Here is a 57,671-nt window from a genome sequence, read left to right as displayed (position 1 = left end):
GGTACCGTGCTACTGGTTGGGACAGCACTTTTTCCAGGTCGCTCCGCCGCAGGAGCCGCTCACCCGACAGCAATATATCGCTGCGGTACCAACGCACAAACCAGGGCGACCGGATACGGCGCAGGATGAGCATATCGACTTTTGTAGTGTTTTGAAAAGCGGCGATGGCTCTTTCAAGCTCGGCCCCATCTAACTCCTGCAGATCAGCGTCCATCAGCAAAACTGATTCGTGCTGCACAAACTGGAGTCCATACTGTATAGCAGCGGCCTTTCCCCGGTTCTGGCTGAGCCGGATAACCTGCACTGTGGGCCATTGCCGGCTGACCATGGTCGCCGTGTTGTCAGAAGACCCGTCGTCGATACAGATTACCTGCCGTATACCATTTACTTTGGTCACCACATCCAGTACGGCCGCAATACGTTCCCGTTCATCATAGCATGGAATAAGGCATGTTACCCCCATACACTCCAAGATTAATTATACTCCGGTATTCAGGTATGTTTACGCACGTTTGATCATAAAGTCACTCAATAGCATTCCATAAAACAAAAAGGCTGCCCCCTACGGAGTCAGCCTTTCTTAAACTATAGATTTGTCAGAATCTAGTACACAAATTCGTTTGCCTCGATCATAGAAGCTGCTATGCGGCGGCGTGCTTCTTTGGTGTTGTAGAGGTCTTTTTTGGTGAAACGCTTCAGGCCCATGAACAAGAGGCGCTGTTCGTCGCCTTCTACCATAGAGGCAATGGCATCTTTACCAGCCAGGAAGGCAGTATCCACGGCATCGTTCACGGTTACGCGTACAATGTCGATCTGATTGGCCACGGCATTCTCACCTTTCATACCTACCAGTTTCTCTACACGCAGCAGCGTTGACTCCGCCACGTAAGTCTTGATAGCCATGTCAGCGATGTTCATCAAAATCTCCTGCTCTTTGGCCAGCGAGTTCATGTACTTCTGCACCGCTGTACCCGCCACCATCAGAATCGCTTTCTTCAGGTTACGGATCGCTTTGTGCTCAGCGGCAAACAGGCCTTCTTCTTCCTCACCGAAATCAGGTATAGCCATCAGTTCGTTTTGCACGTTTTGCGCAGGCCCCATCAGGTCTAACTCGCCGTTCATGGCCTTTTTCAGGATCATGTCTACGGTAAGCATGCGGTTGATTTCGTTGGTGCCCTCAAAGATGCGGTTGATGCGTGAATCGCGGTAGGCGCGGTCCATTGGGTAGTCTGCTGAAAAGCCGTAACCACCGTAGATCTGCACGCCTTCGTCTACAACGTAGTCCAGTACTTCAGAGCCTTCTACTTTCAGGATGGCACACTCGACGGCAAACTCGCGGGCGGCACCCAGCATGGCTTCGTTCTCGCCTTTACCGGCAGCCAACAACTCCTGCTCTTTGCGATAGATGTCCATTCCGCAGCGGTACAAGGCTGACTCCACAGCATAGATGCGGATGGCCTGCTCTGCTAGTTTGTAGCGTATAGCACCAAATTTTGAGATTGGCAGTTTGAACTGCTGGCGCTCGTTGGCATACTTCACCGACAGATCCGCTACTTTTTTAGCAGCGCCCAAGGTAGCAGCGCAAAGCTTGATACGACCGATGTTAAGAATATTGAAAGCAATCAGGTGACCTTTGCCGATCTCACCCAATACGTTCTCTTTCGGCACTTCGCAGTCCGACAGGAACACCTGGCGTGTAGAAGAACCTTTGATACCCATTTTATGCTCCTCGTTGCCAAGGCTCAGTCCTGGGTAATTTTTCTCTACAATGAAGCCTGTGAATTTATCGCCGTCTACCTGCGCGAACACAATGAACACATCGGCGAAGCCAGCGTTTGTGATCCACATTTTCTGACCGTTCAGGATGTAGTGTGTACCGGCCTCATTCAATACCGCCTTGGTTTTGGCTGCCAGGGCATCGGAACCGGAACCCGGCTCAGTGAGGCAGTAAGCTGCTGCCCATTCGCCTGAAGTCAATTTCGGCAGATAGTTCGCTTTCTGCTCATCTGTACCGAAATACAGGATCGGCAGCATACCTATACCTGTGTGTGCCGCAAAAGCCACCGGGAAGGAGTGTCCACCACCTACTGATTCTGTTACCAGAAGCGAAGTATTAAAGTCCATGTTCAGACCACCGTATTGCTCCGGCATGGATACAGCAAACAGTCCAAGCTCTCCAGCTTTTTTCATCAAGCCTTCCATCAGACCTTCTTCGTGATTGTCGAGGCGCTCGAGCAGCGGGTTCACTTCTTCGCGCACAAAGTCCAGACAGGTTTGTGCCATCATGCGCTGCTCCTCGCTGAACTCGGCAGGTATAAACACGTCCTGCGAATTCGTTTCTTTGATCAAAAACTCACCACCGCGAACAGTGGCCTTCTTGTTATCTGTTACATTTTCCATGGCAGATTATGATTAGTGTTTTAGGTACAGATTTTTTATTTGAGTAATTCATAGATGCCGGCTACACCCTGACCGCCGCCAACGCAGGCTGTCACAATGCCATGCTTGCCACCAGTGCGGCGCAGGTCACTAAAGAGCTGCACGCTCAGCTTGGCACCAGAGCAACCAAGCGGGTGACCCAAGGCAATAGCACCACCGTTGATGTTCAGTTTGGCTGGATCGAACTCCAGATGGCGCATGACGGCGATAGACTGAGCCGCGAAGGCCTCGTTCATCTCGATCAGGTCGATGTCGTTGAGGGTCATGCCAGCCATTTTCAGGGCTTTCGGAACGGCGGCGATCGGACCCATACCCATAATGCGTGGATCCACACCGCCAGTGCCGTAGCTTACCAGGCGTGCTATTGGCTCCAGGTTCAGCTCCTTCACCATACGCTCGCTCATCACGACCACAAAAGCCGCTCCGTCTGAGGTCTGAGACGAGTTGCCAGCCGTTACCGAACCACCAGCAGCAAACACAGGCTTCAGACGTGCCAGCGCCTCCATAGACGTATCAGCGCGAGGGCCTTCGTCCGTATCTACTACATAAGACCGGGTTTTCTTCTTGCCGTTCTCGTCCACATAAGTTTCCTCTACCGTGATCGGCACGATCTGGTCTTTGAAGTAGCCGTTATTGATGGCGTTTATTGCTTTCTGGTGCGAGTTAAAAGCAAATTCATCCTGGTCTTCACGTGAAACACTGTAGTCGGCGGCCACTGCCTCCGCTGTCAGGCCCATGCTCAGGTACCAATCAGGGTTGTTTTTCGAGATGTTGTAGTTCGGCACGGTCTTCCAACCCGCTGTCGGCACCATCGACATCGACTCGGTACCACCTGCGATAATGCAGTCGGCCATACCTGCCGCGATGCGGTTGCTGGCAATAGCAATGGTCTCGACGCCCGATCCGCAGTAGCGGTTCACAGTCATACCGGATACCGACATAGGAAGCGCCAGCAAGGACACCATACGGCCGATCTGCAGGCCTTGCTCCGCTTCCGGCACAGCGTTACCCACAATGAGGTCGTCTACGCGCTCCGGGTCAAGGGCAGGCACTGAGGCCAAAAGATGTTTGATGACGTCAGCGGCCAGGTCATCGGGTCTGGTGAACCGGAAGCCGCCGCGCCCGGCTTTGCCTACTGCGCTACGAAATCCGGCTACGATATATGCGTTGTTCATTTTGATGCTTTTTATAGTTTATACTAAACTTAATTTCTCAGCGGCTTACCTGTAGTCAGGATGCTCTGGATGCGCTCGAGTGTTTTGCGCTCACCAGTCAGTGACAGGAAGGCTTCGCGCTCCAGATCCAGCAGGTATTGCTCGCTCACCTCGGTCGGGGCCGATAGATCGCCTCCGCACATCACATAAGCCAGTTTGTGCGATATCTTCTGGTCGTGCTCCGAAATGTAACGGCCGCTTACCATGGCATTGGCTCCCGTCAGGAACATGCCCAACGCGCCTTTGCCCTGTACCTTGATGTTGGTCTTTTTAGCCGGCTGCGTATACCCTGCCTCGGCCAGACGTATCGCCTGCGCCTTTGCGTCTGCAATCAGTCGGTTGCTGTTGAGCGTAATAGCATCGCCCTGTCGCATAAAGCCCAGATCAAAGGCCTCTTTCGCTGAAGTTGACACCTTGGCCATACCTATGTTCAGGTAGATATTTTTGAGCGTGTTATATTCGATGTCGCCGTCTTCGTACATCTCGGCTGCGCGGAGCGTCATTTCTTTGGTGCCACCACCACCAGGTATAAGGCCCACGCCAAACTCCACCAGACCCATGTAAGTCTCAGCCGCAGCCTGCACGTGGTCGCAATGCAGGTTGAGTTCGCAGCCGCCACCCAGCGTAAGTCCGTGCGGCGCGCCTACTACAGGTATAGCCGAGTAGCGCATGCGCATCATCGTGTTCTGGAACTGGCGTATGATCATGTTCAGTTCATCATAATCCTGATCCAAAGCGTACATGTAGATAAGACCCACGTTGGCACCGGCAGAGAAATTGGCACCCTGGTTACTTACTACCATGCCACGAAAATCCTTCTCGGCAAGCTCTATACCTTTGTTAAGCGCCATGATCACATCGCCACCGATGGTGTTCATTTTAGTATGAAACTCCACATTCAGGATACCATCACCGAGGTCAATCAAGCTTGCTCCTGTGTTTTTCCACACCACGTTGTTGCTGCGCAGGTTGTCGAGAATGATGAAGTTCTCAGCGCCAGGTATAGCTTTGTATTCTTTACTCTGGATGTCGTAGTAACGGCGGTTGCCGTTTTCCACGATGTAGAAAGACTCTTTACCGTTATTGAGCATCTCCTCTACCCAGGCCGCCGGCTGGTAACCAGCCTCAATCATGCGCTGCACCCCTTCGCGGGCACCGATCACGTCCCAGTACTCGAACGGACCCAGTTCCCAGCCAAAGCCGGCACGCATGGCGTCATCGATACGGTATAGCTCGTCAGAAATTTCAGGTATACGGTTGCTCACATACTGGAACAGCCCAAAGAGGGACTCGTTGAGGAAGTGCGCAGCCTTATCGCTTTGCTTGGAGAAGGCTTTTACCCGCTTCTTCAGGTCTTCGATTGACTTTAGCACTTCCAGACTCTGGAACTTAGCACGCTGTTTTGGGGCGTACTCCATTGTGTTCAGGTCGAGCGTCAGAATTTCAGTCTTGCCTTTGGCGTCTTTTGTCTTTTTGTAGAAACCCTGACCGGTCTTGTCGCCCAGCCATTTGTTTTCTACCATCTTCTGCAGGTAATCCGGCAGCTTAAACAACTCACGTGACTCATCCTGCTCGCCGGTCTGGTACAAGCCGTTGGCTACGTTTGCTAAAGTGTCCAGACCTACCACATCTAGCGTGCGGAATGTAGCTGACTTTGGACGACCGATGATCGGGCCGGAGATACGGTCTACTTCGTCTATGTTCAGGCCGAGTTTGTTCATCACCTGCAGGCCTTGCATGATGGCGTATATACCCACACGGTTTGCAATGAAAGCCGGCGTGTCCTTAGCCAGTACCGTAGTCTTGCCAAGGTATAGGTCGCCGTAGTGCATCAGGAAGTCAACCACACTTTGGTCTGTTTCCGACGTAGGAATAATTTCCAAGAGTTTAAGGTAGCGCGGCGGGTTGAAGAAATGCGTACCGCAGAAGTGTATTTTGAAATCATCGGAACGCCCCTCCAGCATCATATGGATAGGTATACCTGATGTGTTGGAGGTGATCAGCGTGCCTGGCTTGCGATGTTGTTCCACCTGGTCAAACACCGTTTTCTTGATCTTCAGGTTCTCCACCACTACCTCAATAATCCAGTCGGCGGTAGCGATGTCCTTCATATTGTCCTCCAAGTTGCCGGTCTGGATCAGGCGGGCATCAGACCTGCGGTAGAGCGGCGAAGGATTGGATTTGATGGCTGCCTCCAGCGCACTGTTCACAATGCGGTTTCGGACGTGCTTGCTTTCCAGCGTGAGCCCTTTTTTCTCCTCGTCGGGGGTAAGTTCGCGCGGCACGATGTCGAGCAGCAGCACCTGCACCCCAATGTTGGCAAAGTGGCAGGCAATGCGGGAGCCCATTACGCCGGAACCCAGCACGGCTACTTTCTTAATTAATCTCTTCATAGAAAAAGCTTGATGGTCTACTATGGTTAGAAAATCTCTTTGTTTTCGATCATGTTGATGATGCGCTCAGACACCCGGAAAAAAATATCAAGTTCTTCCTGGGGTATAGCCGCCTGCACTTTGTGGTTAAAATGCAGCACCGTACGACGCGACACCTCTTTTTTCTCGAGCCCTTTCTCCGTCAGGAAAATCCGCACCAACCGCTTGTCCTTGTCATCCGACACTTTGTAGATAAGGCCTTTCTCCTCCATGCTTTTCAGGATGCGGGTCAGGCTGCGTGCCTCCAGCCCAAGCAAAGGGGCAATTTTAGTGGCGGGAGTACCTGTCTCCTGGTTGATGTTGAGTAATACGAATCCTATGGAAGTGGTAATGTCGTTTTTGGCAGCCTCTGTATTATACATACGGGAGATAGCATGCCAACATACCTTTACATTATAATCTACGGTCTCTTCAGGCTTCATGCATTATAGTGTTTATACCAAATATATAAAATAATGTTATGCAAGCATACTATTTTAGAGAAAAAATTAATTCCCTTTCCGACCTCACAACATAAAGCGGATTACGTGTTATAGTACCTTTTGCTATAGTTTATGTATAATCCGAAGAATGGTTACAAACAAAAAACCCTATCCGGTATGGAAAGGGTTTTTACTGTCGGATATATGGGCGCTTCTAGAACATCGCGTTTATTTCCTGCTGGTAGTTGGTCGTAATGTTTTTGCGTTTCACCTTCAGGGTTGGTGTTAGTTCGCCGCTTTCCACGGTCCACATGTTCGGCACGAGTGTGAACTTCTTAATCGTCTCGTACTGCGCCAGTCCTTCGTTCGCTTTGTCTATCTCACGCTTATACTTCTCCAGAATCTCTGGTTTCTTTATCATATCGGCATCAGAGGTATAGGGTATACCTTTGTGGGCGCACCAGTCCTGCAGACCCAGGAATGAAGGAACGATAAGGGCAGCGGCGTATTTCTGTCCGGCTCCTACTACCATGGCCTGTTCAATCACTACTGACTCTTTCAGCTTGTTCTCGATTGGCTGCGGGGCTACGTACTTGCCACCCGAGGTCTTGAACATCTCTTTCTTACGGTCGGTTATCTTCACGTACTTGCCGTCTACCAGCACACCAATGTCGCCGGTGTGGAACCAGCCCTCCGCATCGATTACTTCGTCCGTCAGGTCAGGTTTATTGTAGTAGCCTTTCATTACGTGTGGACCGCGGGTGAGAATCTCGCCGTCCTCGGCAATCTTCACCTCCACGCCGTCAATTGGCAGGCCAACCGTACCAATGGCGTTGTTTTCCGGCTCAAAGCGATTCACTGCTATTACCGGTGAGGTTTCTGTCAAACCATAGCCTTCCATCACGCGGATGTTAGCCGACCAGAATACACGGGCCAGCCGCGGCTGCAGTGCTGCACCACCCGATACAATGGCAATAACATTGCCGCCAAGTGCCTCGCGCCATTTGCTGAAGATAAGTTTGTTGGCGAGTTCCAGCTGTTTGTTATACCACCAGCCTTTGTCTTCGCGGGTATCGTATTCCAGACCGAGTTCCAGTGCCCAGAAGAAAAGCTTGCGCTTTATACCTGTCAGTTCCATGCCTTTGGCCACAATCTTGTCGTATACCTTCTCGAGCAGACGCGGCACCGTGGTGAACACATGCGGCTGCACCTCTTTCAGGTTATCGGCCACTTTTTCGATACTCTCGGCATAGTAGATCGACACTCCGATGCGCATGTATAAATAAAGGAGCATACGCTCAAAAATATGGCAAAGCGGCAGGAAGCTCAGCGCGCGGTGTGACCTGTTAACAGGTACATAAGGCAGGGTGCCCGTCACGTTGCTGATAATGTTATTGTGCGTCAGCATCACCCCTTTCGGGTTACCGGTTGTACCGGAGGTATAGATAATGGTCAGGACATCGTCAGGAGAAACGGCAGCCTTCATCGGGTCGAGTTGGCTCACATCTTCTCCTTCCGCCATTTTCATCACTTCTTTCCAGTGCTTGGCCCCGCTTATTTCATCGAAGGTATAGATCTCTTTGATGCTCTCCATTCCCGCGGTAGCGGCTACTACTTTATTATAGAGTTCTGCGTCAGAGACAAACACAGCCTTCACTTCCGCATCGTTGAAAATATAGCGGTAATCCTCCACGGTGATGGTGGGGTACATGGGAACGCTCACAGCACCTATCTGCTGAATACCAAAGTCAGCAAAAACCCACTCCGGACGGTTCAGGGATATGATGGCCACTTTATCGCCTTTCCCTATACCTAGTTTCAACAGACCAAGGCTCACCTGGTTGGCAGTGTCCTGCACATCCTGTGTACTGTATTTTACCCACTGTCCGTTTATTTTAGTAGCCAAACAGTCTGGCTGTGGCGAGTTTTGCAGCTGAAAAGGCAGCAAATCAAGAGTCCGGGTTACGTTCATGGTGTTTACTTAGGTTAGAGTCAGTGTTTGTAAAGGCAGTGAGTTTGTTGGCGCAACTTTAGTCTTGCCTATGTTCTTTAATGCATTTTAATGATTTTTTTCTGAAATTTCTATACCTGCCTGCACAAATATTTGTTAATCCTTATATTGATAGTACTTTTTACCCTAAAAAGTTATACTTAACCAAAAGCCGCTTACAAAAGCTGCATTTTTGCTATATTTGACCTTCCTGATACAGCTTTATGAACCTTTCCATCTTCTTTGAGCCTCTGAACGAGGACATTTTTGCACTGCTGGACAAGCCGCGTACGCTCGGCGCTTACATTGGCCGTTTTACGGGTAAATTCCCGGACTGGCGCTCTGCCGATATTGCCCTGCTGGGTGTAAATGAAACACGTGGGCGGGGAGAAGAAACTGTATCAGAAGTGACTCCGGCGCGTGCAGTGCGCAAAAAACTGTACAACCTGCACAAAGGAGCCGGACGCTGCAACATAGTCGATTTGGGTAACCTGCGCCCAGGTATAACACTCGACGACACTTACCTGCGCTTGAAGGAAATTGTGGAAATCCTGCTATCGCATAATACGATACCTGTCATAATTGGCGGTTCACATGACCTGGAGTACGGCCAGTACATGGGTTACGAGCACCTGGAGCGCGCCGTGAACATGGTAACCGTGGACAGCAGCGTCGATATGACCGAAGACAGTGAAGTGCCTGCCAACAAAAAGCAACTGCGCCAGATTCTGATGCACGAGCCGAATTATCTCTTCAGCCTGGGCCAGATTGGCTTTCAGTCGTACCTGGTGGACCCGGAGGTGATGGCTACTTTCGAGAAGCTTCATTTCGAGGCTTACCGTGTGGGCGAAGTGCGCCAGCGTGTACAGGAAATGGAGCCCGTTGTACGCCAGGCTGACCTCCTTACCTTCGATATATCTGCTATACGCCACCAGGATGCGCCAGGCTATACCCCGGCTAACCCATTTGGGCTTACAGGCGAAGAGGCTTGCCAACTTTGCTGGTATGCAGGTATGAGCGACCAGATGACATCGCTGGGAATCTATGAATACGATACCTCACAAGATGGCCAGGAACTCACAGCCATGACCATTGCCACCATGGTGTGGTACTTCATCGAGGGCTTTTACCACCGCAAGCACGAAACAGAGTTCAGCTCCAGCAAGTTTACCAAATATGCCGTAGCTTTTAACGACAACCCCGAGCGTATGACCTTCTACAAAAGCAAGGTGAGCGAAAAGTGGTGGATGGAAGTAGAGCCTCTCTCGGACGAGAAAAGCCCGCGCATTGTGCCCTGCAGCTACGAAGACTACCTGCAGGCCATTAAAGGTGAGGTACCCAACCGCTGGATCCTGACGCAGGCCCGCATCGGCTAAACCCTAAGAGCCCGACAAAGAAACAAACCTGATTCTGCTCCGTTTGCCCCAATCACTAGGACAGTATTATTATATTTGCAACCCGGGCCCTGTGGAGCCGGCGATTTAATGGAAGAAAATCTCCCGACGTATACCCTGCAACAACTCGCCCTGCGCAACGGCCAGGACCGGGACGAGGTATGGGTCGCCTACAAAGGGCTGATTTATGATGTACAGAAATCAAGACTGTGGCGGAGCGGCAACCACTACGAGCACTGGGCCGGACAAGACCTGACCGAGGAGCTGAAGGATGCGCCGCATACCGAATATGTGTTTGACAAATTTGATGTGATCGGAAAAGTCAAAAACTCAGTATACCGAAAATAAACATGGGGAGTTTCCTGCCAGCGAAGGCAGGCTCCTGAGCAACCATAATTTACCAATACTATGATTCTGATAGCTGACAGCGGCTCTACCAAGACAGACTGGCGTACAATTGATACCGACAACGAGTATGAACAGGTAACCACCACTGGCATCAACCCCCAATACCTGGATACGGACAAGATCTACAGCGTTTTTGAGAATGAGCTGCTGCCTCAGTTAAAAGAGCGAAACATCAGCGCCATTTATTACTATGGTGCCGGCTGCAGCTCCCCGGAGCGCAATAAGCGTGTAGAAGACGCCCTGAGCCGTGCCTTCCCCGGCGTGCCTAACTACGTAGACCACGACCTGCTGGCAGCTGCACGTGCCTTGTGCGGTCACAAACCAGGTATAGCCTGTATTTTGGGGACAGGCTCCAACTCCTGCCTGTACGACGGCAAAAACATCATCGACAATGTCACTTCGCTGGGTTTCCTGATGGGGGACGAAGGAAGTGGAGCCTACCTGGGCAAGCTGCTCATCAAAGCTTACATGTACCGCGAGCTACCTGATGAGTTGGCAACCTCGCTTAAAAACAGGTATAACCTAACCAAGAACGGCGTACTGGATGCGGTATACGGTTCTGATATACCTAGCCAGTACCTGGCAACTTTTGCCAAATTCATGCACGAGAAGCGCAAGAATCCGGTGATCAAGGAAATGATTTATGAGAACTTTGAGGAGTTCTTTGAGCGCCATGTCAGCAAGTATGAGGGCTTCGGTGAGCTCCCTGTAAACTTTGTAGGGTCTATCGCGTTTCACTTCTCGGACACACTTAAGCTGGTGGCAAAGAAATATGGCTGCCGCATCGGAGTTATTATCTCCAGTCCAAGCGAAGGCCTGATCAAGTACCATCAGGAGCTGCTCAAAATGCAGAATGCCCAATAGCGCGTATAATTATTTTCTGAATTCAATTTGATCCATCATCACAGTGTCTACTACCGAATCCGACTCTCTCTACGATAGATTAGAGCAAATGCCCGTTCACGAGCTGCTTACCTGCATCAACCAGGAAGACAAAAGTGTACCAATAGCCGTTGAACGCGTTATACCGCAAATAGAAAGCCTGGTAAACGCTACTGTGAAACGTCTCCGCGAGGGTGGCAGGCTTTTTTACATCGGGGCAGGTACCAGCGGCAGATTAGGAATAGTAGACGCATCGGAATGCCCTCCTACTTTTGGTGTGCCGCATGGTATGGTAATCGGTATTATAGCGGGCGGCGATAGTGCTATCCGGAAGGCGGTGGAGTTTGCGGAAGACGACACTAAACAGGCATGGAAAGACCTGCAGGAGCATAACATCACAGACAAGGACATGGTGGTAGGTATAGCCGCATCTGGCACTACACCCTATGTAGTAGGAGGCCTTGAAGCCTGCCACCGCCTAGGTATAGCCACCGGTTGCATTGTGTGCAATGTCAACAGCCCTGTAGCCGCCACCGCTGACTATCCTGTGGAAGTGGTTACAGGCCCGGAATTTGTAACTGGCAGCACCCGCATGAAAGCTGGCACTGCCCAGAAACTGGTTCTCAACATGCTCACAACAACTACCATGATACAGCTGGGCCACGTGAGAGGCAACAAAATGGTAGACATGCAGCTATCCAACACCAAGCTGGTGGAACGCGGCACACGTATGCTGATGGAAGAATTGCAACTGGCAAAACCGGAAGCTGCTGCTTTACTCAAAAAGTATGGCAGTGTTCGCGCCGCCATTGAGGCCTACCGTAACGGCAATAGCATTTCATAAGAAAACCTATACCTGACAAAACAGATCGGCCTGCCAGTAATTTTTAAAACTGGCAGGCCGATCTGTTTTATTGTATACCTGTAAACTTCTAATCCAATATGGCCATACTCTCCACAAGTACTTTTGCGGCCTCTTTGCTCGGCACTTTATAATTGATCACCGCCCAATCGTAACCTAATTTAAAGCGATCGTCTTTTATGGCATACCGCATTTTCTCACGGTAGTCTGCCACAGGTTCCAGACCAAGTTCCTGCCGGAGTTCGTTCGCCTTTGTCTCTTCCTCCTCGCTCATCCGCTGCACCAAATAGCGGCTGGACAGGTCCCCGAATTCTTCATCGTCTTTACAGTCTTCCGGTTTATTACAGATAACGCGGGCCAGCACTTTGGACCGATACAGGTTTTTCCCCTGCTGCTGGTCCATCAGGTAGGCAGCAGCCTGCGGGTCGAGTTTACCTTCCTGCACGGCCTGGGTGAGCACCTTTTTAAAATCAAAGCCGTTGCGGGCGGTGGTCTGTCGCTGAATCACGATGCTAAAGCGTGGCAATACCTCCAGCGTGTCTGGCAGGCCTATCAGTTCCTCTCCCGGGTAGCCGTGCTTACTGATCCAGGCCAAAAGTCTTTTCACGTTGTCTGCTTCTATCTTTCTGATCGTATCGGCATGCACGCGCAGGCCTCCCTTCGCCTGGCGGAAAAACTGATCCCGTGCCCAGAGTTCATCCAGGTCGGCACGCAGGTCTATGTTTGTGTTCTCACGGAAAGCTTTGCGGCGCTTCGGGTATTTTTTCGCAAACTTCTTCCAGGCTTTGTGTGCTCTCAGGGTGTCAAGTGTCTCTTGCTGTTCCAGATACTCCAGGGAAACACCTTTTCCTACGAGCTTCTCCAGATAATCTATACCTTGTTTTTCGTGACCTGTAAGTGCGGCACACACGGCGGCATTGTAGTAGTCGCGGGCAAAACCGTGGGGCACCGCTGCAAAAGCCTGCTGGTAAGTTTCCAGAGCTTCTGCATAATCTTTTGCCATCACCAGCCTCTCAGCTTTATTGATGCGTGGATGATACTCCTTGGTATAATCTAGTTTGGCTAATGCCTGCGTACTAAAACTCAGCAATGCCAGTAAGAAGAGTATGGTCACTGCCGGTTTAAGAAAATTGGTGGTGAATGTGAACTGCATAAGAAATGGGTGGTGTTTTCAGTTGGAACGTGCCATGTTATAACGTACGCAGGACAGCCTTAGCATATCAAGCGGTTATTTTGTACCTGCTTATACCTGCATCAGCACACAGGAGTTGACTAATCGGGCAATTTCTTCCTTAAATATAGCCAACTTTGTCGAGATTCTTTAAGTAGACAGACGAAGGCCAGACGCTAAAGAAGATGGCAGAACAAATTGACCTATGCACACAATTGAACCCTTTTATAATTGGTTGGAGCTATACTCAGCTACCGAAGACCCGCGCTCTCCGCTGTATGGCGCCGAGAACAGCCTCACGCAATACACTAATACCATCTATGGCTATTACATACACCCGCAGTGGGACGAAATTGATTCTGAGACGCTATACCTGAAAATACTCTATGCCGACTACGAACTTGGCTTCGCCGTGATTGAGTTTATTGGCGAGTGGAACGATGCGCTTCACAATGACATCATGAAACTAAAACGCAATATCATCGATCCGTTGGTGCAGGAGGGTATCAAACATTTTATCCTGATAGGCGAGAATGTGTTTAACTTCCATGGTTCTGAAGACGACTATTACGAAGAGTGGTTTGAGGATGTGGAAGAAGGCTGGATCGCGGCCATCAGCTTCCGTGATTTTGTGCTCAGTGAAATGCGCAGCTATAACATCGATTCCTATATAAACTCAGGAGGCACCCTGGATGAACTGCCCTGGCGGACTTATACACCTAAGCGGCTCTTTGCGTTGGTAAACAGCATGATCCAGAAGCGGCTTGGCGCGTAAAAGGATGGCTATATTTTTGTAATCAGGTATAAAAAAACCGGCAGACCCTTTTCAGGATCTGCCGGTTTTTTTATGTTGCCAGGTGCTTATTGCACTACATCTTTTGCTTCATCTTCTACTTCATCAGCGGCATCTTCCACGTCGTTACCTACGTCTTCTGCTGTGTCCTCCACTCTCTCCTGCGTGTTTTCCTCACGCGTATCGCATGATGCAAAAGTGAAAGTGAACAGACCGGCTGCGAGAATCATTAAAATTGGCTTTTTCATTATAGATTGGTTAAGGTGAGAAATAAGCTACTTGCAGTACGAGCCCGATAAGCATAGGTTTTGTTATATATAAAAAAAGCACTCCGAAGAGTGCTTTTTTTCTTTTGCCTGACGTTGCCGACAGGTAGTACTGGTACCAGTGATTACTGAACAGTAGTTGTGTCTTCCATTACAGAAGTGGTGTCCATCTCCATGTCAGTCTCAACGTCAACTGTCTCTACAGTTTCTGTTTCAGTAGTCTCAACATCAGTTGCAGTTTCTTCTGCGTTATTGCATGATGCAAAAGTGAAAAGACCTGCAACGAATAGTAAACCGAATACTTTTTTCATAATGTTTTGTGATTGGTTAAAGATGAAGCTTCAAATATAACAGTATATCTGAATATATTGATACAGAAGCTCTTATTTTTTCTTAAACAACACTTTGATCGGTACTCCTTCGAAGCCAAAATGCTTGCGGATCGTGTTCTCGAGGTAGCGGGTATACGGCTCCTTGATGTACTGCGGCAGGTTGCAGAAAAACGCAAACGTCGGGTTGTGCGTCGGCAGCTGCGTTACATACTTAATCTTGATAAACTTGCCTTTCATGGATGGTGGCGGGTAACGCTCGATCTCCGGCAGTATTTTATCGTTGAGCTTGGAAGTAGCAATTTTGCGTGTCTTCTGCTCGTATACCTCCATCGCAGTTTCAATGGCCTTGTGCACACGCTGCTTCGTTGACACCGACGTGAAAATAATCGGCACATACTTGATCGGTGCGATCGCCTTCAGTATTGCTTCCTCAAAATGCTTGGTGCTATGAGTGTCCTTTTCTACCAGGTCCCACTTGTTCACCAGAATGACGATGCCCTTGCGGTTTTTCTCGGCCAGGGTAATGATGTTAACGTCCTGCGACTCCACGCCACGGGTTGCATCCAGCATCACGATACACACATCGGCATCCTCTAGGGCGCGCACGGAACGCATCACGGAGTAGAACTCAATGTCTTCGCTCACTTTGCTCTTGCGACGCAGACCAGCTGTATCTACAATGATAAACTCTTTCCCAAAGGCGTTGTAGCGCGAGTCAATAGCATCGCGGGTAGTGCCGGCAATGTCGGTCACGATGTTACGCTCCACACCCAGCAGCAGGTTTACAAAAGATGATTTACCCACGTTCGGGCGGCCTAGCACGGCCAGTCTAGGTACACCTACATCCGGGTCTTCTGTACCTTCCGTTTTAAAATGCTTTACTACTTCGTCCAGCAGGTCGCCGGTGCCGGAGCCGCTTTGCGATGAGATCGGGAAAATATCTATACCTAAACCTAAGGCATAGAACTCTCCCATTTGATGCGCACGTGCATTGGTATCAGCCTTGTTGGCTACTACATAGATTGGCTTATCAGTGCGGCGCAGTACGTTGGCAAACTCTTCGTCCAGGCTGGTTACGCCTGCCTCCACGTCTACCATAAACAGAATTACATCAGCTTCTTTAATAGCCAGTTCTACCTGCTTGTTGATCTCTCCTTCAAAAATATCGTCGGATCCGTGCACGTAGCCACCGGTGTCGATAACGGTGAAGTACTTGCCGGTCCAGTCGCCGTGCCCGTAGCTGCGGTCGCGGGTTACACCGCTCTCGTTATCCATAATGGCTTGGCGGCGCCCTACAAGGCGGTTAAATAGCGTAGACTTGCCCACGTTCGGGCGACCTACAATTGCAATGATGTTGGTTGACATCTAATAAAAATAAAGTAGTTAAAGTGCCCCCGGAGCACCTTGCCCCGAAGCTTTAATAGTGCGCTACTCGCTGTAGCCGAATCGGCGCAGCAGCTTCTGGTCGGTTCGCCAGTTCTCGTTCACGCGCACGTATAAATCAAGAAATATCTTTTTCTGAAAAAACTGCTCCATATCCACGCGGGCCTGCGTTCCCACTTTTTTCAGCGCCTCGCCTTTGTGGCCAATCACTATACCTTTCTGGCTCTTGCGCTCCACACTGATCTCGGCCCGGATACGGATGATGTCTTCTTCCTCTTTGAACTCCTCTACCACTACTTCGCAGCTGTAGGGAATTTCCTTTTTATAATTGAGGAAAATCTTCTCGCGGATGATCTCGGACACAAAGAAACGCTCGGGCTTGTCAGTCAGTTCATCTTTGGGATAAAAAGCCGGATGCTCTGGCAATAATGCCATCAAACGGTTGAACAATTGCTCTACTCCGAAATTATGCAAGGCCGAAATCGGGTGAATCTCGGTCGGGTTCATCTTCTCCTGCCAGTAAGCCACCTTCTCGTTCACTTCTTCTTCTGTGGCCTGATCGATCTTGTTGATGAGCAGCAGAATCGGCACCTCGGCGTGCTGCAGGCGCTTGATCACATCGTCCTCGTCATGCTTTTCATAAATGTCCGTCACAAACAAAATAATGTCTGCATCCTCCAAAGAAGTGCGAACAAAACTCATCATCGACTCGTGCAAAGCATACTGCGGCTTAATGATACCAGGCGTATCAGAATACACGATCTGGAAATCATCGCCATTCAGGATACCCATAATGCGATGACGCGTGGTCTGGGCTTTGGACGTGATAATGGACAGCTTTTCCCCCACCAGGGCGTTCATAAGCGTAGATTTACCTACATTGGGCTTCCCTACTATACTTACAAAACCGGCTTTGTGCGGATTTTCGGACATTGTTGAAAATTTAAGGTTGCAAAATTACTCCTTTTTTTACGAAACCCGGTGAAAATGTGTGGATTTGAATTTTAAATGAGTGATTTAGTAACCAACGATGCAAACATTTCTGACCACTTGCTGCTTTACTCCTCGCAGTTCTCTATCAGGGTATAGAAACTATCAATCATAACTAACTCGTTATACTTCGTATCTTTGTAAAGCAACAGCACTATTAGTTATAGATGAGCAAGAAAAAAACAGGCAAGATTGGCGTTTTGCTGGTGAACCTGGGCACGCCAGATACACCCAGTACTCCTGACGTAAGAAAATACCTGCGCGAGTTCCTGCTGGACCCCCGCGTAATCGATATGAACCCCGTGGGGCGCTACGCCCTTGTGAATGGCGTGATTGCTCCTTTTAGAGCACCAAAATCTGCCAAGGTATACAAGCAACTCTGGACAGAGCGCGGCTCTCCGCTCCTTTACCACGGACTGGACCTCCAGAAAAAACTGCAGGAAGCGCTGGGCTCCGGCTACCACGTGGCTTTTGGCATGCGTTACCAGAGCCCGAGCATTGCCAGTGCCCTGGAAGAGCTTCGTGAAAAGAGCGTGGAGCGGATCATCGTGCTTCCACTGTTCCCGCAGTATGCGGCAGCCTCAACAGGTTCTGTGCAAGACAAAGTGATGGAGATTGTAAGAGAATGGTGGGTTATACCTAGCATCAACTTCATCTCCTCCTTCTGCGACGATCCGGGCTTTATCAATGCTTTTGCGGAGTTGGGCAAGCAACACATGGCGCAGGACGATTATGACCATGTCATTTTCAGTTACCATGGTCTGCCGGAACGCCAAGTGCTCAAAGGCAGCGACAAAGGCTACTGCCAGTTGGGCGCCTGCTGCAACAGTTACAACAAACGCAATAAGTACTGCTACCGTGCCTCCTGCTTTGTAACTTCCAGAATGCTGGCACAAAAGCTGGGCCTGCGTGAGGACCAGTACACGGTCACATTCCAGTCCAGGCTTTTAAAAGACCCTTGGCTGCAGCCTTACACCGACGAGGTGCTGAAAACACTGCCTGGCAAAGGCATCAAAAAAGTGCTGGCGTATAGCCCGGCTTTTGTTGCGGACTGCCTGGAGACTACTATTGAAGTTGGCGAGGAGTTCAAGGAGATGTTTGAGCACGCCGGCGGTGAGAAATGGCAACTTGTAGAAAGCCTGAACTCTAACCCGATGTGGGTAGAGGCCGTGAAGAATATGGTGCTGGAGAATTAAGAAAGAGTTGAGTATTGGGAGATGTGAAAATTTGAAAATGAATCCCGATCAGGTATAGAATACATACCAACCATAAAACGGAAAGAGCCAAGGCGATTACGCATTGGCTCTTTCCGTTTCGGCTATACCTTAAAATCTGACCTTGGCAAGACATCTAAAAAAGAGTTAGAAAGCCATAAACTCATGGTCAAATTCTTAAATCAAAAGATCGGCAATTAAATCCTCTTGAAATCTACCCAATAATCGGAAGTAGCATCTGAGTAGGCTCTTAATTTTTTTAATAGTACAGCGGGATCGCTTTCCACAATCAGGTTTTCGCGCTGGTCAAACTTCACGAAGCCTTCACTAACTGTATAGTCGATCATCTCAAAGAACTTGTCCCAATAACCGTTGATATTATAAAAGGCCACGGGTTTTTTGATGATGCCGAGCTGGTTCCAGGTGATGATCTCGCAAATTTCATCGAGCGTACCAAAGCCGCCGGGCATGGCAATAAAAGCGTCGGAGCGAGCCGCCATAATAGCTTTTCGTTCGTGCATCGTCTCCACTACCACCAGGTCCTGCAATCCTTTATGAGCTACTTCCCTTTCGACCAGGCTACGCGGTATAACGCCTATACCTATACCTCCTCCGGCTAGCACGGCATCAGCAATTACACCCATCAGACCCACGTTGCCACCACCATATACCAGTTTTATACCTTGTCCAGCCATCAACTCACCTAGTTGTGCGGCAGCCTCACTATAGACCGGGCTTATACCTGCATTGGCTCCACAAAAAACGCCTATACTTCTCATCACTTAACTCCTACTAATTTCTGTTTTTGATTGACGAAGAAAGGCTCCAACATTACTGCTGAAGCCTTTGTTATTTATAAAGAAACCTCCCTATACCTAGGCCAGCTCTTTTTTATACATTTTGGCAACTGTCTCGGCAACGTAATCGATCTCAGCCTCGGTGTTATACTTGCTGAAAGAGAAGCGAACAGAACCGCGAAGCGGATCTACACCCAACGCACGCAGCACATGCGAGCCGGCATTGGCACCGCTACTGCAGGCACTTCCGCCCGAAGCCGAAATTTTGGCAATATCCAGACTGAAAAGCAGCATTTCGTTAATGTCAGAGGCCGGTAGGCTCACGTTAAGCACTGTGTAAAGACTCTTGTCTCCAAACTCCGACATGCCATTGAAGCTCAAGTCCTCCATCTGCTCGCGCAGTTTGTAGATCATGCGGTCTTTCAGGCCCTGAATGTGTTTCTGGTGCTCAGCCATATCGCGGTAAGCAATCTCCAGCGCTTTGGCCAATCCAATAATACCATACACGTTCTCCGTACCGCCACGCATGTTGCGCTCCTGCGCCCCCCCCTGAATCAGGGGTTGAATTTTGGTGGACGCATCGCAGTACAGGAACCCAACACCCTTTGGACCATGAAACTTGTGCGCCGAACCTACCAGAAAATTAGCACCGATCTGCTGTACATCGTGTTTGTAATGGCCCATGGTCTGCACTGTATCAGAATGGAAAATCGCATCATACTTTCTGCAGATCTCTCCAATCTTCTCAATGTCATTTAATGTGCCGATCTCATTGTTAGCATGCATGATCGAAACGATCGTGCGTGGCTGGTTTGCCAGCAGCTCCTCCAAATGCTCCAGGTCCAGGTTGCCGCGCTCGTCGTGGCGCAGGTAGCTCAGTTGCACATCACCTTGCTTTTCCAGCATCTCCATGGTATGCAGCACAGCGTGGTGCTCCAGTTTGGTGGTGATAGCGTGCTTTATACCTAGCGAACGGCAGGTACAGACAATAGCGGCATTATCAGCCTCGGTGCCACCGGAGGTAAAAAACACCTCGGCAGGCGACGTGTTTAGCAACGTAGCTACCGTGCGACGGGCTTTTTCGATGGCAGACCTCACCTCGCGCCCATGTGAATGGATGGAAGATGGATTGCCGAAATGCTCCAGCATAAAAGGGGCCATGGCATCAAAAACCTCTTTGTCAAGAGGAGTGGTAGCTGCATTATCTAAATAAACACGCATGATATTTTGTATTGGATTCTCTTAAACGAACTACTAAAGTATAAAAAAAAGTTGCGCCAAAGGAGAAAAAACATGGTTTCTCCTTTGGCGCAACCCCTGACAGTTACTCAAAAAGTATGCTACAGCAACAACACATTACGCTTTGGCAGAGATAATCTCTTTGATGTCAGCAATAATTTTGTTGGCCAGATGCTCGGCAGTGGCATTGCTCTCCGACTCAGCGTAGATGCGGATAATCGGCTCTGTGTTGGATTTGCGCAGATGCACCCACTCTTTGTCAAACTCGATTTTCACGCCGTCAATTGTATTGATGGGCTGCTTGGCGTAGCGCTCCTGCATTTGCTGCAGCACATCGTCCACGTCTACATCAGGCGTCAGCTCGATCTTATTTTTAGAGATATAGTAATTCGGGTAGCTGGCACGCAGGCGCGTCATGCTTATACCTGACTTGGCCAGGTGTGTCAGGAATAAAGCTATACCTACCAAGGCATCGCGGCCATAGTGCAGCTCTGGATAAATAATGCCGCCATTACCTTCTCCACCGATGATCGCATTTTCAGCTTTCATCATGTTCACCACGTTCACTTCGCCTACAGCGGCAGCATAGTAATTACCGCCAGCTTTTTCGGTCACATCGCGCAGCGCTCTGGTAGACGAAAGGTTTGAGACAGTATTGCCTACCTGATTCTTCAGCACGTAATCGGCCACAGCTACCAAGGTATACTCCTCACCGAACATGCTACCGTCTTCGTTGATCAGCGCCAGTCTGTCTACGTCCGGGTCTACCACTATACCTAAGTCGAACTTGCCTTTCTCAATCACGCGCGCAATCTCACGCAGGTTCTCTGGCAGCGGCTCCGGGTTGTGTGGAAAATTGCCGTCCGGCTCGCAAAACAGCTTTTCAACTTTATGTACTCCCAGCGCTTCGAGCAGCATAGGTATAGCTATACCTCCGGAGGAGTTTACACAGTCGATGGCTACGCTGAAGTCTTTTCCCTTGATGGCGTTTACATCAACAAGCGGCAATGCCAGAATTGTATCAATGTGCTTTTGCAGCGCTTCATCGTCACGTTGGTAACTGCCCAGGTCGTTCACCTGCGCAAACTCAAACGCTTCCTTGTCAGCAAGCTCCAGCACTAGTTTCCCTTCTACATCAGAAATGAACTCGCCTTTCTGGTTAAGTAGTTTGAGCGCATTCCACTGTTTCGGGTTATGGCTTGCCGTCAGGATAATACCACCGCCCGCTTTGTAGTCAGGCACCGCCATTTCTACTGTAGGCGTAGTAGACAAACCCAAATCGACCACGTTTATACCTAACCCTTGCAAGGTGGCGCAAACCAGCTTGTTCACCATGTCACCCGACAGGCGTGCGTCGCGTCCTACTATAATGGTATTGTTGCCAGTAGTCTGCAATACCCAGGTACCGTAGGCGGCGGCAAATTTTACCACATCCACAGGAGTAAGCGCTTCACCTGCCCTTCCTCCAATCGTACCTCTGATTCCTGAAATTGATTTTATTAAAGCCACTACGAGAATATTTTTTTCAGCTGCAAAAGTAATAAATTAGAATTAAGGTTTAGCAGTTTATGGAATTTAGCTACTTACTGCATCTTATATTTGAAGCGCCTAACAGCGCAGGTACTGTAGCACCCTGCACTACAACATTGCCCAAGATGATTTTATTATCTTTGTACTTATGAATAAGACGCAAAAATTTGAAGACAGTCCGCGCGGGCGTCAGTTACAGGCATTTGACCGGCTGCTGGATGTGATGGATGAGTTGCGCGAGAAGTGCCCATGGGATAAGAAGCAGACCATTGAAAGCCTCCGCCACCTGACCATTGAAGAAACCTACGAATTATCCGACGCTATCATCCGCCAGGATATGCAGGAGATCAAAAAGGAAATTGGCGACCTGATGCTGCACATGGTATTTTATGCTAAAATAGCATCCGAGCAAAAGGCCTTTGATATAGCTGATGTTCTCAACTCGCTCTGCGAAAAGCTTATTTTCAGGCACCCGCATATTTACGGAGATGTTACTGCTAATACCGAGGAGGAGGTAAAACAAAACTGGGAGCGGCTAAAGCTGAAAGAAGGCAACAAGTCTGTGCTGGGCGGCGTACCCACCTCACTTCCGGCCTTGGTAAAAGCCATGCGCATACAGGAAAAGGCACGCGGCGCAGGTTTTGATTGGGATGACAAGTCGGAGGTATGGAAGAAAGTGCAGGAAGAGCTAAATGAGTTTGAGTCTGAGTTTAACACAACGGAAATTAAATCGATAGACCACCAGCGGGCTACCAGCGAATTTGGCGACTTACTTTTTTCGCTGATAAATTTTGCCCGTTTCATTGACATAAATCCGGAAGAAGCACTTGAAAAAACCAACCTGAAATTTATAGATCGCTTTCAGTACATGGAGCAAGGTGCTAGTAAGGACGGGAAACGTTTACAGGATTTGTCTCTCAAAGAAATGGACATTTACTGGAATAAGGCAAAAAAAAGATAGGCATACATACAGTTTTAGAGAACATGCATTATATTTAGGCTTCAATTTGTTCTTAAACCCTATCTCAACAAGCTTATTTTAGTTTACTTTTTTCTTAATAACCAGCTTAAATACTTTGTTCATCACATCTTATTTTTTGGCCTGATTTATTACTATTACAGGAACTCTACTAATCGCTCACAATATTACTGCCCGATAGCCAAGGTTTATCACCAATAAATTCCGGTATCAATCAGCTGACTATCAAATATTAACAAAGAGCGTAGATTAAAACAGAACAGATGTATGAAGTTTAAACTTTGGATAAGAATTTAAAATAAATATATTTGTAAAGCCGCAATATTCGCCTTTAGTAACAGCAATAAAAGATCTGTTTTAAGCTGACTAAACGGTTTTTCGGTTGGAATTTATAAAAATTAAAAGCGCTATATCGTTTGAAAATTGCGGAAAAAGCAGAAATTGCAAAACCAATAAAGAACTAAATCCGAAACAATTACATTTTATATTACACAATCGATTTTATTTACAACACAAACAGCTAAACTTTAAACTTTTAAACAAAATGGAAAAAAAGACTGCAGTAGTGAGCAAAGATGCTAATGTAGAGAAAAAGCCAAGCCCGATTGGTGGCGTATTTGCGAGTATTGTTATTCCGCTTGCGCTGATAGCATGTGTGCTTATCTATATGTTCGTTTTTGGCAATCCTGCCAACTTCGAAGGCAACGACCCTAACAACCACCCACTTCCGGGTAACTATCTTGGCATTGTTTACAAAGGTGGCTGGGTAGTTCCCCTGTTGCTAACTCTTAACCTGCTGGTATTCATCTTCGCAATTGAGCGTGCGCTTACCATCAGCAAAGCAAAAGGTACAAAAGGTGTTGCAGAATTCGTACGTAACATTTCTGCTAAATTGAAGCAACAGGATATCAATGGCGCTATCGCTGCCTGCGATGCTCAGAAAGGATCAGTTGCTAACGTTGTGAAGGCAGGTTTGATGAAGTACAAGGAAATGCAAAACGAGCCAGAACTGCTGAAAGCTGAGAAAGTAGCTTCAATCCAGAAAGAAATCGAAGAGTCTACTTCTCTTGAACTTCCAATGCTGGAGAAAAACCTGGTAGTTATCTCAACTATCGCCTCTATCTCTACACTGGTAGGTTTGATCGGTACAGTACTTGGTATGATCAAGGCCTTCTCGGCTCTTGCAACTTCAGGTGCTCCTGACTCAGTAGCTCTTGCAAACGGTATCTCTGAGGCCCTTATCAACACTGCCCTTGGTATTACTGGTTCTACTATCGCGATTATTGCGTACAACTACTTTACAAGCAAGATCGATGAGCTTACTTACGGCATTGACGAAGCAGGCTTCAGCATGGTGTCTACTTTCACAGCTCAGCACGAGACGCCAGCTACAAGACCACATACTGTATAAGTTAAACCGTATTTAACCAGATAAGATGCCTAAAGTAAAAGTAAAAAGAACAGCCCCCTCGTTGGACATGACGCCAATGGTGGACTTATTCTTCTTGCTGGTTACTTTCTTTATGCTGACTGCAACAGCCAGACCAGATGAGGCTGTTATAGTAGATACGCCTTCATCTGCTTCAGAAATCAAGATTCCGGATACCAACGTAATAACCATTACGGTTGACAAAGATGACCGTGTTTTCTTTGGAGTAGACGGGCAGCATACAAAGGAAGTATTGCTTGACAGAATTGCTAAGAATTACGGAATTGGCTTTACCGAGGAGGAGAGAAAAACATTCTCTCTTCTAAGCAACTTTGGTGTACCGGTTAACCAACTGAAGTCTTTCCTGGCAATGGAGTCAAATGCACGTAAGGAGGTAAACCAGCCGGGGATCCCAATTGATTCGACACGTAATGAACTTGGCGACTGGGTACTGCAGACACGTCTAACTAACCCTCAGGTGGTAATTGCCATCAAGGGCGACCAGGATGTGAGCTATCCAACAGTGAAGAGAGTAATGGATATCCTGCAGGAAAAGAAAGTCGACAGGTTTAATCTCATTACGGACATGGAGATGAAGCCAACTAACTAATAATTAGAGAGGAGATAAGAATATGGCAGAAATGCAACAAAAGGCCGACTCTGGCGGCAAAGGCGGGAAAAAACGCGCCAAACGCCAGTCGACCAAAATTGACATGACACCGCTGGTAGACCTTGCCGCCCTTCTGATTACGTTCTTCATGCTTACCACGACCTTCAACAAGCCGCAGACCATGGAGATCAACATGCCGAAGAAAGTCGACAATCCGGAAGAGCAGATAGCCCTGAAGGCCAGTAATGCGATGACCATTATACTTGGCCCTGATGACGATCTGTACTACTATTTCGGTTTGGCAGAGGATAACCCGGAAATTGTTGAGTCGAACTACGCAGCAAACGGTATTCGTCAGGTTCTGTTATCATCACGCGTGAAATCAAACGACATGATGACCGTAATGGTGAAGCCAATGGAAAGTTCACGCTATAAAAACGTGGTGGACATCCTGGATGAATTGAAAATAACGGATACCAAAAGGTTTGCGATGGTTGAAATAGCCGACTCAGACAAAAAATTGGTACAAGAACAAATTGGGAATTAAGATATGGAAGTAAGTAAGTTAGAAAAAGCATCGCTCGATGATATCGTCTTCGAAGGACGAAATAGAGCGTACGGTGCCTACCTACTTCGCAAAATTTACAATAAGCATATCACAATTGCCGCAACTGTAGCAATTGCATTGTTCTTCCTTTTCCTGAGCATCCCTTTGATCACGAAAATGATTAAAGGAGACCAGGAGGAAGCACAAGTGGTAGACCGAATTGTAACAGAAGTAGACCTGGCTCCGCCACCACCACTGGATGAAGCAACGCCGCCACCGCCGCCACCGCCGCCGCCAGATCTTCCACCACCGCCGCCACCAGTACGTGCACAGGTAAAGTTCACGCCACCAGTTGTTAAGCGTGACGCTGAAGTACAGGAGGAGGAAAAAGTGCCGGATCAATCAGAGTTGGAGGACGTAGACATCGGAACCGAAACGGTTGAAGGTGTTAAAGGAGCTCCTCTCGATCTGGGTGACATCGACGGTACCAGCGACGTAGTTGCAGAAGTAGTAGAGGAAAAGCCTTATACTTACGTGGAGCAGATGCCTGAATTCCCAGGTGGTGAAAGCGAAATGATGAAGTACCTTGGCAAAAACATCCGCTACCCAGCCGCTGCACAGCGCGCCGGTGTGGAAGGCCTGGTAGTACTTTCGTTCGTAGTTAGCCGCACAGGCGAGATCTCAGAAATTGAGGTTGTCAAGAGCCTTGGCTCTGGTACTGACGAAGAAGCTGTACGCGTTGTGAAAACAATGCCGAAGTGGTCTCCAGGAAAGCAGAACGGTAGATCAGTACCTGTTCGCTACACATTGCCTGTACGATTTGCTATTAAGTAAGTCTTATACATGATAATAAAAAAGGCCCTCCTACGAGGGCCTTTTTTATTATTGCCTGCTACAACCATTTATACCTTCACCCCTCCACTCAATCAAGATAGCAGTAGAACAATGAGAACGAAAAACTCTGTTAAAAATATAACTGAGCTTATGGAATAATTGCCCGAGGTGCATCTAATAAGAAAATGCAGGTAAAACTGTCCACATCTAAAACCCATGCGCCATGAAAGAGAGCTATTTATTCGACATGACCTTTAACAATGTAGTCTTTGCCACCCGAAATAAAGCCTATGGAGCTTATGAATTGAGAAAAGCGTATGGCAAGCACGTACTAACAGCCATTATAGTTGCGACAACTTTGTTTGCAATGGGTCTGGGCTGGCCCCTTTTACTTCCCAAACTGGAGACAAACAAAACAGCAGTAAAAGATCCGAAAATAAAGGAGCGCGTCATTTTAATAGACCAGCCTTTGCTTCCTCCTCCACCTGCAGATCCTGAGCCGAGACAACAGGCTCCGGCACCCGCTAGTGAAAAGCAGATCAAAACAGTAAGAAACACCACAACCAGAGTGGTACCAGACTCACATCCCGGACCAGATGAAGCTCCACCTACCGAAAAAGAGATGGAAGGGGCCATCATCGGCACAGAGAATATAGATGGAGATGCACTGAGTAATCTTAATCTGGAAGGTATAGAAAGCACAGGCGACGTAGGCACAGGAACCGAAGAAAACAATAATATTGTCAATTTTGCGGAGGAGATGCCGTCATTTGCAGGAGGAGAAGCAGCCTTGATGCGCTACATTAGCAAAAAGATACGCTACCCAAGACCGGCAATCAACGAGCAAATTGAAGGCATGGTTATCGTAAGCTTTGTAGTGAATAGAAATGGAAAGGTAACTGATGCAACCGTACTGAAAGGATTAGGGTTCGGGACAGACGAAGAAGCACTTCGCGTAATCCAAAGCTTACCAGATTGGTCACCGGGCAAACAAAACGGCAAACCTGTTGCCGTCCGCTATACGCTACCAATCCGGTTCAGCCTGCAACGATAAGTAGCAATATAAAGTATAAAGCAGAAGCTAAACTATACATAGCGTGGCTTCTGCTTTAATTTTTAAAGTATAAACCTTAAATTTAAGCCTACATATATAGGCTAACCTGAACATGCTACGACCAAGGGGAGAAAACGAGAAACCGTCCGTTACATTTTTCAATCAATTTGCACGCTATTTTGGCATGCTCATGACACTAGTATATGTAGCATTGGGCCTGTTTATGATCTTCATGGATGAGGAGCAGTATAACCTGAACATGTCAGATACGGCACGAACAATTTTTGGTGGTGTACTCATTCTTTACGGGCTTATACGATTTGTAAGAGCATATCAGGTTAATTCCAAATCAAGGAGAGACAGATAAAATGATTAAAGCATCCAAGGTGTTTTTAGGGCTGGCGCTAGGTGCTCTGGCAGCTTGCAATAGCAACCCTGAGACAGATCGTGACACTTCAACAACCGGCACCATCGGCATCAGCGTAGATGAAACCCTCCAACCTATTATAGAAAGCCAGGTAAACGCATTTGAAGGCATATACAGATACGCCAACATAAATGCACAGTACAAGGCAGAAGGAAAAGTACTTGAGGATCTTGTTAACGATAGCACGCGCATCGCCATCATATCGCGTAAACTGACAGATACAGAAAAAGGAGTCTTTGATCAAAAGAAAATTACTCCGAGGTATACCAGAATCGCAATTGATGCCGTTGCTTTAATTGTGAACAGAAAAAATCAGGATACCCTCCTGACAATGAATCAACTGCGTGACATTTTTTCAGGAAAGATCACGACATGGCAGCAATTAAACCCGGAAAGCAGCTTACGTGATATTGCCCTCGTGTTCGATAACAATAACTCCAGCACAGCCAGGTATATGCGCGACACGCTGATAGCGGGTCAACCATTGCCACCGACTGCCACTGCAAGCAATTCCCATCCGGCCCTTATTGATTATGTAGCCAAAAATCAGAATGCCATAGGGGTAATTGGGGTGAACTGGATAAGCGATCGGGATGATACAACATCTGTTAACTTCCTGAACCAGGTAAAAGTGGTAGGTATAAGCACAGAAGATAACCCGATAACAACAGACAGCTATTTTCAGCCATACCAGGCCTACATCGCACAGGGCGATTATCCGCTCAGAAGATTCTGGTATATCATTAGTACTGAGGGCCGTGCAGGTCTTGGCACAGGTTTTGCAGCTTACGTAGCAAGCGACCGGGGGCAGCGCATCATCTTAAAGTCTGGCCTTGTGCCTGCCACTATGCCTGTGCGCATAGTAGGTTTTAATAATAGACCGAGTAAATTCAGACAAGATTAACGATTACAAACAGAATACAAACAATAATAACACAACCTAAATTAAACTAACAATGACAAATAACTGGAAATATGCTTTACTGGTAGCTGCCATGTTCCCTACAGCAGCGGCATTTGCGCAGTCTGGCGATCAGGGCCGTAAAGCGGCTGAACTAGGGCGCTATCAGGAGGCTAAATCTATTTATAAATCTCAGTTGAACAATAAAAACGCTGACAACGCTTATTTTGGACTGGGTGATGTATACCTGCGTTCTGAAAATGTGGACTCAGCAGCCTACTACTTTAATCAGGGTCTGGCAAAGAACTCAAAGTCTGCCATCAACATGGTAGGATTGGGTAAAGTAGAGATCGCCAAAGGCAATCGTGCCGGCGCTGAGAAACATTTTGCTGACGCCATGAAGCGCGGCAAAAAGGATGCTTTTGTACTGGCTAGCATCGGCGAAGCTTACTTAATGGCTCCTGAGGCAACAGAGCAGGATTACAACAAAGCAATAGAATACCTGAAGCAGGCAGTAGAGCGTGATAAAAACAACGCTGAAGCTTACCTGCTGATGGGTGATGCATACCTGAAACTAGGCAATGGTGGTCAGGCGATGACAAGCTACGACAATGCTGTTCGTATCAACGACAAGTCTCCTAAAGCACACCTGAGAAGAGGCCAGCTTTATACCAGCTCACGTAACTACAACGAAGCAGAAGAGGCTTACAAGAAAGCAATTGAGCTGGATCCAAACTACGCTCCTGCTTACAGCGACCTTGGCGAACTATATTATTTTGCCGGACAGTATGACCTGGCACTTTCTACATTCAAGAAGTTTGTAGATATGTCAGAGAACACGCCTGCTACACGTGCCAAGTACGCATCTTTCCTTTTCCTGACAAAGGACTATGAAGGTACACTGCGCGAAGTACAGGAAGTGCTGAAAACAGAACCTAACAACAAGACCATGAACCGTCTGTTGGCTTACTCATACCTTGAGCTAGGCAAACCTGAAGAAGCGCTTCAGGCCATGGAAAACTACCTGAGCAAGATAGACCAGAACAGCCTGATTGCAAGCGACTATGAGTACTATGGCAGAATACTGGCCAGAAACAACCAGCCTGCGAAAGCTGTAGAGAACCTGGAAAAAGCAATCGAGCTGGATCCAAGCAAACCAGAGCTTTATTATGACCTGGCTAACATGTATGCCCGTGAAAAGCAGTTTGACAAAGCTGTGGAGGTATATAACAGAAAGCAGGAGAAACTCGGTGCTTCCAACACAGACTACTTCCACCTGGGTAATGCCTATATGATGGCAGAGCAGTTTGAGAAGGCTGACGAGACTTATAAGAAGATCACGGACGCTAACCCTACTTATGCTTATGCGCACCTGTGGAGAGCCCGTGCACAGGCTAACCTGGACCCTGAGACAGAGCAAGGCTTAGCTAAACCTCACTACGAGGAATTTATCAAGCTTACGAACGGCGAGAAAGAGAAGTATAAGAAAGAGCTGATCGAAGCGAATACATACCTGGGTTACTATTTCTATCTCAAAGGTGAGCGCGAGGATGCGATCAAGTACTGGACAGAGGTAAAAACGTTAGACCCAACTAACACCCAAGCAGAAACAGCACTTGCTGAGATCAACAAGTCGACTGCTACTAAAAAGAAGCGTTAGTTTTAACTGACCGCTGAAGCATGAAAAAGCCCGCTCTATACAGAGCGGGCTTTTTGTGTCTATCCTGTCCCGTCCTGAAATAGGTTGACACTAAAATCAACCTTATATGGAAAAAGCGACAGAGAAAAAAAGCAAGCGCACCCAGCGCGACTACACCTTAGGCTTTAAACTACAGGTGGTGGCCGAGGTAGAGCAAGGGGATCTGACCTACAAACAAGCCCAGAAAAAGTACGGCATCCAGGGCAGAAGCACCGTGCTGGTTTGGCTTCGTAAGCACGGTCGCTTAACTTGGGACTACAATCCAACCGCTATGTCCCAGACACCCAACCAACGCATCAAAGAACTGGAAGCCCAGCTTGCTGCCACTCAAAAGCAACTGAAAGAGGCCGAGCTCAAGGCCAAGCTGCTGGACACCATCATCGACGTGGCCGAGGGAGAGATGGGGATTCAGATCCGAAAAAAGCCACTGGAGGGGCCGTCGAACACCTCCGCCAGGAAGGGCAGATAAGCCTTTCTGTGGCCTGTAGACTGCTTGGCCACAGCAGACAAGCCTACTATCAGCGGCAGGCAAGAGTTCTGGAACAAAAGCAGATCGCCGATCAGCTCGTGGAGCTGGTGGAGCAGATCCGGATGCAGATGCCGCGCCTGGGCACCCGCAAGCTCTATCATCTCTTGCAGGAGCAGCTGCAGGTGGGACGAGACAAGCTCTTTGCGATTCTAAGAGAAAGAGGCCTGCTGATCAAGCCTCGCAAGAGCTACCATAAAACGACTGATTCAAAGCACTGGATGAAAAAGCACAGGAACCTGGTGGAGGGACTCAAAATAGAGCGCCCTGAGCAGGTGTGGGCGGCAGACATCACCTACATCCCCACCCGGCAAGGGCATAACTACCTTTCCCTGGTCACGGATGCCTACTCTAAAAAGATCATGGGCTACCACCTCTCCGAGGACCTGCGGGCAGAGGGGCCCCTGCAGGCCCTGCAGATGGCTGTGGGCAAAAGAAAGTATGGCTTTCACCTGATCCACCATTCGGACCGGGGACTGCCCTACTGCGCTGCAGAGTACCAGCAGCTGCTGGAAAAGGCGCAGATAAAGCCAAGTATGACCGAGAAGTACGACCCCTACCAGAACGCGGTGGCTGAGCGGGTGAATGGCATCTTGAAGGATGAGTTCGCCCTCGAGCGGGGCTTTGCCCACCACCTGGAGGCCGTGGCAGTGATCCGAGAGTCAGTGGACATCTACAACTGCCTCAGGCCCCACCTCTCGTGTCATCTCCTCACACCCGAGCAGATGCACCGGCAGGATAAATTAGAGGTGAAACAGTGGAAAAAGAAAACCTCCAACACAAACGCATTGGAGGTCTCAATTTAAAAAGTAACTTCGTCTCAAAACCGTCAACGTATTTCAGAACGAGACATACCTTCAGGTAAGTTTTATATGAGTTATGCCTTACTGATTTTCGTACAGTGACCACTTTGCCAACGCCGCTTGAAAGTCGTCGGGCAATTCGGAGTTGAACTGTATAAACTCTTTTGTGGTTGGATGCACAAAACCGAGCGATTTAGCATGCAATGCCTGACGCGGCATCAGTTTAAAAGTGTTTTCAACGAATGTCTTATAAGAGCCTGTTGGCATACCTTGCAGGACGTTGTCGCCTCCATAAGTTGCATCAGAAAACAGCGGATGCCCCAGGTACTTCATATGTGCCCTTATCTGGTGTGTTCTTCCCGTCTCCAGGTTACACTGCACCAACGACACATACTTAAATTTCTGAAGTACTTTATAATGAGTAACGGCATGCTTGCCAAACTCTCCGCCAGGGTATACTGTCATCACTCTCCTGTCTTTTGCACTGCGCCCCACATGGCCTGTAATCGTGCCTGCATCCTGCTTTGGTATTCCCCACACCAGTGCATAATAAGTTCGCTCGATCGTATGCTTGAAAAACTGCTTAGCAAGGAAAGCCATGCTATACTCAGTCTTCGCTATTACCAATAAACCAGAGGTATCTTTATCAATCCGGTGCACAAGCCCAGGCCGTCCCTCCCCGTTGCGGGCAGTAGGAAGTTGTTGCAAGTAGTATGTAAGAGCATTAACCAGCGTACCAGACCAATTATTAAACCCTGGGTGCACCACCATACCTGGCTCTTTGTTAATGATCAGGAGCTCATCATCTTCATAAATGATGTTGATCGGTATATCCTCCGGAATAATTTCGGTATCGCGTGGAGGCGTAGCCAATGTGATAGTAATCACATCCAGCGGCTTCACCTTATAGCTTACCTTCACAGGTTTTTGGTTTACCTGCACTGATTCAGAACGTATAGCGCCTTGTAACTTGTTGCGGGTCACATTGGGTAAACGATCCATCAGGAACTTGTCGATGCGCAGGAGCGCTTGCCCTTTGTCCACCACAATGCGGTGGTGTTCGTATAATTCGTCCGAATCTTCTATACTCTCCTGCTCTTCTTCAAAGTCAATCACGGTACTGGATTTAGGTATAAACAAAAAGAAAGCCGAGGTATAGAACATCGGCTTTCCTAAACTCACAAAGGAGTGTTAATTACTTTTTCTTCTTGGCTGGAGTTGCAGTTGCTGGCTTAGCGGCAGCTGGCTGCTGTGGCTGAGCCTGCTGTGCTGCTGCTGGCTGCTTGCTAGGGTCTACACCCAGTTTCTTGAACACCAAGTTGTTGATGCTGCCATTTTCAGGACCTTCCAGAATAGCCTGCTCACTCAGGATGTAAAGGTAACCGTTCTCTTTCGCTACATCTTTGATAGCGTTTTCGATCTTTACAAGCACTGGCTGAATCAGTGACTGCTCTTTTTCACGGATAGACATCTGAGCATCGTACTGGAACTTCTGGATAGACTGCTCTAGGTTCACCAGTTCACGCTCTTTGTCTTCACGCACCACTTTATCCATGGTCGAAGCACCTTTCTGGTAAGCCTGCAACTTAGTGTTATACTCTGTTTCTTTTGTTGCAAACTGCTCCTGCAGTTTCTGTCCATATACTTCCAATTCTTTCTGCATAGAAGCTCTTTCCGGCATCTTGCTCAGAATCTCTTCTACGTTAGCATATCCTATCTTAGTCGCCTGCTCGTTAGTCTGTGCAAAAGAGGCAAAGCTGATAAAGAAAAACGCTACTACTAAAAATTTGATTTTGTTCATGATTGGATGGTTAATTTGTTATGCTTGTTGTTTAGTTGTTTGACTTCTTTTTTGTTGGAGGCACCTTTTTCTTGTCCTGCTGCGTTTCGTTCCCTTCGTTTTGTATACCTGTTTCAGGCAGACTATCCGGGTCATCCACTAACGCATCTGCCGGGTGTTTGCCAGGCACATTCTGTTTATCCGTAGCAAGTCCCAGCTCTTCCAACACATACTCTGTGTAATCATGCACCGGATTGGTATAGATCATGATCAGGTCACCTGACTTATCAAATACCGTTTGCAGGCCTCTCGCCTTGGCAACTTTCTCAACTGCCGTAAAAACTTCATCCTGTATCGGTCTGATCAGGTCCTGACGGCGCTTGAACATCATGCCCTCGAAACCAAAGACTTTGCGCTGGTATTCACGCACTTCATTTTCTTTGCGGGAAATTTCTGCCAGGCGCTTCTTCTTCATCTCTTCCGTCAGAAGCACTTCTTCGGCCTTATAGTCTTCCTTCATCTTTTCTACCGCCTGGTGCATACCTTCTATCTCCTTCTGCCAGGCCGCGCTTTGTTTATCAAGCTCTACCTGTGCTTTGGCATAAGCCGGCATCTTGCTCAGGATAAAGTTAGAATCAATATAGCCAAACTTCTGCGCCTGCGAAACAGTCGTTAAGAAAAATCCGGCTAAAAAGATGAACAAAAACTTTTTCATACTAATTCCTTATCGTATCTGCTGTCCGATCATGAAGTGGAACTGACCACGCTTCATCTCCGGACGTCCAGGCACATCGTCGAATCTCCAACCGTAGTCGAAGCCTAGCAGACCGAAGGCCGCCATAAAGATACGCACACCTACACCGCCTGAGCGATACAGTTTAAACGGATTGTATCGGTCGTAACTACCAAAACTGTTACCTGCCTCTAGGAATGTGAGACCATAGATCGTAGCACCCGGGTTAGGAGAGATAAGATACCTTGCCTCCATCACAAACTTGTTATAAGCAATGCCACCTGTGTTTACTAATGTCGGGTCCGGATTGTTAATCACAGACTCGTCATCATAACCACGCAGGCCAATGTAGTCGGTTCCTACAAAGATGTTAGCACCACCTAAACCGTTACCTCCTAGTCTAAAACGCTCGAATGGACCAATACTTGTCTTCGAATTGTAGTTATTCAGGAAACCAAAGTGGGCTCGTGTGTTCAATACCAAATTCCCTGCCAAATTCATGAAGAAGGACGCATCGAGCATCCATTTATTAAATTCCACGAACTCAAAGTTATTGCGTTTGTCTGAGAACAGCGAGTAAGGCGGTGTCAGGTTTACGCTCAAAGAGATATTAGAACCCCTTCTTGGAAAGGTTGGATTATCAATACTCACACGAGCTAAGGTGTTGTTAAACGAAATATTGTTTGAGACACCATTTTCGAATGCAGTACCAAATAACGGGTAATTTTTAAGGGTATAGCGGTTATAGCTCAGGGTATGGCTTAACTGGAAGTAGTTATCCGGCCAATTTAGAGTACGGCCTAAGCTTATGGCACCACCATCCACATTCAATCTTCTGTCAACATCAGCTCTAGGCTCACGACGCACAGTCTTGAACACGCTCGCTGTAAGTGAGTTTCGCTTACGGCCACCTAGCCATGGCTCAGTGAACGAGAAAGAGTAAGACTGGTAGTAGCGTCCGTTTGCCTGCACATTAAGTGAAAGGCGCTGACCATCGCCACTAGGTAATGGCCGCCACTCTGATAGTTTAAACAGCTTACGGGTAGAGAAGTTGTTCAGAGTAAGGCCAACGGTACCTACCGCCCCAATCGGGCCACCCCAACCACCTGAAAGGCTGATCTGGTCATTCGGACGCTCCGATACGCTATAGTTAATGTCTACAGTTCCTTCTTCCGGGTTTGGCATCGGGTTCAGTCCGATTGTTTCCGGGTCAAAGTAGCCTAGGTTCGCTAATTCGTTTCGGGAGCGAATCAGGTCGTCGCGGCTGTACTTCTGACCAGGTAAAGTACGAATCTCACGAAGCACCACATGGTCACTTGTTTTGGTGTTGCCCGTCACCGTAACTTTGCTGATCGTTGCCTGCGGACCTTCTGACACACGCATCTCGATATCTATCGAGTCACCGTCCACTTTTACCTCTACCGGATCAATGTTAAAGAACAGGTAACCGTCATTCTGATAGAGAGCAGATACGTCTATACCTGTCGGGTTGTAGTTCAGGCGTTTGTCAAGTTCCTGCTTGTTATAAATATCACCTTTATTGATTCCCAATACGCGGGTCAGGTAATCATCCTCGTACAGGTAATTTCCATTCCAGGTAATGTTGCGGTAATAATAGCGGTTGCCTTCATCCAGGGTAATGCGTACACCTAACCGGTCTTCACTTATATTGTATACAGTGTCTGACACGATGATTGCATCACGATAACCCTCTGCGTTATAGAAGTCGAGCAGTAGCTGCTTATCGTTCTCGTATTCAGAGCGCTGGAATTTCGAAGAAGTAAATATCTTGTAGAGGCGCTTCTCTTTTGTCTTTTTGAGCTGGCGACGCAGTTTCTTGTCAGCAAAAGCTTCATTGCCCTCAAAGATGATTTCAGAAATCTTTACTTTATCTCCTCTGTCAATATTGATGTTCAGCACCACACTGTTTGGAGTCAGGGAATCAGGGCGCTGTACGATATTGATTTTTGCGTTGAGGTAGCTTTTCTCAGCGTAGTACTTACGAATAGCGGCGCGCGTCTGGTTCAGCACAGCATCCGTTACCACTTTACCTCTGATCAGGTTGATCTTCTCGCGTAGGGCATCCTGCTGTGATTTGTTTATGCCATTAAACTCGAAGCGAGACAAACGCGGGCGTTCCTTCAGGTCGAAGTTCAGGAAAATCTGGTTGCCTTCGATACGTGTTACATAAACGTCTATATCACCCAGAATACCCTGGTCCCATAGTTTCTGAATGGCACGGCTTATATCCTCGCCCGGAACAGTGATCTCATCACCAACTTTCAGACCCGAAACACCAATAAGTGAAATAGGGTCCAGGAACTTGATACCTGTAAACTCAATCCCGCCGATGCGGTACTGCTGGGGCTGGGTGTAGTCAATCGAATTGCTCTGTGCTTGATTATTCAGAACTTGTGAAGAAGCTGTGCCTGTCATTAGCAGAAACACAAGCACCCAGATGCATCTTGTCATTAATATGTTCACTTTGTTAGTTGTTCACTTGTCTTGCCAAAGCGGCGTTCTCTCCTCTGGAAGGCGCATATGGCTTCGTATAAATGCTCTTTGCGGAAATCAGGCCAGAGTAGCTCTGTAATGTATAGCTCCGTATAAGCCAGCTGCCAAAGCAGGAAATTGCTGATGCGCTGCTCTCCGCTCGTTCGGATCAACAGTTCGGGATCAGGTATACCTGCCGTAGAAAGGTGCTGTGCTATAGTTGCTTCGCTAATATCAGCAGGTGCTATAGTACCATGACCCACTTCAACTGCAATCCGTTGCATGGCTTGCGCAATATCCCAGCGGCCACTATAGCTAAGGGCCAGCACCAAAGTCATGCGGGTGTTGCCCTTTGTTATCTCTATCGCTTCAAGCAGTTCTTTCTGACAGGCTTTCGGCAGACTCTCTGTATTTCCGATCGTCTGTAACCGGATATTGTTCTTGTTCAGAGTCGCGGTTTCTTTTCTGATAGTAGATACCAGCAGCTGCATCAGTGCGGAAACCTCTGTTGCCGGCCTCGACCAGTTTTCGGTAGAGAACGCGTATAGGGTTAGATATTCGACACCCATCTCCGCTGCAGCCTCCACTGTTTCGCGAACAGCTGTGATCGCACTCTGATGACCGAAAATTCGCAGGCCTCCACGTTTCTTCGCCCAACGTCCATTTCCGTCCATGATAACGGCAATGTGTCTTGGCAAATTGTCTAAATCTACTTGTTCCCTTAAATTCATTAAACCACAATTTCCTTGCAAGTTACAAAAAGCAAGATAATTTAATGAAATTTTAGCGGGTTAATCTAGTATTCCGGCTTTGCGTTTGTAAACAGGCGGGCAGTTAAGTCGATACAGCGTGTAAGAGAGGCTTATTCCGTTATAGAAGTACATATCTTTATCGAATGGATTGGCATATGACTTGGAATTGCCCGCACCCAGGTCTGTGGCCAGCAATCCGGATCCGCTCTCCTGCAGATAATCCAGGTTATCCGTGAACATAAAGCGGGGACCAAACTCCAGGCCAAGGTTCCAGTGTTTACTCAGGGCATATTTTACTCCTACACCAAATGGTATGGTTACTGTAAATTTGTTGTCGAACGGTTCCATCACATCGCCTTGCCGGGTGAGCTGATGGTTAAAGTTGAGTAGCGCCGCTCCTAAGAAGAAATAGGGCGAAACACGGTGCGGCTGCCGGATATTGGCATAGTAGTCCAGAAAGTTGTACTCTATACCTAGTGAAAACTCTATCATACTCAGCTTCAACTCCGTATCGCGCCAGTCATGGTGTGGCAGATTCTGCGATTCGTCTTTAAATGCTTTGTCGTTGAAAATGCGGTGGCTGCCCATAAAGGCGGCCTTGAGTGTAATAGGAGCGGAAATATCATGACGATAGAAAATCGTCATGGCAGGCTGATTATTTAGGAAACGGTAATTAGGGGAAATTTCACCAACGTAATTAGCTCCGCCTATACCTGCACCTATCTCGCTGGTAGTCACAGGCTTAATCTGCTGCAGCTGAGCCTTAGCAGTATGGCATAAAAAGACGCTCCCAATTTGCAGTAGTACACAAATAAGGAGCGTCTGTCTGAATGTATTCAAAATCATGTAAACTTGTTTCGGAGTTTAGGAAAACAACGCACTATACTCCGTTATATTATCTGAATTTAGGTCTTCTTACACGTGGGTTCAGAATATAGTTAAGACCAAGGCTGGTTTGGATATACCAGTCGTTGTCAGAGCTGTTGCCACGGGTACGGTTGCTGCTTGTACCGTAAGGGCGCAGACGGCTAAATCCATTAGGTTCTGTGATCAGGTCGTTTGTAAAACCTGACTCAGCGCTTCTGTCAGAGAAAATAACAGAGGCATTGCGGTTATCTACGCGGTTTCCTTCGCTAAGCAGCACATTTTTATCTACGTGGGCTGTACTTACGTCATCCAGGTAGTCTGTAAAGGTGGCTCTCCAACCTACCTCAAAGCTAAAGTCCCAGTTACGGTCCAGCTTGTATCTTACACCAAGGCCAAACGGAATAGCAATCTGCACACGGCTGTAAGGGTCACTAACGGTTCCCTCCTGATCCACGAACTGACCTTCCGTACCAAGCGGCTGCAGTTCATACCAACCAGTAGGAATATCCTTGTCAGCTGACAGACCTGGGTGCGAACCATTTTCATAATACGCTTTTGGGTTATGGTGTAATACTGCCACACCTATGAAACCATAAGGCACGAAGTCTGGACGACGACGGTAGTAGTTGCGGTTTTCAAAAAGGTCTATGATCGCTACAGCGCTCAACTCTTTAATGTCGTTGCGGAAAGACAGGTTACGTCTGTAACGGCCTAAGTTCTCCCCTTCGTCCGGTCCTGCTGCCAGGGCGTCATCACCCGCGATACGGTTCCAGTTGAAAGCCACACGCGATGAAATACGCGGGAAGTGACGATGCGTATAATTGATGCCTATACTTGGTCGGGTAGACTTCACGCGCATACTTGTAAAGTTAGGCTGAGGCACCAGGTCGCCGAAGTAGTTAGAAGCTCCTAACTGAATACCCACCGTAGAGTACTCCTTTCGCTTGGTAAATCGCTGTGCTTCAGCCTCTATGGCCACAGTAGTCAGCACAACAGTAAGTAATAAAAACAGCGTAGTAAATTTCTTCATAGCGAACCAATTTCTTTTAAGCGTATTTCCGCAGGCTTATAATTCATCCAAATTAAACCTTTGTGACAAAAATAGAAATAATTTTCTGGTATAAAAATATGTATATTAAATATTGAATATAATTTACCTAAAAATATTTGTCCTTTTATCAAGACCCCAGTTTAATTTGCCCCGTAGCGTGGTCAGGAAGTTGACGTGGTGCAGCTTAACAAGCCGTGCCACAAAGTTCTCTCGACGCACTGCTATTTGAACTGACATATCTACAGGAACGGATCTTGAATCGAGGGAAGCGAGGTAAGTACTGCTGCGCCCCTCCACTTCAAACGAGATCACACTCCGGTCTGACACGATCATGGGCCGCACGTTCAGGTTGTGAGGGCATACGGGTGAAATAACGAAATTGTTGGTCTGCGGCAGCACCAGCGGACCGCCGCAACTCAGTGAGTAGCCCGTCGATCCGGTCGGGGTAGCGACCACCAGTCCGTCGGCCCAATAGGTGTTCAAATACTCCCCATCTATATACGCATGCACGGCTATCATGGACGAGGAATCGCGCTTGAGCAAACTGAACTCATTTAACCCGAAGTTGATACCGTCAAATATTTCCAGATCGGAGTCTACCCGGATCAAGGCTCTATCATCGAAGGTATAATGGCCTTTGAAAAGAGCATCCAGGGCCAGGTTAATGCTGTCGTGTGCAATGGTGGCCAGGAACCCGAGTCGACCTGTGTTGATACCCAAAATCGGAATTTGAAGAGCCCCTACATACGTAACTGTGTCCAGCAGGGTGCCGTCTCCGCCCAGACTTAGCACAAAGTCAACTCCCACCAGGCTGTCGCCGCGGTTAAAGGTCGAGATGTCCTCCGGTAGGTTGATACGATTTTGCAAAAAAAGACTGAAGTGCTCCACCACCATTACCTCAGCCTTCCGACGCAGCAATTCGTCAAACAGGTTCTGGATAAAAGGTCCGTATTCTTCGTCGAAGGGTTTTCCCAGTATAGCTATCTTCATATATCTTCTTTTTCATTAAAAAGGGAAACGGCCACTCAGGTAAAAACCGCTGGTCTTCTCCCGGTTGATGGTATATTCAGCCCGGAACACAAAATCATAAAAAGTGACCAGATGCAGCCCTACTCCTATACCTGCCAATAGTCGGTTTGCGAGCGGGTTGCCTTTCTCAAACACCTCATCTACGACATAGCCTGCATCTGTGAATACGTTGGCATACAGCGCGAGCGGCACTTTGTTGAACTTGGGGCTTTTAATAAATTTCAGGTGCATGCCCTCGTGCTGAAAGAGTTCGCGTGTAAGTCCCTGCTTAAACAACCCGAAGTACTGACCGCCTACTACCTGCAACTCATAACCCCGCACCAGCGAACGAAAACCCAATGCTACATTATCAGCATAGGCATAATGCTTCGATAGTCGGGCCTGCGCTTCACCTCCCACAAAATAATAATATTTACCTGATAAGTGACGATAATCTACATACTTCGCGCGCAAGGTCGTGATAGGTGTTCCATTCCCGTTGAGGAAGAAAGTCTGCGCGGCAATCGCCTCGAAATAACTGCCTGTAAGTGGGTATACGAAGGAGTTACGCAGGTTCACCACTTTGGATAACTCTAGTCGCAGGTACTGTCGATCTTGATTATCTTCGCTATAATATTCCGGATTCAGAGTCAAAACTGTATCAGCTACCTGCTCCTGCACATAGGTTAATCGTAGTCCTTCCTGCCGCTGCACGCTCTGCCGGTGTGTGATGCCGGATGTGAGCAGTGTTCGCTGAATAGGCACGCCACTCTCCTGCACATAAAACCGCTGCCGGTTGTTGAGCGTGCGATAGTCAATGGCGCGGCTACGGTAGTCTGCTATACCGAAGTCCATACCTAGTTTGTGGGCGCGACTAATATACGGTACCCGGTAAGTGAATTCCAGTCGTTTGTTAAAACCCTGCTGCAGCCTGATGCGCACCTCTTCGTTGCGCCCCCTGAAATTGCGCCTGATCAGGTTGATACCATAATCGACACGGCTCCAGTCGCGCCGCTCGAGCCAGGCATTGAAGTTACGATCGGCTATGTCCAAGATTGGTATAGGGTATAGGTACCAGCGCTCCTGCATGGTAAAGGTCACAGTCACCAGGCCTTCGCGACAGGTATAGGTATAGCCCACTTCATGAAAAAGACGCAGGTTAAAGAGTCTTCTCCGGTTTTCTTCCAGCTTTTCTTCCAACTCAGCGGTTGCCAGCGTGTCGCCGGGGGCAATGTTCAGCTCAAACAGCAGCATGCGACTCTTGCTCACCTCGTTTCCGGCAAAGCCGATACTGTCAATCACTGCCACAGGCGTGTTGCAGGGCTGTGCCGCCAAGGTATGGCATAGCCAGCTCAGGCACAGCAAAAGGGCGGCACGCAGTCTCACAAACGGGCTTATATGTCCAGGTACTTGAAGAGCATGTCCAGCCGGTCGCGGCCAACGTCGTATTTGGAGGCATCCTGAAACTGGGCCGTCACACGGTACTCGAAGCGCTCGAGCGTAGCCAGGATACGGTTAAGATCAGAAGTGTTGAGTTTAAGCGTGAGCTTGATATTATAGGGGTCTACTTCGTCGGGCGATACATAGGCACTCAGGATTTTGGCATTATCCTCCTCTATCAGGCGGCTGATCTGACCAAGCGAGTAGTCGCGCTCCGGCATTGTGAGCACCAGAATACTGCCCTGGCCCTGCAATGCCGACATCTGCCCGAAAGCGGCCAGGGTGTCGTTGATAGTGATAATGCCCATGTAGTCCTGCTCCTCGTCGAGCACGGGCACTACCTGTATCTTGTTTTTGATAGCGGCCTCCATCACATCATAAAAATGCTGGTGGTGCATCACAAACACATCGCTATACTCCAGTTCAACATGCTCCAGCGTCTGGTCACGGTCCGGCAGCTCAATCAGGTTGGTTTCGGTGGCCAAGCCCATGTACTTGCGGTTGCGGGACACAGGCAGTTCATTTACGCGGAACTCATCCATCCATCGCAAAGCCTTCTCAACGGTGTCGTAAAGCTTAAGCGGCGGTATCATTTGGTTGATGAGTTCTTCTGCGATCATGTGGCTGTTTCTCTTACTTGTGTTTTGGCCAAAAATTTATCTAAGATACTGTTAAATCTCTCCGGATGTTCCATCATCGGCGCATGTCCGCACTTGTCTATGAAATAAAGTTCGGAATTATGAATCAGTCGGTTGAACTCGTGTGCCACCAGCGGCGGCGTGATCGTGTCGTTCAGTCCCCATATTAACAGGGTAGGCACCTGAATGTTCTCCAGATCCTTGCCCAGGTTGTGCCGCTGGGCCGACTTGGCGATGGCAATAATGCGCAGACACTTGGCATTGCTGTTGGTAATGTCGAACACCTCATCTACGAGCTCTTTCGTGGCCGTTTCGGGGCTGTAGAAGGTATAGCCTACACGCTCTTTTACATATTCGTAGTTGCCGCGCTTGGGAAACGAGCCGCCCATCGAATCCTCAAACAGGCCGGAACTACCCGTGAGCACCAGGCGCTTTACTTTGGCCGGATTCTTTAAGGTATAGACCAGCGCCACATGCCCGCCCAGCGAGTTGCCGAGCAGCGTCATATTGCTCAGATTCTTAAATTTAACAAAATCTTCAATAAAAGAAACCAGCCCCGGCACACCTGCTTTGTGAAGTGCCATCTCATAGATGGGCATGAGCGGAATAACCACACGGTAGCTTTTAGAGAAATGGTCTACTACACCGTTCCAGTTACTCAGAGCTCCGAACAAGCCGTGCAGTAACAGCAATATTTCGCCTTCGCCTTCGTCTATGTACTGAAATTCGCCTTCGTGTTTGACCTGTAGATTCATTCCTGTAATTGCTAAAAGTAATGTGTTGTAAAAAAGTCTGGCTGCTACCGACCTGCAATATTAACAAAATCAAGCCAGTTTTGCAGCATATCGAGCCCATAAGTCGTGAGGGCGGCCTCCGGGTGAAACTGCAGCGCATACAACGGAAGTGTGCTGTGTCTGAAGGCCATTAGCTCCTTTTGGGCTGTATACGCAAGCGGCACAATAGTGTCAGGCCAGCTTTTCAGGACCAGGGAATGATAGCGCACAACGGGCATTTTGGAGGGCAGGCCGGAAAAAAGCGGATCATCCTCACAAATGATCTCGGAGATTTTGCCGTGCATGGGCTTTATACCTTTATCGAGGCGGGCACCGAAAAACTCGCCCAGCGCCTGATGCCCCAGACAGATACCCAGCATGGGTAATTTGTCGTGGTAATGCCGAATCACGTCCATCATCACCCCTGCCTGCTGCGGCTCTCCCGGCCCAGGCGACAAGACGATCCCTTCAATGGGCAGCGCTATGATTTCTTCCAGCTTCACATCGTTGCGCAACACGTGCACCTCTGCTCCTAACTGACCAAAATAGTCCACCAGGTTGTAGGTAAAGGAGTCGAAGTTATCGAGCAGAAGCAGCATGGTTTGAGTAATGTGCTAATCGGTGATAAGGGGATGTGCGGGTGACGATAGAAGGGTATAAACTACAGACTTTCTGGCAGGAAATAATAACTTAATAAAGTTAATGCGATAATGAATAAATAGAGATTCTTCCAAAGCCTCATATGAAAATGTGCATCATAAGCTTTTGAGTAAAAGTAAGTAGCAGCATAGCTTAACAGCCATGAAAGGCAAAACTGGAAAACAACATTGATAAATGCATCCCATTGTAAACCTTTGATGAAGAACCAAACAAAAGCGGATAGCAATGTAATGAGTATAACCATTACATTTTTGACTGCTTTATCTAGTATCAGGTTTTTCAAATTTTTGGCTTAGGTGGTTCCTTTGGGGTTTTAAATAGTTAGCTATTACTCTATTATCAAATCCCGCCATATCATCCCTAAAAATGCTCTTTGAGCGAAAGCAGCAGCGACTTTACAAACGGCAGCACGTAACTCATAACCCCAAGGGCATAGGGTGTTGTTTTTACGACGAATGGGTATACCATTGAGCTTGACGCTGTCTCGGGTGTGATGGCTATACCTGCCATCTCCGAAACGTAGAGCAGCAGACTCAGGGCCACGGTCCATTTCAAGGCGCCCAACAGGCCGCCCAATATGTTATCAAACAAGCCGAACGGGGTGAAATCGATCACTCTTTTGAGCAGGATACCCAGCACTCTTACGCCTAATATGATGCCCACGAAAATAACCAGAAAGGTGACAAAAGGCAGTAGACCACCGGCATCGCCAATGTACTCTTTCATGATGGGCAGACCGGAATCAAGCAGTTTGAGGCCAAGCAGAATGCCCAGCACAAGTGCAAACAGCGAAATAAGTTCGAGCAAAAGACCTTTGCGGAAACCCATAAAGGCGCCGAACAGAATAGGTATGGCCAGAAAAATATCGAAGGTACTCACAGGATAAAAACATTAAAGGCAGAAGCGAACACCTGTCGCTCCTGCCTTCAAATATAGTGTAATTGCAACACGCACGCTAGTATGCAGGCAGCAAAAATCCTGATCTTAGAAATCTGTATTGTTCAGCAAGTCCCCTACGGCTTTGGAAATAGCACGTCCGTCGGCCTGTCCGGCCAGTTCGCGGGAAGCAACGCCCATCACCTTGCCCAGGTCTGAAGGGCCGCTTGCGCCCACACGCTGAATAATGTCCAGCAGGCGAATGCGCAGGTCACCCTCGTCTAGCTGCTTTGGCAAATACTCTTCTATTACGGCCAGCTCGGCCAGCTCAACCTCTTCCAGGTCGGGGCGCTGCTGCTTGGCGTATATCTCCGCTGACTCACGGCGCTGCTTAGCGGCCTTGGTGAGCAACTTCATTTCAGTGTCCTCGCTGATACCGTCGGTGCCACCCTTTTCGGTCTCGGCCAGCAATATGAGCGATTTTATGCTGCGCAGCGCTTGCAGGCGAGCTTTTTCTTTGGCCAGCATCGCCTGCTTTATATCGGTTTCAATGCGTTGTTTTAAACTCATAGTTTTATGGTTGATTGATTATTAACAGCAAGTGATGGACTTCCTGCCTATACTTTATACACTACTACAGCCAATGCCATAGGTTATCATCTTAAGCAAATTTCCACTAATTTAGTCTTTCCGTATGCATACGTATCACCAGCCTGCGGGCTACAACATACATACCATGACCAAACTCAGTGTAAATATAAACAAAATAGCCACACTGCGGAACGCCCGCGGCGGCGACAGACCCAATGTAGTGCAGGCCGCCAAGGATTGCGAGCGGTTCGGGGCCGAAGGTATAACAGTGCACCCGCGCCCCGACGAGCGTCACATCCGCTACCGCGATGTGTATGACCTGAAAGAAGTCGTGACCACTGAGTTTAATATTGAAGGCAACCCAACGCCCGATTTTTTAAAACTCGTAAAAGAAGTGCGACCAGCCCAGGCCACGCTGGTGCCCGATGCGCCGGATGCCATCACCTCCAACGCCGGCTGGGATACGCTGCAGCACAAAGATTTCCTGACGGATGTGATCGGTGAGCTGAAAGCGCTTGGTATACGCACCTCCATTTTTGTGGACCCGGATGTGCGGATGATCGAAGGAGCCTCTTTTGTTGGAACAGACCGGGTAGAACTCTACACCGAAGCCTATGCCAAAGGCTACCCAACCAACCCTGAAGAAGCGATACGCTCATACCTGGTGGCGGCGCAAAAAGCACAGGAGTTTGGCATCGGCCTCAACGCTGGCCACGACCTCGACCTCGACAACCTGAAGTACTTAAAAGACACACTACCCGGCCTGCTGGAAGTGAGCATCGGTCACGCGCTGATTTGTGACGCGCTATACCTTGGGCTGGAAAACACGATCCAGCTATACCTGCGTCAACTTAAATAAAGTGGCCAAAACCATCACTATACAAGAGTTTTTGGCAGAAGCGAAGCAATTGCCAGTGCTGGATGCCCGCGCACCCAAAGAGTATGCGATTGGCCGTATACCGCAAGCCCTTAGTTTCCCCATTTTTTCGGATGAGGAGCGGGCTAAAGTAGGCACTGCTTACAAACAACAGGGGCACGACCCGGCTGTGCTGATCGGGCTCGACCTGTTTGGCCCTAAAATGTCAGGGTTTGTACAGGAGGCGGAGAAGCTGGCTCCGACGAAAGAGGTGCTGGTGCATTGCTGGCGCGGCGGTATGCGCAGCAGTGCCATGGCCTGGCTCCTCGACTTTGCCGGATTTCAGGTATACCTGCTGCAGGGCGGCTACAAGGCTTACCGGCAGTACATGCACGAGCAGTTTGAGCGGGAGCGCCCGCTGCTCATTATCAGCGGCAATACCGGAAGTGGCAAAACCGACCTGCTCCCATACCTGCAGCAGCACGGTCAACAAGTCATTGACCTCGAAGGGCTGGCCAGTCACAAAGGCTCTTCTTTCGGGGGCATCGGCATGGAACCACAGCCCAGCACCGAGCACTTCGAGAACCTGCTGGGTATGGCCATGCTCGAGCTGGATGATCAAAAACCGTTTTGGCTGGAAGACGAAAGTATCGGCATCGGAAAGGTACAGTTGCCTAAACCACTCTACCAACATATGCAGGTATCCCCAACCGTTGTGCTCGATGTTCCGAAATCGCTGCGTATACAGAAGCTCGCTGAGGAGTATTGCCGCACTGATCGGGTTGTGCTGGAGTCTGCCATTCTGAGAATAAAGAAACGACTGGGCGGATTGGCCACCAAAGAAGCGATTGAAGCCATCTCAGCTGGCGACATGGAGAAGATGGTTGACATTGCCCTGACCTATTACGACAAAGCCTATACCTACGAACTGGCCAAAAAGCAAAGTGTGCTGCGCCTGCCTCTGGAAACTTTGGACCCGGAAGAAAACGCCCAGCGCCTGATTGAATTCGCAAAACAGCAAAAGCTGATTTAATACCATGGAAGAAACCAACACACAAGCCATAAAACTCACCCAGTACAGCCACGGCGCTGGCTGCGGCTGCAAGATATCCCCCAAAGTGCTCGACACGATCCTGCACACCGACATCCACTACCCCGAAAACGAAAAGCTGCTGGTGGGCAACAGCTCCCGCGACGATGCCGCCGTTTACGACATTGGCAATGGCCGCGCTGTCATCAGCACCACCGACTTTTTCATGCCAATCGTGGATGATGCCTATGACTTCGGACGCATCGCTTCCGCCAACGCCATTTCTGATGTATACGCCATGGGCGGCACACCTACGATGGCCATTGCCGTGCTGGGTTGGCCTATCGATAAACTGGCGCCAGAAGTTGCCAAGCGCGTGATCGAAGGCAGCCGCAGTATCTGTCACGAAGCAGGTATACCGTTGGCTGGCGGCCATAGCATCGACAGTCCAGAGCCGATCTTCGGACTGGCCGTGACCGGTATGCTCGACATCCCGAACCTGAAACGAAACGACACTGCCACCGCCGGCTGCGAGCTATACCTGACCAAGCCGCTCGGCGTAGGCATCCTGACCACCGCTCAAAAGAAAGCCATCCTCAAGCCCGAGCACGTCCACCTGGCGCCACAGCAGATGATGCAGCTGAACAAAATCGGCACAGACCTGGGGCAGTTGCAACAAGTAAAAGCCATGACTGACGTGACGGGTTTTGGCCTGCTGGGCCACCTCTCCGAGATGTGTGAGGGCAGCAACCTGACAGCAGAAATACACTTCGACAGAGTGCCGGTTATACCGCAGGCGTTGGAATACTTGGCTCAAAAAGCTATACCTGGCGGCACGCACCGCAACTTCGACAGCTACGGTCACAAAATAGCCGAGCTCAACCCAGACCAGAAGCACCTGCTCTGCGACCCACAAACCAGTGGTGGCCTGCTGGTCGCCGTAGACCCGATTGGTCGCGAAGAAGTGCTGCAGCTGTTTGAAAAGTACGGTCTGCAACTCCAGCCGCTAGGTGTGCTGCGGGAACGTGACGGCGAAGAGAGGCTGATCCGGGTGGTATAGCGACCGTTTGCGTCTTGCTTCCGTAAGCCTACATTGGTAACTGATAATTGATCCCTGATCTCTGAAAAACATGAAACTACACTACAAGGAAATGGGCCATGGGCAGCCGCTGCTGATCTTGCACGGGCTGTTCGGTACATTGGATAACTGGGCAACCCTGGCCAAGCGACTGTCGGAGCACTACAATGTGTTTCTGGTAGACCTCCGCAACCACGGCCGCTCCCCGCACAGCGAAGAACACGACTACGATGCAATGGCCGAAGATGTGCTACACCTGGTGGACGATCTGCAAATACCTACGCCAGCCATCATGGGGCATTCTATGGGCGGCAAAGTGGCGATGAATTATGCGCTGAAATACCCGACCCGCCTCACCAAGCTGATTGTGGTAGATATTGCCCCGAAGGCTTACCCTCCGCATCACGACGAGATCATCGATGCGCTACAGTCGGTGGACATAAGCAGCGTAACCAGCCGCGGTGAGGTGGATAAACAACTGGCCAAAACGATCTCGCAGGAGGATGTGAGGCTCTTTCTGATGAAGAACCTGTATCGCAAAGAAGACAACACCTTTGGCTGGCGCATGAACCTCGACGCGATTGAGAAGAACTACGATAAGATAGCCGCTCCTATCACCTCCGATATACCTTTCAAGAAAAACACGCTCTTCATCAAAGGCGGCAGGTCCAGGTATATTCTGCCAGAGGATGTATATGGCACTATTGAGCATTTGTTTACGCTCGTAGAAGTCGAAACTATACCTGAAGCCGGCCACTGGGTGCACGCAGAAGCACCTGACAAGGTATACGATCTGGTGACCAGGTTCCTGGATACTGACTAAGCCCGGATCAGGATTCTTAGGATTGTAAAAAAGATTTTCAGGATTGAGTATGACTTTCCAGCATGTTTCTGGTTGTGTAAACTCATACTAACCTGGTAGTCAATCTTCCGGAATAATCGCAAGTGCATAAGCTGTGGTTACAAGCTGCGGCTCATGCTTAAGGTATAGCCACAGGTATAACTTCGCAACTTCCAACCATCAGCCATTCAACACTTAAAAGCCTCATGAAAAAAACCGGCACACTATACCTTATACCTACTGTACTGGCAGACGACACCGCCGATCAGGTGATATCGCCACAAGTGAAGGACACGGTTGATCGCCTAAACTATTTCATTGTAGAGAATCTGCGCACCGCCCGCCGCTTTGTCAAAAGCATTTGTCCGGAACTGGTGATTGAGCAACTCAATTTTGTGCAGGTAGATAAGGATGCCACACCAGCACAGGTACAAGCCTCTCTGAAGCCACTGCTGGAGCAAGGTATAGACGCTGGTATTATTTCGGAAGCAGGGTGCCCAGGTATAGCCGACCCCGGGGCTGAGGTGGCCAGGTATGCGCATCAGAAAGATATACGGGTAGTGCCTTTTGCCGGCCCATCAGCTATTCTGCTCAGCCTGATGGCCAGTGGTTTCAACGGGCAGCGCTTTGCTTTTCATGGCTATCTGCCTATCGAGAAAGGGCCACGGCTACAGGCACTGCGAAACCTGGAGAAGGAGATGCTACAGCGGGACCAGACCCAGATTTTCATGGAGACACCCTACCGCAATAATAAACTGCTCGAAGACCTTGTGCAAACCCTCAGCGGAGGTACCCGTCTCTGCATTGCGGCCAACATCACCTCGCCTGAGCATGAACTCATCCAAACCAAAACCATTGCCGAGTGGAAAGGCAAGCTGCCAGATATTCACAAGCAACCGGCTGTGTTTCTGATTTATAAGTGATTTGCCTGAAGGCACATCTTACTAAGACCTGCTTTTAAGGTAAGATATACCTGAAATACAGCATTTTCATCACCAGCCTTCAGGTATAATCGGGGTTGCATTCTTCATTACCCGGCAATCATCAGGGTAACGGAACGGGATGACAGGGTAGTCAATATCATTGCGCAGGATGGTTACTTGTTTTGAGGTGACCCCGGACACATCGAAAAAGCCTATCACCTGCTCACTCGTATTATTCACACTGGTTATATTCCCTTTTACTTCAGCCGGCGGCGGATCAAACACAGTACCTGTGGCCAGCTTTTGCTGCTCCAGAATCCGAAAGAAATTGTAAGCATCTTCACTAATCGAATGCTGGTATAGCGTCAGCTTGTTCTTCACCCCCAAATATTTCTCGAAAGGTATGAAGAGCACATTTTGACGAAGGACATTCTTTCCATTGGTCAAGCGGTCATCTATCACTTTGAGTTGTTCCAGGTTTTCTTCCAGAAAGCATTGCGTACAACAATCTTTTGGAGCGGGAAGTCCTGTGAAGGGATGAATGTAATCCTGTGGCTGAGTTCGGACCTCGTACTGGGTAGCAAAGGACCATCGTAAAAAATTCTTCTCTTCTACCGGATCCTTGTAATCTACTAATACATTATAGCCCGGCAGCAACTGCTTTTCGCGCTCTCCCGGAAAGGCGAACGTCTGCTCAGTAACCTCAAACTGGATCGAGTCTATTGCTATCGGCTCCCGCATAACAACCGACTCAGATTGGTAGAGTTGGTCGCCTACTGTGATGTTGAGCGTATAAGTACGCCCTGGAACTCCCTTTGCTTCGCCAAAAGTGGATGCATAATAGTACCCTGCCTTATCATAAAAGAACTGGTACAACTCCCCTTCATTACTTATTACAGTTACAATCGCCCTTTCTTCAAACTCATTGTAGGGAGAGGAGTGTGGCTGAGAATAACTTAGCCGCACAAAGTTCAAACTCGCTTCATTTGTAAAGTAACCTTCTACCACCAGGTGCTTTCTTTGAGTGCTCAGATCCGTATCGACCGGGTCGATGCAGCTGGTGAAAAGTAGCAGGAGAAAAAATGGCAGCAACCTTCTTAGCATACGCATTAAAATTTCACATTAAAATTAATTGAAGGTATAGGAGCCCCGATAACGGCTAGTTTATACGCCCCCGGCGCTTCTCCATAGTAGTGCTGGTAGAGCATAGAGTAAGCATTTTTCCTGCCATACAGGTTGTAAACAGAAAAGCTGCCACTATACTCTGCCTTACCTCTTTTGATAATTTCACGATTCAAGGACACATCCAGGCGGTGATAGTCAGGCATTCGCTCCTGATTTCGGCCGGAATAGTTGGCAAAGATCTGCCCTTGGTACCAATACCAGGAATCCGCTACGGTAACGGGTCTGCCGGTGGTATAAGTAAAGTTTGCCGTCACTTTCCATTTGGGCCAGAGATGATAATCGGCAAATATGTTCAGATTGATCGGTTTGTCATAATTAGACGGATAAGCTTTTCCATCGTTAATGGTTTCTGCTTCGGTTATACCTGCTATCTTTCTAAATGACCTTGAGTAAGTCAGACTGACCCATCCTGTAAGTCGTCCCTGGTTCTTTTTTAACATCCATTCAGAACCGTAGGCGTTTCCGTCTCCGAATAACAGATCCGACTCAAGTGTGGGGTTCAGGAGTAGCGTTGCGCCATCTTTGTAATCGATCTGGTTATAAAGCTTTTTGTAGTATACCTCCCAACTGAAGTCATACCACTTTTCATCACTTGTATAGAAATATCCTAAAGCCAACTGGTCTGCTACCTGCGGCTCGATGTAATTGTTCGAGAGCTTCCAGACATCTACCGGCGTAATGGCGGCGGTGTTTGAGATAAGCTGAATGTACTGTCTGGTTCTGCTATAGCCTGCTTTTAAAGATGTATTGCCATTTAAGGAGTACTTAAAAGATGCGCGTGGCTCAAGCCCGGAATAAGTCTGCACCACCTTCCCCGTACCATAGGATAGCGTGTCGATGATATTCACATCACTCCTGGGCATCCCTTCTGCATAAACATAAATATCTGAAGGCCCGATCTTAGCAAACCGAGAAAAACGCAACCCTACAGACATGGACAGCCTGTCAGTCAGTGTCATTTCATCATTAATGTAGACGGATGATTCATATCCTTTATCGCTTTCCAGGCGCCGCCGGTTGAGGCTGGAACTGCCGTATGGCACTAATTGTCCTGGCTGAATCTCGTATAAAGTTGCATCGGCCCCAAAGTCAAGCGCATGGTTATCGAGCCCGAAATACCCGAAGTCAAGCTTCACCTGCGTCAGGTCTATACCTGAGTTAAGCGCAAATTCTTCTCCAATCGAAATGCCTTCGACTTTGTTTGAGTAGTGGCTTTTAACCAGCGTGGCTATACCTGAAAAGTTGTTGTTGAAAAGGTGGCTCCACTTAAGTGTTCCCAGCGTATTCTTCCACTGGTAAGTCGTATCATTCGGAAACTTGAAACCGTCCGCGCTATGGTATCCAGAGAAACTGACAGTATTCTTTGCGTTCAGTTTGTACTTAAATTTCAGGTTGCCATCATAGAAATGACCGGAGCTGTTCTTGATATTCCGGTTGGGGAAGAGCTTCATAATGTAGCTTGGAAACGCCCCTCTAAAAGCAACCAGAAATGTGAGTTTATCAGATAGCGGCCCATCCATACTAAACTTCCCCGAAATGGGGGACAGGCCGATCTCATACTTCATTTTTTCCTCGTTCCCATCCCGAAGGCTTACATCCAGAATAGAAGAAATTCTGCCTCCATACCTGGCAGATATACCGCTTCGATGCAGTTCATAACTCTTAAGAATATCTGGATTGTAGACAGAGTAGAAGCCGAACAAATGGTTGGCATTAAACAGAGGGGCATCGTCCATCAGCACAAGGTTCTGGTCGGCACTGCCACCACGTACGAAAAAGCCCGATGTTCCCTCTCCTGCATTTACAACTCCGGGCAACGCAGAAACACTTCGCATCACGTCAGCTTCTCCCAGTAGCTTCGGCATACGTGTCAGCATCTTCTGATCGATGAACGAACTGCCCATCTGAGTGCTGTTAATATCTGTGACAGGCCTGCTTGTGATCTCTACCTCTTTCAGTTTGAAGTTGACACGCACCAGCGTTAACTCGATCTCCTTATCACCGGCTACGGTAACTGTTTCGCGGAGCGGTGCCATCCCGATATACTGGCAGGTAATTTCGTAACTACCTTTCTCCAGCAGCAACGAAAAGCGTCCCTGCTTATCTGTAACCACACCTTTATCACCTGGCTTAATCACTAAAAAAGCCCCCTCAAGTCTTTCTCCCCAAGCCCCTCTCACGGTGCCAGACAACTTGTACTGCCTGCCATCTGCAGACTGAGCCCATGCATTAATAGAGGAGATAAGCAGCAAAAGAAGCAAAGCAACTACGTTCCGAGGCATATAAGGTGAGATAATGTAGCAATAACTTTTAAATATACAGAGTTTAGACATTCAATTACCATGAGCTATAAAAAGCTTTTCAAAAAAATGCTGGATTACTTCACACTTCCCTTCAATCGATCCGAACTTCATGCCGAACCTTTTTCCCTCGCTAAAACTTCTTCTCATCAACAACTCATCCTGGCACCACCGACATGTCAGTTCTCATAAAAGAAAAGGTCTCCGGATTCCGGAGACCTTTGCCAATGAAGAAGACTACTACCTAGTATTCTTAAACTAAATTAATTAATAAATTATTTTCTATTGAGCATCCCAGAACAGACGGGTTGAGCTCTGGTCACCACCGATTGCTGATGAAGCAGAAGTATAGTTTGACGGGTTAAGCGTCTGCTCGTTTACTGGGTAGATCAATCTTGTCGGAACAGTCAGTCCGTCTACCGGAGGAAGGAGCGTTGGCGCATCCAGTCTTCTCCAGGTTACCCATGCATCGTAGCCGCGGTTGTATAGCGCGATCCACTCCTGCGTACCAATCTTCTGTTTCCAGTCGCCAGGAGCAGAAGCGTAGCTTACGCTTGGCTGCTGCAGGTAAGCAGTAGCCTGAGCTTCTGTACCGCCCCAGTATGTAATGGAAGCTGTAACACCTTTATTGTAGTGCTCTGCAGCAGTACCACCTACGTTATAACCTCTTTCTACAGCTTCAGCCAGCAGGAATTCTACTTCAGCATAGTCAAGCAGAAGAGCTTCGAAAGTAGGATCAGCAACCTTAGCGCTTACAGTAGAGAAGTCAGTGAAAGTGTTAGGGAAACCATATCTGCCACCTTTAAACTGGCCACCAACTTGCGAGAAGTAGAACTCTCTTCTTGGGTCGTTGCGCTCGTTCATGGCGTCAACCAATGTGTTAGCAGCAACATAGTCTTCACGAGTTGAAAGTGGGCCCTTCACGTTAGAAGAGATTGGGTTGTTGTTTGGTGGAGCAGACAGGTATCCGAAGGCTGCATTCTCAGCATTGCTTGAAATAACGCCACCTGCATCTGCTGCCGTTGCTGATTCTGCCAACGCTTTCGCTTTTGCATTGTCAACATCAGCTACTACCATACCTAACTTCAGCTTCAAAGAGTTGCCAAATTTAAGCCAACGCTGCATGTTACCACCGTACAGGATGTCACCACTACCGGTAAATCCGGCAGAAGAAGTGTTAATCTGATCTACAGCGGTTTCAAGACGAGACAGGATGTCGTTGTAAATAGCCTGCGCATCGTCATAAACAGGCAATGCATTTTGAGAGTTAAGTGCCTCTGTGTAAGGAACGTCACCAAATGTGTTTACCAATACAGACCAGGTATACACTTCCATGATCTCTACCTGAGCCAGCTGGTTTTGTTTAACACCTTCCGTAAGCGTCTCATCCTCGTTGATGATTCTCTTCGCTTCGGCAAAGTCCGCCAGCACATCGCGGTACAGGGTTGTCCACATACTCTGCGGAATTGTACGTGATGTCATGTTATAGCGTGGCTCATCCAGGTACTGTGTGGATGTCCAGTGCTGCACATAAAAACGGTAGTTGTTCGTGTTAACGTTGGGTGTCGTCAGCACGTCTGTCAGGTTCTTAGTTGCACCCGTGAACAGGGTAACAGCCGGAACCACTGTAGCTTGCTTCTGGTCGACATTATACTCGTCCAGATCATCTACGCATGATGCCAAAAACACCATCGAGAATAAGCATATGATAAGTTTCTTCATTTTCTGATATTTTAGAAATTTAATTTAACGTTGAAGCCATAAGTTCTAACAGCTGGATAAGCACCAGACTGATATCCTCTACCAGCGTTACCAGAGCTCAAACCTTCTTCAGGATCTGAGTACTCCATGTTCTTGTGGATGATCCATAAGTTACGGCCGATCAACTGAAGGTCAACACCTTTTACAAAACCCAGGTTCCCGATAACTGACTCAGGTAGAGCATAAGAAAGAGCAACTTCTCTCAGCTTCACGAAGCTACCGTCAAACACATACATCGCGAGCGGAGCACCTTCGTAGTCGTTGGCAGCGTAGCCATAAGGCGTCATGCCGTCACCATCCTGGTTCTCACCGTAGATGTCGTTTTGAGTACCGTCTTCTTTAACACCTGGCAGCAATACACCACCACCATCTGCAACCGGATCACGAGAAGGATTTCCTCTGTCGTTCAGGCCGGCAGTGTGAGCATACAAACCTGTAGATTCACCATACCACTGGTCAAGAGAAAATACATCACCACCATGGCGCACATCGATCAGGAAGCCTAATGACAGACCTTTGTATGTCAGTGTGTTGTTGAAACCACCAGTCCAGTCTGGGTTTGGATCGCCGATTATCTCGTCTGATCTGTCAGATACCAGGTAGTATCCGTTTTCTCCAACTGTTTTCTGACCATTTGTGTAAATAAAGTCAGTGCCTCGGATAACACCGTAAGGCTGACCAATGGCAGCGTTAAGCGATACACCACCCTGGAAAGAAGCAAGTGACAGGTTCCGCACGTCTTCGTACAGGCTCAGCACCTTGTTTCTGTTACGGGCGAAGTTGAAGTTCATGGTCCAGGTGAAATCTCCTGTTTGGATTGGAGTAACGAAAGCAGCTACCTCAAAACCTTTGTTTTCTACCTCACCGGCGTTTACGTAACGGCTTGTGTAGCCGGAAGCAGCCGTCTGGCTAACTGGCATGATCTGGTCGATCTGGTTTTCCTTGTACACTGTCAGGTCGAAACCGAACAGGTTGTTGAAGAACTCAGCCTCTATACCTGCTTCCATACTCTTCTTTCTTTCTGGCTTCAGAGTAGGGTTGTTCTTGGTGCTTGGAAGCGAGAAGATCGGAGTAGAGCCAAAACCAGTAGGCTTGGTATACACATCGTAGATACTCAATGGCGGTGCATCGTTACCTACTTCGGCATAGTTCACTCTCACTTTACCGTGTGATAACCAGGAAGTTTCCATGAGGTTAGAGAAGATCACGTTAAGACCGGCAGCTGGATAGAAGTAAGCGTTGTCGCCTTCTGGAAGCGTAGTAGACTTATCCTGACGGGCAGAAAGCTCCATGAAGTAAGTGTCTCTGAAACCAAAGTTCACGTTGGCAAAAATACCGTCAACACCTCTGCGGGTTAACGTTTCAGTCGGAGGGTTTACAGGGCTAACAGAGTTAGAGATAGAGTACAGTTTTGGAACAACCAGACCACCGTTTGTCGCTGTAAAGATAGATTCAGCACGGTCTCTGCGAATGTTACCACCTAACAAACCTGTAAAGCTTAACTCTTCAGAGATATCTTTGTTGAAATTCAACATCAGGTCGAAGTTGGTCTCATTAAATTCTCTGTTGTATCTGGAGTAGCTACTCAGACCAGCACTACCAACAGCAACGCGCTCTTCCTGCATGTCGTTCGTAGTGTTGAAAGAGGCTCTACCCATTGCGCTCATCCAATCTGTAATTTTGTAATTAACAGTTGCATAACCATAGATGTTATCTCTGCTGTCGTTAGAGTAGTTCTCGTACTGTGTCCAGTATGGGTTGTCAGAGTAAATAGGGCCTGTGTTAGAGCTGTTCCAGTTCCAGGTAATGTTCTGGCGGTTTCTGAAGTAAGCGTCTTTCATCTCCTCCATGTCCACGTTGGTCTGGAACCACTGTCTGAACTGCTGGTTAGGGTTAGTACCGCTATAACCAGTTCCATATCTACCCATACCTACTGTACGGGTATAGTTACCAGAAGCAGAGACTGTCAATCTATCAGTAGCTTCGTAAGAAGCATTGAAGTTGAACATGTCTTTGTCTATATTAGAGTTAGGCAGGTTACCTTTAATGTCGTTACGGGTATAACCTAAGTTAAAGGTTGTTTTATCGCCGCCACCATTAACTACAACGCTCTGGTTAGAGTTAAGGCCAGTTCGGAAGAAAGCAGTAGCGTCATTTTCAGCAGCTACCCAAGGTCTGGTTCTGCCAAAGTTTGGATGAAGCGGGTCGATTGCATCCCACTGGTATACCTGCAGGTTCGGGTCGAATTTTGGACCGTAGGAAGCATCATCCTGGAAACGAACAACTGGTGCTACACCACTGCCCAGATCGTTAGATGCACGGAAGCCCTGGAAATAACCGCCGCCGTACTCTTTCTGGTATTTCACATAAGTGCTCTTATCGATATTGCTCCAAGTAACACCGCTGTTTACAGCAACGCTCAGGCTATTTTTAGCACCTTTCTTGGTCGTAATCATAATAACACCGTT

At 48.3% G+C, this 57,671-nt stretch carries 52 protein-coding genes (2 of these 52 cut by a window edge); 20 read left to right on the top strand and 32 right to left on the bottom strand.

All coding sequences use genetic code 11. The features are described 5' to 3' along the window. The 6 genes from K3G39_RS12480 to K3G39_RS12455 all read right to left on the bottom strand — a co-directional run. Nucleotides 1-463 carry the 5' portion of a glycosyltransferase family 2 protein gene (locus tag K3G39_RS12480; protein WP_220626506.1) on the bottom strand. It extends 269 nt beyond the left edge of the window, so the window shows 463 of its 732 coding nt (coding positions 1-463); its start codon is at nt 461-463; the stop codon falls past the left edge of the window. A gap of 140 nt (nt 464-603) precedes the next feature. After that, entirely contained in the window at nt 604-2,400 is a 1,797-nt protein-coding gene (locus K3G39_RS12475; RefSeq protein WP_220626505.1) for an acyl-CoA dehydrogenase family protein, read from the bottom strand. Nucleotides 2,401-2,435: 35 nt separating this feature from the next. Beyond that, entirely contained in the window at nt 2,436-3,614 is a 1,179-nt protein-coding gene (locus K3G39_RS12470; protein WP_220626504.1) for an acetyl-CoA C-acyltransferase, read from the bottom strand. 29 nt (nt 3,615-3,643) lie between these two features. Beyond that, nucleotides 3,644-6,046 carry a 3-hydroxyacyl-CoA dehydrogenase/enoyl-CoA hydratase family protein gene (locus K3G39_RS12465; RefSeq protein ID WP_220626503.1) on the bottom strand — a complete coding sequence of 801 codons (2,403 nt, stop codon included), beginning with the start codon at nt 6,044-6,046 and terminating at the stop codon, nt 3,644-3,646. Nucleotides 6,047-6,072: 26 nt separating this feature from the next. Beyond that, nucleotides 6,073-6,507, bottom strand: coding sequence for a MarR family winged helix-turn-helix transcriptional regulator (locus K3G39_RS12460; RefSeq protein WP_220626502.1), 435 nt, complete (start codon nt 6,505-6,507; stop codon nt 6,073-6,075). A 214-nt stretch (nt 6,508-6,721) separates the two neighbouring features. Further along, a complete protein-coding gene (locus K3G39_RS12455) occupies nt 6,722-8,479 on the bottom strand; it encodes a long-chain fatty acid--CoA ligase (protein ID WP_220626501.1) in 1,758 nt (585 codons plus the stop codon). Nucleotides 8,480-8,721: 242 nt separating this feature from the next. Here K3G39_RS12455 and K3G39_RS12450 point away from each other — a divergent pair, with 242 nt between their 5' ends. From K3G39_RS12450 to murQ, 4 genes are all read left to right on the top strand, one after another. Further along, complete coding sequence (locus K3G39_RS12450) at nt 8,722-9,873, top strand: formimidoylglutamase (RefSeq protein ID WP_220626500.1); 1,152 nt, start codon at nt 8,722-8,724, stop codon at nt 9,871-9,873. A gap of 108 nt (nt 9,874-9,981) precedes the next feature. Next, nucleotides 9,982-10,239: a cytochrome b5 domain-containing protein gene (locus K3G39_RS12445; protein ID WP_220626499.1), complete on the top strand. Its 258-nt coding sequence runs from the start codon at nt 9,982-9,984 to the stop codon at nt 10,237-10,239. 60 nt (nt 10,240-10,299) lie between these two features. Continuing rightward, nucleotides 10,300-11,163: a hypothetical protein gene (locus tag K3G39_RS12440; RefSeq protein WP_220626498.1), complete on the top strand. Its 864-nt coding sequence runs from the start codon at nt 10,300-10,302 to the stop codon at nt 11,161-11,163. A 43-nt stretch (nt 11,164-11,206) separates the two neighbouring features. Next, nucleotides 11,207-12,025 (top strand): N-acetylmuramic acid 6-phosphate etherase, encoded by an 819-nt coding sequence (gene murQ, locus K3G39_RS12435; protein ID WP_220626497.1) that lies wholly within the window; start codon nt 11,207-11,209, stop codon nt 12,023-12,025. An 88-nt stretch (nt 12,026-12,113) separates the two neighbouring features. Here murQ and K3G39_RS12430 read toward each other — a convergent pair whose 3' ends face one another. Continuing rightward, entirely contained in the window at nt 12,114-13,196 is a 1,083-nt protein-coding gene (locus K3G39_RS12430) for a hypothetical protein (RefSeq protein WP_220626496.1), read from the bottom strand. 223 nt (nt 13,197-13,419) lie between these two features. On the opposite strand from K3G39_RS12430, the gene K3G39_RS12425 reads away from it, so the two are divergent. Continuing rightward, nucleotides 13,420-13,989, top strand: coding sequence for a hypothetical protein (locus tag K3G39_RS12425; protein WP_220626495.1), 570 nt, complete (start codon nt 13,420-13,422; stop codon nt 13,987-13,989). 86 nt (nt 13,990-14,075) lie between these two features. On the opposite strand, the gene K3G39_RS12420 is transcribed toward K3G39_RS12425, so the two are convergent. From K3G39_RS12420 to era, 4 genes are all read right to left on the bottom strand, one after another. Further along, nucleotides 14,076-14,255 carry a hypothetical protein gene (locus K3G39_RS12420; protein ID WP_220626494.1) on the bottom strand — a complete coding sequence of 60 codons (180 nt, stop codon included), beginning with the start codon at nt 14,253-14,255 and terminating at the stop codon, nt 14,076-14,078. 143 nt (nt 14,256-14,398) lie between these two features. Then, entirely contained in the window at nt 14,399-14,584 is a 186-nt protein-coding gene (locus K3G39_RS12415; protein ID WP_076423280.1) for a hypothetical protein, read from the bottom strand. Nucleotides 14,585-14,656: 72 nt separating this feature from the next. Continuing rightward, on the bottom strand, nt 14,657-15,970 hold the full coding sequence (gene der / locus K3G39_RS12410; protein ID WP_220626493.1) for a ribosome biogenesis GTPase Der: 1,314 nt from the start codon (nt 15,968-15,970) through the stop codon (nt 14,657-14,659). Between the two features lie 63 nt (nt 15,971-16,033). Next, complete coding sequence (gene era / locus K3G39_RS12405) at nt 16,034-16,921, bottom strand: GTPase Era (RefSeq protein ID WP_220626492.1); 888 nt, start codon at nt 16,919-16,921, stop codon at nt 16,034-16,036. Between the two features lie 224 nt (nt 16,922-17,145). Between era and hemH the strand changes: the two genes are divergently transcribed. Beyond that, complete coding sequence (hemH, locus tag K3G39_RS12400) at nt 17,146-18,174, top strand: ferrochelatase (protein WP_220626491.1); 1,029 nt, start codon at nt 17,146-17,148, stop codon at nt 18,172-18,174. A 215-nt stretch (nt 18,175-18,389) separates the two neighbouring features. Here the strand turns inward: hemH and K3G39_RS12395 are convergent, their stop codons facing one another. The 3 genes from K3G39_RS12395 to glmM all read right to left on the bottom strand — a co-directional run bounded on the left by K3G39_RS12395 (nt 18,390) and on the right by glmM (nt 21,737). After that, a complete protein-coding gene (locus K3G39_RS12395) occupies nt 18,390-18,971 on the bottom strand; it encodes a TIGR00730 family Rossman fold protein (protein WP_220626490.1) in 582 nt (193 codons plus the stop codon). 96 nt (nt 18,972-19,067) lie between these two features. Then, nucleotides 19,068-20,210, bottom strand: a complete 1,143-nt coding sequence (locus K3G39_RS12390; RefSeq protein ID WP_220626489.1) for a cysteine desulfurase family protein — start codon at nt 20,208-20,210, stop codon at nt 19,068-19,070. 135 nt (nt 20,211-20,345) lie between these two features. Continuing rightward, entirely contained in the window at nt 20,346-21,737 is a 1,392-nt protein-coding gene (gene glmM, locus K3G39_RS12385; protein WP_220626488.1) for a phosphoglucosamine mutase, read from the bottom strand. Between the two features lie 169 nt (nt 21,738-21,906). Between glmM and mazG the strand changes: the two genes are divergently transcribed. The 9 genes from mazG (at nt 21,907) to K3G39_RS12340 (ending at nt 31,570) form a co-directional block, all read left to right on the top strand. Next, complete coding sequence (gene mazG, locus K3G39_RS12380) at nt 21,907-22,719, top strand: nucleoside triphosphate pyrophosphohydrolase (RefSeq protein ID WP_220626487.1); 813 nt, start codon at nt 21,907-21,909, stop codon at nt 22,717-22,719. 562 nt (nt 22,720-23,281) lie between these two features. Next, nucleotides 23,282-24,148: a MotA/TolQ/ExbB proton channel family protein gene (locus K3G39_RS12375; protein ID WP_220626486.1), complete on the top strand. Its 867-nt coding sequence runs from the start codon at nt 23,282-23,284 to the stop codon at nt 24,146-24,148. A 25-nt stretch (nt 24,149-24,173) separates the two neighbouring features. Continuing rightward, nucleotides 24,174-24,776 carry a biopolymer transporter ExbD gene (locus K3G39_RS12370; protein ID WP_220626485.1) on the top strand — a complete coding sequence of 201 codons (603 nt, stop codon included), beginning with the start codon at nt 24,174-24,176 and terminating at the stop codon, nt 24,774-24,776. A gap of 22 nt (nt 24,777-24,798) precedes the next feature. Next, a complete protein-coding gene (locus K3G39_RS12365) occupies nt 24,799-25,323 on the top strand; it encodes a biopolymer transporter ExbD (RefSeq protein ID WP_220626484.1) in 525 nt (174 codons plus the stop codon). A 3-nt stretch (nt 25,324-25,326) separates the two neighbouring features. After that, nucleotides 25,327-26,157, top strand: coding sequence for an energy transducer TonB (locus K3G39_RS12360; RefSeq protein ID WP_220626483.1), 831 nt, complete (start codon nt 25,327-25,329; stop codon nt 26,155-26,157). 223 nt (nt 26,158-26,380) lie between these two features. Beyond that, the gene (locus tag K3G39_RS12355) at nt 26,381-27,211 is read left to right on the top strand and encodes an energy transducer TonB (RefSeq protein ID WP_220626482.1); all 831 of its coding nucleotides are present in this window, start codon (nt 26,381-26,383) and stop codon (nt 27,209-27,211) included. A gap of 368 nt (nt 27,212-27,579) precedes the next feature. Continuing rightward, on the top strand, nt 27,580-28,542 hold the full coding sequence (locus K3G39_RS12350) for a PstS family phosphate ABC transporter substrate-binding protein (protein ID WP_220626481.1): 963 nt from the start codon (nt 27,580-27,582) through the stop codon (nt 28,540-28,542). 52 nt (nt 28,543-28,594) lie between these two features. Continuing rightward, nucleotides 28,595-30,199: a tetratricopeptide repeat protein gene (locus tag K3G39_RS12345; RefSeq protein ID WP_220626480.1), complete on the top strand. Its 1,605-nt coding sequence runs from the start codon at nt 28,595-28,597 to the stop codon at nt 30,197-30,199. Nucleotides 30,200-30,305: 106 nt separating this feature from the next. Then, nucleotides 30,306-31,570 (top strand): IS3 family transposase gene (locus K3G39_RS12340; RefSeq protein ID WP_370627256.1). Its coding sequence is split into 2 segments (ribosomal slippage): nt 30,306-30,669 and nt 30,669-31,570, totalling 1,266 coding nucleotides; the frame shifts between segments, so codons are not numbered across the junction. A 78-nt stretch (nt 31,571-31,648) separates the two neighbouring features. Here K3G39_RS12340 and K3G39_RS12335 read toward each other — a convergent pair. The 14 genes from K3G39_RS12335 to K3G39_RS12270 form a co-directional block, all read right to left on the bottom strand. After that, a complete protein-coding gene (locus K3G39_RS12335; protein ID WP_255594289.1) occupies nt 31,649-32,731 on the bottom strand; it encodes an RluA family pseudouridine synthase in 1,083 nt (360 codons plus the stop codon). Between the two features lie 31 nt (nt 32,732-32,762). Then, nucleotides 32,763-33,368, bottom strand: coding sequence for an OmpH family outer membrane protein (locus tag K3G39_RS12330; RefSeq protein ID WP_220626478.1), 606 nt, complete (start codon nt 33,366-33,368; stop codon nt 32,763-32,765). Between the two features lie 31 nt (nt 33,369-33,399). After that, nucleotides 33,400-34,062 (bottom strand): OmpH family outer membrane protein, encoded by a 663-nt coding sequence (locus K3G39_RS12325; RefSeq protein WP_220626477.1) that lies wholly within the window; start codon nt 34,060-34,062, stop codon nt 33,400-33,402. 9 nt (nt 34,063-34,071) lie between these two features. Continuing rightward, complete coding sequence (bamA, locus tag K3G39_RS12320; protein ID WP_220626476.1) at nt 34,072-36,552, bottom strand: outer membrane protein assembly factor BamA; 2,481 nt, start codon at nt 36,550-36,552, stop codon at nt 34,072-34,074. A gap of 8 nt (nt 36,553-36,560) precedes the next feature. Beyond that, nucleotides 36,561-37,304 (bottom strand): isoprenyl transferase, encoded by a 744-nt coding sequence (locus K3G39_RS12315; RefSeq protein WP_220626475.1) that lies wholly within the window; start codon nt 37,302-37,304, stop codon nt 36,561-36,563. A gap of 60 nt (nt 37,305-37,364) precedes the next feature. After that, on the bottom strand, nt 37,365-38,063 hold the full coding sequence (locus K3G39_RS12310; RefSeq protein ID WP_370627255.1) for a DUF6089 family protein: 699 nt from the start codon (nt 38,061-38,063) through the stop codon (nt 37,365-37,367). A gap of 157 nt (nt 38,064-38,220) precedes the next feature. Further along, complete coding sequence (locus K3G39_RS12305; protein ID WP_220626473.1) at nt 38,221-39,222, bottom strand: DUF6089 family protein; 1,002 nt, start codon at nt 39,220-39,222, stop codon at nt 38,221-38,223. 123 nt (nt 39,223-39,345) lie between these two features. Further along, nucleotides 39,346-40,233 carry an NAD kinase gene (locus tag K3G39_RS12300; protein ID WP_220626472.1) on the bottom strand — a complete coding sequence of 296 codons (888 nt, stop codon included), beginning with the start codon at nt 40,231-40,233 and terminating at the stop codon, nt 39,346-39,348. A 15-nt stretch (nt 40,234-40,248) separates the two neighbouring features. Then, nucleotides 40,249-41,637, bottom strand: coding sequence for a POTRA domain-containing protein (locus tag K3G39_RS12295; protein ID WP_370627254.1), 1,389 nt, complete (start codon nt 41,635-41,637; stop codon nt 40,249-40,251). 8 nt (nt 41,638-41,645) lie between these two features. Further along, nucleotides 41,646-42,311: a CBS domain-containing protein gene (locus tag K3G39_RS12290; RefSeq protein WP_220626471.1), complete on the bottom strand. Its 666-nt coding sequence runs from the start codon at nt 42,309-42,311 to the stop codon at nt 41,646-41,648. Beyond that, complete coding sequence (locus K3G39_RS12285; RefSeq protein WP_220626470.1) at nt 42,308-43,084, bottom strand: alpha/beta fold hydrolase; 777 nt, start codon at nt 43,082-43,084, stop codon at nt 42,308-42,310. The genes K3G39_RS12290 and K3G39_RS12285 overlap by 4 nt, the downstream gene beginning before the upstream one ends. A gap of 44 nt (nt 43,085-43,128) precedes the next feature. Then, the gene (locus tag K3G39_RS12280; RefSeq protein WP_220626469.1) at nt 43,129-43,701 is read right to left on the bottom strand and encodes an aminodeoxychorismate/anthranilate synthase component II; all 573 of its coding nucleotides are present in this window, start codon (nt 43,699-43,701) and stop codon (nt 43,129-43,131) included. 421 nt (nt 43,702-44,122) lie between these two features. Next, a complete protein-coding gene (locus tag K3G39_RS12275) occupies nt 44,123-44,641 on the bottom strand; it encodes a CvpA family protein (RefSeq protein ID WP_220626468.1) in 519 nt (172 codons plus the stop codon). 105 nt (nt 44,642-44,746) lie between these two features. Continuing rightward, on the bottom strand, nt 44,747-45,208 hold the full coding sequence (locus K3G39_RS12270) for a GatB/YqeY domain-containing protein (RefSeq protein ID WP_220626467.1): 462 nt from the start codon (nt 45,206-45,208) through the stop codon (nt 44,747-44,749). 166 nt (nt 45,209-45,374) lie between these two features. On the opposite strand from K3G39_RS12270, the gene K3G39_RS12265 reads away from it, so the two are divergent. From K3G39_RS12265 to K3G39_RS12245, 5 genes are all read left to right on the top strand, one after another. Further along, on the top strand, nt 45,375-46,088 hold the full coding sequence (locus tag K3G39_RS12265) for a pyridoxine 5'-phosphate synthase (RefSeq protein WP_220626466.1): 714 nt from the start codon (nt 45,375-45,377) through the stop codon (nt 46,086-46,088). Beyond that, the gene (gene mnmH, locus K3G39_RS12260; protein WP_370627253.1) at nt 46,027-47,118 is read left to right on the top strand and encodes a tRNA 2-selenouridine(34) synthase MnmH; all 1,092 of its coding nucleotides are present in this window, start codon (nt 46,027-46,029) and stop codon (nt 47,116-47,118) included. The genes K3G39_RS12265 and mnmH overlap by 62 nt, the downstream gene beginning before the upstream one ends. 4 nt (nt 47,119-47,122) lie before the next feature. Further along, nucleotides 47,123-48,175 (top strand): selenide, water dikinase SelD, encoded by a 1,053-nt coding sequence (gene selD / locus K3G39_RS12255; protein ID WP_220626465.1) that lies wholly within the window; start codon nt 47,123-47,125, stop codon nt 48,173-48,175. A gap of 70 nt (nt 48,176-48,245) precedes the next feature. Then, entirely contained in the window at nt 48,246-49,016 is a 771-nt protein-coding gene (locus K3G39_RS12250) for an alpha/beta fold hydrolase (RefSeq protein ID WP_255594281.1), read from the top strand. Nucleotides 49,017-49,240: 224 nt separating this feature from the next. Beyond that, a complete protein-coding gene (locus tag K3G39_RS12245; RefSeq protein ID WP_220626464.1) occupies nt 49,241-49,957 on the top strand; it encodes an SAM-dependent methyltransferase in 717 nt (238 codons plus the stop codon). A 69-nt stretch (nt 49,958-50,026) separates the two neighbouring features. Here K3G39_RS12245 and K3G39_RS12240 read toward each other — a convergent pair whose 3' ends face one another. The 4 genes from K3G39_RS12240 to K3G39_RS12225 all read right to left on the bottom strand — a co-directional run. Continuing rightward, nucleotides 50,027-51,067 (bottom strand): DUF4249 domain-containing protein, encoded by a 1,041-nt coding sequence (locus K3G39_RS12240; RefSeq protein ID WP_220626463.1) that lies wholly within the window; start codon nt 51,065-51,067, stop codon nt 50,027-50,029. Continuing rightward, complete coding sequence (locus tag K3G39_RS12235; protein ID WP_220626462.1) at nt 51,067-53,424, bottom strand: TonB-dependent receptor domain-containing protein; 2,358 nt, start codon at nt 53,422-53,424, stop codon at nt 51,067-51,069. Before K3G39_RS12235 ends, K3G39_RS12240 begins: the two co-directional genes overlap by 1 nt. Before the next feature lie 300 nt (nt 53,425-53,724). Next, nucleotides 53,725-55,164: a SusD/RagB family nutrient-binding outer membrane lipoprotein gene (locus K3G39_RS12230; RefSeq protein WP_220626461.1), complete on the bottom strand. Its 1,440-nt coding sequence runs from the start codon at nt 55,162-55,164 to the stop codon at nt 53,725-53,727. A gap of 11 nt (nt 55,165-55,175) precedes the next feature. Next, nucleotides 55,176-57,671, bottom strand: the 3' portion of a protein-coding gene (locus K3G39_RS12225; RefSeq protein WP_220626460.1) for a SusC/RagA family TonB-linked outer membrane protein. Its footprint extends 717 nt past the window's final position; the window shows 2,496 of its 3,213 coding nt (coding positions 718-3,213); its start codon lies off the right edge, out of view — the gene reads right to left on this strand; the stop codon is at nt 55,176-55,178.

The sequence above is a fragment of the Pontibacter sp. HSC-14F20 genome (genome assembly GCF_019599265.1).
In the GTDB taxonomy this organism is placed as follows: Bacteria; Bacteroidota; Bacteroidia; order Cytophagales; family Hymenobacteraceae; genus Pontibacter.
Note: the sequence above shows the minus strand (reverse complement) of the source record. Positions and strands in the feature narration are given on the sequence as shown.

What these genes read in the sequence shown, in the direction of transcription:
- K3G39_RS12475 (WP_220626505.1), bottom strand. Translation starts at nt 2,400, where the DNA reads ATGGAAAATGTAACAGATAACAAGAAGGCCACTGTTCGCGGTGGTGAG.
- K3G39_RS12470 (WP_220626504.1), bottom strand. Translation starts at nt 3,614, where the DNA reads ATGAACAACGCATATATCGTAGCCGGATTTCGTAGCGCAGTAGGCAAA.
- K3G39_RS12465 (WP_220626503.1), bottom strand. Translation starts at nt 6,046, where the DNA reads ATGAAGAGATTAATTAAGAAAGTAGCCGTGCTGGGTTCCGGCGTAATG.
- K3G39_RS12460 (WP_220626502.1), bottom strand. Translation starts at nt 6,507, where the DNA reads ATGAAGCCTGAAGAGACCGTAGATTATAATGTAAAGGTATGTTGGCAT.
- K3G39_RS12455 (WP_220626501.1), bottom strand. Translation starts at nt 8,479, where the DNA reads ATGAACGTAACCCGGACTCTTGATTTGCTGCCTTTTCAGCTGCAAAAC.
- K3G39_RS12450 (WP_220626500.1), top strand. Translation starts at nt 8,722, where the DNA reads ATGAACCTTTCCATCTTCTTTGAGCCTCTGAACGAGGACATTTTTGCA.
- K3G39_RS12445 (WP_220626499.1), top strand. Translation starts at nt 9,982, where the DNA reads ATGGAAGAAAATCTCCCGACGTATACCCTGCAACAACTCGCCCTGCGC.
- K3G39_RS12440 (WP_220626498.1), top strand. Translation starts at nt 10,300, where the DNA reads ATGATTCTGATAGCTGACAGCGGCTCTACCAAGACAGACTGGCGTACA.
- K3G39_RS12430 (WP_220626496.1), bottom strand. Translation starts at nt 13,196, where the DNA reads ATGCAGTTCACATTCACCACCAATTTTCTTAAACCGGCAGTGACCATA.
- K3G39_RS12425 (WP_220626495.1), top strand. Translation starts at nt 13,420, where the DNA reads ATGCACACAATTGAACCCTTTTATAATTGGTTGGAGCTATACTCAGCT.
- K3G39_RS12420 (WP_220626494.1), bottom strand. Translation starts at nt 14,255, where the DNA reads ATGAAAAAGCCAATTTTAATGATTCTCGCAGCCGGTCTGTTCACTTTC.
- K3G39_RS12415 (WP_076423280.1), bottom strand. Translation starts at nt 14,584, where the DNA reads ATGAAAAAAGTATTCGGTTTACTATTCGTTGCAGGTCTTTTCACTTTT.
- der (WP_220626493.1), bottom strand. Translation starts at nt 15,970, where the DNA reads ATGTCAACCAACATCATTGCAATTGTAGGTCGCCCGAACGTGGGCAAG.
- era (WP_220626492.1), bottom strand. Translation starts at nt 16,921, where the DNA reads ATGTCCGAAAATCCGCACAAAGCCGGTTTTGTAAGTATAGTAGGGAAG.
- hemH (WP_220626491.1), top strand. Translation starts at nt 17,146, where the DNA reads ATGAGCAAGAAAAAAACAGGCAAGATTGGCGTTTTGCTGGTGAACCTG.
- K3G39_RS12395 (WP_220626490.1), bottom strand. Translation starts at nt 18,971, where the DNA reads ATGAGAAGTATAGGCGTTTTTTGTGGAGCCAATGCAGGTATAAGCCCG.
- K3G39_RS12390 (WP_220626489.1), bottom strand. Translation starts at nt 20,210, where the DNA reads ATGCGTGTTTATTTAGATAATGCAGCTACCACTCCTCTTGACAAAGAG.
- mazG (WP_220626487.1), top strand. Translation starts at nt 21,907, where the DNA reads ATGAATAAGACGCAAAAATTTGAAGACAGTCCGCGCGGGCGTCAGTTA.
- K3G39_RS12375 (WP_220626486.1), top strand. Translation starts at nt 23,282, where the DNA reads ATGGAAAAAAAGACTGCAGTAGTGAGCAAAGATGCTAATGTAGAGAAA.
- K3G39_RS12370 (WP_220626485.1), top strand. Translation starts at nt 24,174, where the DNA reads ATGCCTAAAGTAAAAGTAAAAAGAACAGCCCCCTCGTTGGACATGACG.
- K3G39_RS12365 (WP_220626484.1), top strand. Translation starts at nt 24,799, where the DNA reads ATGGCAGAAATGCAACAAAAGGCCGACTCTGGCGGCAAAGGCGGGAAA.
- K3G39_RS12360 (WP_220626483.1), top strand. Translation starts at nt 25,327, where the DNA reads ATGGAAGTAAGTAAGTTAGAAAAAGCATCGCTCGATGATATCGTCTTC.
- K3G39_RS12355 (WP_220626482.1), top strand. Translation starts at nt 26,381, where the DNA reads ATGAAAGAGAGCTATTTATTCGACATGACCTTTAACAATGTAGTCTTT.
- K3G39_RS12350 (WP_220626481.1), top strand. Translation starts at nt 27,580, where the DNA reads ATGATTAAAGCATCCAAGGTGTTTTTAGGGCTGGCGCTAGGTGCTCTG.
- K3G39_RS12345 (WP_220626480.1), top strand. Translation starts at nt 28,595, where the DNA reads ATGACAAATAACTGGAAATATGCTTTACTGGTAGCTGCCATGTTCCCT.
- K3G39_RS12335 (WP_255594289.1), bottom strand. Translation starts at nt 32,731, where the DNA reads ATGTTCTATACCTCGGCTTTCTTTTTGTTTATACCTAAATCCAGTACC.
- K3G39_RS12330 (WP_220626478.1), bottom strand. Translation starts at nt 33,368, where the DNA reads ATGAACAAAATCAAATTTTTAGTAGTAGCGTTTTTCTTTATCAGCTTT.
- K3G39_RS12325 (WP_220626477.1), bottom strand. Translation starts at nt 34,062, where the DNA reads ATGAAAAAGTTTTTGTTCATCTTTTTAGCCGGATTTTTCTTAACGACT.
- bamA (WP_220626476.1), bottom strand. Translation starts at nt 36,552, where the DNA reads ATGACAAGATGCATCTGGGTGCTTGTGTTTCTGCTAATGACAGGCACA.
- K3G39_RS12315 (WP_220626475.1), bottom strand. Translation starts at nt 37,304, where the DNA reads ATGAATTTAAGGGAACAAGTAGATTTAGACAATTTGCCAAGACACATT.
- K3G39_RS12305 (WP_220626473.1), bottom strand. Translation starts at nt 39,222, where the DNA reads ATGAAGAAATTTACTACGCTGTTTTTATTACTTACTGTTGTGCTGACT.
- K3G39_RS12300 (WP_220626472.1), bottom strand. Translation starts at nt 40,233, where the DNA reads ATGAAGATAGCTATACTGGGAAAACCCTTCGACGAAGAATACGGACCT.
- K3G39_RS12290 (WP_220626471.1), bottom strand. Translation starts at nt 42,311, where the DNA reads ATGATCGCAGAAGAACTCATCAACCAAATGATACCGCCGCTTAAGCTT.
- K3G39_RS12285 (WP_220626470.1), bottom strand. Translation starts at nt 43,084, where the DNA reads ATGAATCTACAGGTCAAACACGAAGGCGAATTTCAGTACATAGACGAA.
- K3G39_RS12280 (WP_220626469.1), bottom strand. Translation starts at nt 43,701, where the DNA reads ATGCTGCTTCTGCTCGATAACTTCGACTCCTTTACCTACAACCTGGTG.
- K3G39_RS12270 (WP_220626467.1), bottom strand. Translation starts at nt 45,208, where the DNA reads ATGAGTTTAAAACAACGCATTGAAACCGATATAAAGCAGGCGATGCTG.
- K3G39_RS12265 (WP_220626466.1), top strand. Translation starts at nt 45,375, where the DNA reads ATGACCAAACTCAGTGTAAATATAAACAAAATAGCCACACTGCGGAAC.
- selD (WP_220626465.1), top strand. Translation starts at nt 47,123, where the DNA reads ATGGAAGAAACCAACACACAAGCCATAAAACTCACCCAGTACAGCCAC.
- K3G39_RS12250 (WP_255594281.1), top strand. Translation starts at nt 48,246, where the DNA reads ATGAAACTACACTACAAGGAAATGGGCCATGGGCAGCCGCTGCTGATC.
- K3G39_RS12245 (WP_220626464.1), top strand. Translation starts at nt 49,241, where the DNA reads ATGAAAAAAACCGGCACACTATACCTTATACCTACTGTACTGGCAGAC.
- K3G39_RS12240 (WP_220626463.1), bottom strand. Translation starts at nt 51,067, where the DNA reads ATGCGTATGCTAAGAAGGTTGCTGCCATTTTTTCTCCTGCTACTTTTC.
- K3G39_RS12235 (WP_220626462.1), bottom strand. Translation starts at nt 53,424, where the DNA reads ATGCCTCGGAACGTAGTTGCTTTGCTTCTTTTGCTGCTTATCTCCTCT.
- K3G39_RS12230 (WP_220626461.1), bottom strand. Translation starts at nt 55,164, where the DNA reads ATGAAGAAACTTATCATATGCTTATTCTCGATGGTGTTTTTGGCATCA.